The organism is Pseudarthrobacter sp. NBSH8, assembly GCF_014217545.1.
Lineage (GTDB): Bacteria > Actinomycetota > Actinomycetes > Actinomycetales > Micrococcaceae > Arthrobacter.
Window position 1 is genome coordinate 3,650,802 of record NZ_CP043178.1, and the last position, 55,346, is coordinate 3,706,147.

Here is a 55,346-nt window from a genome sequence, read left to right on the forward strand (position 1 = left end):
TCAATCTGACACAGGCCATGGAACGCCTGACTATCTGGCTGGAACTTGCCAGTCTTAAGTTTGATGATGACGTAACGCGAGTTATTCGCATGTGAACGAAGAGCAGGCCGACGCGGAAGCGGTCGGTGTGATCATCGGCGCGCTGCTATACCTCCGCCACTGGGGCCGCGAACTCCTCCTACAGCCGCGCATACGCCCCACCCGCAGCCAGCAATGAAGCAAGCGTTCCCTGCTCCACGATCTGCCCGGCCTCCATCACCAGGATGAGGTCGGCGTCGCGGATGGTTGACAAGCGGTGCGCGATCACAAACGAAGTACGGTCGGACCGCAGCGCACGCATCGCCTTCTGCACCAGCACCTCGGTCCGGGTATCCACCGAAGATGTCGCCTCATCGAGAATCAGCACCGAATGCCGTGCCGGAAACGCCCGGGCAATGGTCAGGAGCTGTTTCTCGCCCGCGGAGACATTGAAACCCTCATCCTCCAGCACGTGTCGTACCTCTCCGGCAGTGCCCGCACGAACCGGTCCGCGTCCGTCGCCTTTGCCGCCTCCATAATCTCCGCTCGGAAGCAGTGGGCCGGCCGTACGCGATGTTGTCCCGGATGGTCCCGCCGAACAGCCACGTATCCTGCAGCACCATGCCCAGCCGCGAGCGCAGCTCGTGCCGGGGAACTGAGGTGATGTCCACGCCGCCGAGTGTTATCCGCCCGGCGTCCAGCTCGTAGAACCGCATCATCAGGTTCACCAGCGTCGTCTTGCCCGCCCCTGTCGGCCCCACAATCGCCACCGTCTGCCCCGGCTCCGCCACCAAAGAAAGCGAAGAGATCAGCGGCTTGTCCGGCGAGTAGGAGAAGGGCACGTCCTCGAACACCAGCCGGCCGCCCCCCGCATCATTAGGCGAAGCCCCACCAACAGGCTCCGCAGACTCCTCGTCCTCATACAACAACGAGAACACCCGCTCCGCCGACGCCACCCCGGACTGCAACAGGTTGGCCATGGACCCCAGCTGCGCCAGCGGCATGGTGAACTGCCGCGAGTACTGGATGAACGGCTGCACGTCGCCCAGCTGCATGGCCCCGAACGCAACCTGCAGAACGCCCACCACCGCAATCCCCACATACACGAGATTCCCAATGAACGTCATGGCCGGCATGATCAGCCCGGAGATGAACTGCGCCCCGAAGCTGGGTGCCTTCCCGGCACGGCTCCTCCTGCGCATCTCGTTCGGCCCGGTGGCGCAGTTCAGCACGATGGCGTCAACGTAGAGCGGCTCGACGGCGGTGCCTGCGGGGCCGATCTCGGAGCTACTGACCTGAGGGAGGAGCGAAGCCGGGTGCTGTTCTCACCCGGCTTCCCTCTTTCTGGCATAGTTACTGGGTGGCGCCCCTAGGTTCGTCCTCGACGTCCTTAGGTGCCGTGAGATCCATCTCGAGCAGCGGCACTACTTTGGACTTGGTGATGTGGCGGTGACCCAGCCATAGAACGATGAAGACTGGCAACCCGATGTAGGAGGAAAGCACCTCCACGGACCGTCCGGCAAGCACAGCCTCGTAATTCTGTCCCGCGATGACCAGTATGAGTAGGGCGAAGGCCAGCAGTGGCCCAATGGGGAACAGGGATGCTTTGTACGGCAGGTCGCTGACTTTGTTTCCCTGGGCCAGGAAGCCGCGCCTGAAACGGTAGTGGGAGACCGCGATTCCCGCCCAGACGATGAAGCCGCATAGGCCCGACATGTTCAGCAGCCAGGAGTAGGCTGCACCCTGCCCGACGATCGCGGAGAGGAACCCGAAGAGTCCCACGGCCGCCGTCGCGAGCAACGCCGCGATCGGCACACCACGCGCATTGGTTCGGCCGAAGATCTTCGGGGCCATGCCGTCATGGGCCATGGCGTAAAGCATCCGGGTCGAGGCATATAGTCCGGAGTTGCCCGCGGACAGGATTGCGGTCAGGATCACGGCGTTCATCAAGGCCGCCGCCAAGGCGATTCCGGAGCGAGAGAAGACCAGGGTAAAGGGCGATGATGCAATATCGGACTCACCGGAGGCCAGCAGGCTCGGATCGGTGAACGGGATGAGGCAGCCGATGATAAAGATGGCGCCAATGTAGAAAAGCATGATGCGCCAGAAGACGGTGCGGATAGCCTTCGGCACCTCGCGGCGCGGGTTCTTCGCTTCGCCGGCGGCGACTCCTACGAGCTCGGTGCCCTGGAAGGAGAACCCGGCAACCATGAAGACCGAGATGATCGAGACCCAACCCCCGTGGAACACGTCCTCGCGGTTTTCCCAGTTGCTCAGTCCCGGAGAGTTATCCCCGAGGATGCCGAAAATCATCAGCACGCCGGCGATCAGGAAGAGCACCACTGCGCTGACCTTGATCAAGGAAAGCCAGAACTCCGACTCACCGAAGGCCCTCGCCGAGAGGGCGTTGAGCCCGGTCAGCACCAGCAGGAAGATCCCGGCCCACACCCATCCCGGGACCCCCGGGAACCAGAAGTCCATGATGATTCCGGCCGCGACCAGTTCTGCGGCCACCGTGATGGCCCAGTTGAACCAATAGTTCCAGCCGATCGCGAACCCAAAGGACGGGGAGACGAAACGGGTGGCAAAGGACTGGAACGAACCGGCAACCGGAATTTTGGCCGACATCTCGCCCAGTGACTGCATCAACAGGAATACCATCAGCCCGACCAGCGCGTAGCCGGCCAACGCACCGCCGGGACCCGCCTGGGAAATGGTGCTGCCCGAGGCCACAAACAGCCCGGTACCGATCGCACCGCCGATGGCGATCATCTGCAGGTGGCGGTGGTTTAGCCCGCGCTTGAGTTCGTTGGTGGGTTCGCCGGAACCGAGCTTTGTTCTTATAGCAAGGGAAGACGCCTCTGCTCCATCGGGCTTGATTTCTGCGAGAGTTCCGATCGGTGGTGTCATGCAGCACCACCCTGTGCTGCCTGCCTGGTGGTGGACCCCGAACTAAGAAACAGTCCTGAACCGGAGCAAAGACCGGTTTCAGGGGTGTCGGTAGCAATAGCCCGAGCACTTATTTGCGTGTGGGAGCGAAGTCCCATGGTGCCTCCGAAAAGGTAGCTGCGGTGAATTTGGGCCTTCCGAAGCCGTCGGGCCGGGAAGGATGGTGATCAAGCTAACACAGGCAAAGGAAGCGACATTTGGCGTCGCGAATGTTGCACGGCCGACGGGTCAAGTCCTTACGCATAGGAGGTGGCAATCCAATCTGAGCGCAAGAGTTGCTGAACTGACGCCGCCCAGTGACTAAGTAGCTCTGATGATCTGATATGGCGCGTCGACGCGGCGAGTAGACAATGCCACTGGGGGCACAAGGGCAGGAGCTGAACCTCGGCTCCTCCCGATACCGCTGCTTGTTCATCGTGATGCGCCGTTTCTGGGATGTCTCAAAAACACCGACCCCAAGGTCAAACGCAGGCATTGCGCTGAAGAGCAGTCCCCAATCAAAAGTATTTCTAATGCATGTGGGAAGAATGCTTCACTGATGCTTATGCACTGCTAGCTTCTTCAGGAATCCCCTCAACGGAAGGAACGAGCATGTCTGTAATCGCAAACCCTGAAGTGACAACCATCCGGGCAGAAGACCTCAAGGCGCTCCCCGCATGGCAGGCGCTGAAGGCGGCCGTCGTCGGGCTGCAGCAGGTTCAAGTGCAGGACGGTTCCGTTCCGGAACCCGCTGACCATGACCAGGCCCGCCAAAATGTCGGCATCATTACGGACTCAATCAACGATCTGCGCCACCACCTCCCCCACGACACGGACTACCTCGAACTGCTCGTGCAGGACTTTCAGCGGTGGGCGTCCGGGGGCTTCGTCGTACCGGATTTCCTCGACTCTTTGGTAGCCTTCCACCCCGAGCAGTGGCGCATCGACGGGCTGCCGCATCTGGTTCTGTTTCCCATGTACACGCAGAACGGCAGCACGAACCGCTACTTCGAGGCCGTCCTCATCGAGGTCATTTGGCCTTCATTCGTGGCTGATTTGGAGGCAACAAACTACTCCAACAAGCTGTTCGTCCCCATCAGCTTCATCGATTTCACTCCCGGCTATGACACGAACTCCGCAGTTCTCTTCCCCGAGAGCGTAGCGGTCCGGAGCACCCCTTCCTTCACGTGGGGAGGTATCTTCGCGGACCGCGAAGCTGCCCGGTTCCGTCGCGTCCTAAAAGCTGCTGCCGACATCACTTCCCTGGACCTGCCGGCTGACGCCGCGGAACTCATCGACGACCAGCACCTCACGGAGAAGACCTTCGTGATGTGGGATCTGATCCATGACCGGACCCACATGCGCGGTGACCTGCCCTTTGACCCGTTCATGATCAAGCAGCGGATGCCGTATTTCCTGTACTCCCTGGAGGAGCTCCGCTGCGATCTGACCGCCTTCCGCGAGTCCGTCCTCATCGAGCGGGACGAAGCGGCTTCCGAGGACGCCCGCAAGCACGCCAAGCTGGTCCAGTACGCCGTGATCTTCGACCGCATTTTCCGCTTCGCGATTACAGGGAACCGGGTCCGTAACTACGACGCCGTGGGCGGCCAATTGCTGTTCGCCTGGATGCACCAGCACCGGGTCCTGCACTGGACCGATGGAAAGTTGAGCATCGACTGGACGGACGTTGCCGGCGTGGTCGTCGAGCTGGGTCTCCGCATCGAGGAACTCTACTGGCGTTCAATCGACCGGCCGAAGACCGCACACTGGCTGGCTGCCTACGAGCTCGTCTCGGAAACCCTCACCCCCCACCCGGCCTCCGTATGGGCCAAGGGACCGGAGGCCCTTCCGCTGAACGGCCCTCCCCGGGGTCTGACGGACCAGATCCTTGATGACGAATTCCCCCTGTCGATGTTCTACGAGGCACTGGAGAAGAAGATGTCCTCGGTCATTGAATCAACTGCCGGGATCACCGGGCAGAGCCCTGTGAAGACTGAGGGCGAGGCGGGCGCATGAGCCAGGACCTCTTGGGGCGTACGGTCGTCGTCGCCGGTTCGACAAGCGCCGCAGGCGTCGCAGTAGTCCGTACCCTCTCGCAAGCAGGGGCACGCGTGGCCGCCGTGGACATCCTTGAGGACCGGGTGCAGGAGCTCGCGGTCGCGTACAACAACGTCACGGGCTATGTCTGCAACCTCGCGGACCTGCAAGCCGTTGAGGACTTGGCGACGTCTGTCCGGAACGATCTGGGTCCCGTGGACGGCCTTATCCATCTTGTAGGAGGGTGGCGAGGCGGCACCGGAATTACAGGCCAGACGGATGAAGACTGGGACTTCCTGCACACCAGCGTCCTCACCACACTGAGGAACACCAGCCGCGCTTTTTACGACGATTTGGCTGCCTCCCCTGCGGGTCGCCTGGCCATCGTTTCCGCACAGTCCGCCTCCACGCCCACAGCGGGCGGCGCCGCCTATGCCGCCGTCAAGTCCGCCGCCGAGGCATGGACCCTGGCCGTGGCCGACGGATTCCGGCACCTGCAGGGAGGAAATGAAAGCCCCCACTCCGCTCAGCACGCAGCCGCCTTGGTCTTCGTCGTCAAGGCTCTGGTCGATGACCGGATGCGCGCAGCCCAGCCGGAACGGAAATTTCCGGGCTACACCGATGTCAGTGTCCTTGCCGACGCGGTACAGCGGATCTTCGATCTGGAGGCAGAACAGATCAACGGGCAGCGCTTGCCCCTCACGGTCGGCCACCTCGCGGGTGCACCGGCATGAGCGTCAGCGTTGATATAAAAGCAGGCGTCCCACAGGTACCGGCGAGGCGCCTGCACGACCCGGCCTACCGGGGCTTCGCCTCGGATAACTACGCCGGGGCTCACGTCGAAATCATCGAAGCAGTTCAGGCAGCCAACGAAGGCCACGTCACCGCATACGGCGAAGATGTCTACACAGCAGCGCTTCAAGTTGTTATCAAGTCCCACTTCGGGGCAGCTGCTACCGCATATCCGGTCTTCAATGGAACAGGGGCCAATGTCCTTGCCCTGCAAGCCCTGCTCCCGCGTTGGGGCGCTGTCATCTGCGCAGCAACAGCGCATATCAATACCGACGAAAACGGCGCCCCGGAACGGATTGGCGGAATAAAGCTCCTCCCTGTCTCCACACCGGATGGCAAACTCACCCCGGAATTGATCGACGCCGAAGCCTGGGGGTGGGGAGACGAGCATCGGGCGCAACCGCTGGTCGTATCGATCACCCAGACCACCGAACTGGGCACCTGCTACACGCCGGAAGAAATCCAACGGATCGCTGAACACGTCCATGCGAAGGGAATGAAACTGCACCTGGACGGAGCAAGGCTGGCCAACGCTGCAGCACATCTCGGGCTTCCTTTGCGGGCATTCACCACCGACGTCGGTGTCGACGTCCTGTCTTTTGGCGGCACCAAAAACGGGCTGCTGTTCGGCGAAGCCGTTATCTGGCTCAGCTCACAGTCCGACCCAGGCATGAGCTACCTGCGCAAGATGAACATGCAGCTGGCCTCAAAGATGCGTTTCGTCTCTGCGCAACTCGTAGCCCTGCTAACGGATGGGTTGTGGCTGCGGTCCGCCTGTCAGGCCAACGAAATGGCTCAAAGTCTCAGCAAAGGAATCTCGGCCATCAACGGCGTCTCGCTGACGCAACCAACTCAGTCCAATGGCGTCTTTGCCGTCCTTCCAACCGGGGCAGCGGCGAAAGTCCGGGAATCCTTCCGCTTCTATGACTGGGACCAGGCACGCGGGGAAGTCCGGTGGATGTGCTCGTGGGACACCACCGAGACCGACGTCCACTCTCTCGTTGCTGCAGTGAAGGCTGCCGTAGGCTCTCCAGCTTCACAACGAAACGCCTAAGTGAGGAGACTTAACGGCCATCCAGTGGCGTGTGCCTCGGCCACGGAGGCATCGGAGGTTGCTGCACGATGGGTGGAAGGGCCATGCGGTGCTTCAGCTTCTAGCAGGCTGAGCTGCCAGGTTGGTCAGGCGCCCAATCTAGTGGTGGGTGCCCCGCCTGCTTTGAGGCAAACACGTGAAAAAGGAGGGCTGCTCAACTGGCGCAAGCGGGACGACGAGCCACTGGCCTCCATAGAACTCGACGTACGAGTCTGAAGGGCAACCTGCATAGGCTTCTTCACGTGTCATGCCGATCATTCCTTTCAAGAACCCGGTTGTGGAGAACATCTCTCCTGTCCTTCAACAAGTCTTAGACCTTTAACCTTATATGTCAATAGACATTTGAAGTTAAAGGTTAGATAATAAAGATGGCGGTACCAAGCACGCCCGACGAAGGAGCAAGGGTCCATGACCACGTGGAGAGAGCAGCTCGCCTTCGCCCCCTTAGCAACCTTTGACCGGGGGGAAGAGGTGGGAAGGCGGCTCAGGTATGCCATCGAACTCGGGGTGCTTGAAGACGGGACCCAGTTGCCCAGCGAAAACGAGCTGGCAGCCAAGATGGGCGTGTCGACGCTAACCCTTCGCGCGGCGCTGGCCGAGCTGCGGGGGCGCGGCTTGCTCGAGACGCGGCGGGGCAAGGGCGGCGGAAGCTTCGTCAAGGCCAGCACAGGCGACATCATCAAGGCGGAGCGTGAATCGCTCATGGCCTATTCTCTCGATGACCTGCGCGACATCCGTGACTACTGGGCCGTCTTGGCGGGCTCTGCAGCGGCTGCCGCAGCGGAGCGGAGTGGGCGGCTTTCCCTCGGGCGCCTTGCGTCCATGGCGGTGAAGATCGCGTCGTCTGAGGATTCTGCGCAGGCGATTCGCGACGACAGCAGGTTTCACATCGAGCTTGCCGCTAGCTCGGGTTCTGTCAGACTCACACGCGAGGAAATGGCGATGCAAGCCGAGGTTGGGCCGCTGATCTGGGCAGCCCCTGCCGGATACGGCAACGCAGCAGCAGAACATGCGTCTATCGTGGAGGCCATTCGGTCCGGAGACGGGATGCTTGCCCGGGCTCTGGCCGAGGAGCATGTCCGGTCGGATATGAACCGGGTACTCGATTTGCGAATGAGCGTCGATGCATCCCGCGAAGAATCCTTTCCTGACCCCGGCAAGGAAGAACGCGAACTGGCATTGATCGGATCCTTCACCGAGCTTCTGGCAGATACGGCCTCAGCTTCGATCCGTTCGATCGAACACGCGGTGCACGTTCAGCTCGGCTCTAAGCGGCAGGGAGACAGCTCTGATCTGGACGCAATCTACGACGCTTCGCGACAGACTCTTGAGGGAGCCGTTCCACTGTTGTACGGAGCGGGCTTCCTGCCTGACGTTTCATTCGGCCCTGCGGGCGCGGCCTGGTGCCACGCCCCGTCGGGACCTCAGTCACTTCAGCGGCTGGTGATCGACTGGGACTTATATGAAGGCGGCACCGCAACGTGGCGCCCCGAGGACTACGGCGACGGAGCCATCCACATCAGCCATGCGTACCTGGATGCCAACGGGAGTAACGAAAACATCGTCACTTTCAGCAAAGCCGTTTTCGTGGGGGAAGAAATGGTCGGGATCGTCGCTGCGGATGTACTGGTCCGGGGAATCCAGAGCCACCTCGAACCGCACCTTCGGGCCTTATACCCGAATACGTGCCTCGTCGACCAGAATGATGTGATCATCGCAACCAACACCGGCCGCTTCATGGGGGGAATCTACTCACCCGCGCAATACGCCGGGAAGCAGATCGACCTCCACGCAATGCCCTGGAGACTCTTCGTGGGCACCCCTACTGCAGGCTCCCCTGGAGAATGAGGCACCTTCCAGGACGTGCCACTAAACGAGAGCGTCGACGGCAAGACTGAGGCGGTCAACCCCGTGCATGGCATCTGCCGCCCGGACCAGGGTCAGGTGCGAGAAGGCTTGCGGAAAGTTCCCCGCCATCCGATCCTCGTCTGTTGCGTACTCCTCGCTCAGCAGACCAAGCTCGTTGGCAAGCCCCACGAGCTTGTCCATCAAGACCTTCGCTTCCGCTTGGCGACCTGTCCGCGCGTACTGCTCCACAAGCCAGAAAGAGCATGCGAGGAAAGGATGTTCACCCGGTTCCAGGCCGTCAACGCCGCTCTCTGTCCGGTAGCGCAGCAAAAGGCCGTCGTCGGTCAGGAGTTCCTGTTCCAGCCGCTTGACTGTGCTGAGCATGTGCTCGTCGTTATAGGGGAGAAACCCGACCTGGGGCATGACGAGCAGGGCCGCATCTGTTTGCGTTCCGCCATAGGTCTGCGTGAAGGAATTGATGCTCCGGTTGAAGCCCTCGCGCATGATCTCTTCCCGTAACCGGTCCCGGAGTTTCTCCCACTTTGTGGCATCGCCTGGTAGTCCGTGGATCCGTATCGCCCGGATCCCGCTGTTGAAGGCGGCCCACATCATCACGCGGGAGTGCGTGAAGTACTGTGCTTCGCCGCGCATCTCCCAGAGGCCGAAGTCCTTGTCATCGATGTGTTTTTCGACGAATCCCAGGAGCGCCTTCTGAAGGGCCCAGGAGAAATGGTCTTCCTTGCCTCCGGCCATCCGCAGCCGTTCCAATGCCACCATCACTTCGCCGACAACATCAGCTTGGAACTGCGAGACTGCGGCATTTCCAATGCGCACAGGCTTGGAGTCTTCGTAGCCGGGGAGGTGGGCCAGTTCGCGTTCAGGGAGTTCCCGTTCTCCCCCCACCCCGTACATAATCTGCATCTGCTCAGGATCGCCAGCGAGGGCCCGAAGAAGCCAGTTGCGCCACTGCAGCGCCTCCGTTTCGTAGCCATGGGTCAGCATTGATTCCAGTGTCAGAGCCGCATCGCGCAGCCAGCAGTACCGGTAGTCCCAGTTCCGCGGGCCGCCGAAATCCTCGGGGAGGGACGTTGTGGGCGCTGCGACGATGCCGCCCGTTTCAAAATGTGTGAGGGCCCGCAGCACCAACAAGGAACGCTTGACCGCACCGCCATAAACGCCGTCCTGCCGGCAGTGGCTTCCCCAGCGGCTCCAATAGTCCGTGGCCTCCTCGAGGGCCACATTAACGTCAGTGGCTGGGGGCAAGGGGCGGTGCGAGGGGAACCACGTCAGTTCGAAATCAAGCTGCTCGCCCTTCGACACGACGAATTCTCCCTCGTGCCCGTGCGCGTGGGCATGCGGAAGATGAGGCCCCCTCAGTGCGAGGGCATCCGGACCGGCCATCGCCAACAGGACCGGTGCCGCCGTCGGCTCGTGGTCGCGAACCCGGCTCATCCAGGGAAGAACCGTTGAATATCCTGGCCGGATCCGAAGTTCCTGGCGCATTTCTACGCTGCCTTCCACACCGGTGACGCGGCGGACCAGGGAAGATCCGCTGTCCCCCAGCGGCATGAAATCGGTGACAATTACGGATCCGCTGCCGGTCTTCCAGATGGTTTGGAGCACAAATGTCGAGTCAATATAGTGCCGGTCGACAACGGCAGCGCCGGCGTCGCTGGGCGCCAGCAGCCAGTGGCCGTGCTCATCGGTGCCCAGGATTCGGCTAAACACGGACGGCGAGTCGAAACGGGGGAAACAGAGCCAGTCCACGCTGCCATCCCGGGAGATGAGAGGCCCAGTCTGGAGGTCCGATAACAGCGCATAGTCCTCGATGGGGGAAGCCATGCTCCACTCAACCACAATTCTTTCGTCCGGGTCAGGCCCGACTTCGCTCGTTCAGCTGTCGTACCGGCCCGTCCACAGGGCCACCTACCAAAAGGGGTGGTTCAAACCGTCCGGAATCAGCGTTTCGCCTACCTGCCGATGACGGGACGATGGATGTCAAGCCCACCTCCGGCGAAAGAAGAAGAGCAGTTCCCATCCCACTAACGCATTACCTAACGGGAAAGACTGAGCGACATGACACGAGAAGAAGCCTACGCACGGTGCCCCTCGGATTCGTATGTGGAATTTTATGGCGGCCAATGGCTGGTTGTCCCACTTGCCCCCGTCCAGCAGCCTGCCTTTTTCACGTGCAGGCCCGGCGAACGCCGCAGCACCCGCCATTGATCGCAAGGGCAGAAGCCCTAAACCTCCGCCACCGGGGCCGCGAACTGCGCTTCATACAGCCGCGCATACGCCCCACCGGCGGCCAGGAGCGAAGCGTGCGTCCCCTGCTCCACGATCTGGCCGGCCTCCATCACCAGGATGAGGTCGGCGTCGCGGATCGTCGACAAGCGGTGGGCGATCACGAAAGAAGTCCGGTCCGACCGGAGCGCACTCATCGCCTTCTGCACCAGCACCTCAGTCCGCGTATCCACGGAAGACGTTGCCTCATCCAGAATCAAAACAGACGGCCGGGCCAGAAACGCCCGCGCAATCGTCAGCAGCTGCTTCTCGCCCGCGGACACATTCGAGCCCTCGTCCTCCAGCACAGTGTCGTAGCCCTCGGGCAGCGAGTGCACGAACCGGTCCACGTACGTCGCCCGCGCGGCCTCCAAAATTTCAGACTCGGAAGCCGACGGCCGGCCGTAAGCGATGTTGTCCCGGATGGTCCCGCCGAACAGCCACGTATCCTGCAGCACCATCCCCAGCCGCGAACGCAGCTCACGCCGCGGCACCGAGGTGACGTCCACGCCGTCGAGCGTTATCCGCCCCGCATCCAGCTCATAGAACCGCATCATCAGGTTCACCAGCGTCGTCTTACCCGCCCCAGTGGGGCCCACAATCGCCACCGTCTGCCCCGGCTCCGCCACCAGAGACAAGGAAGAAATCAGCGGCTTGTCCGGCGAGTAGGAGAACGACACGTCCTCAAACACCAGCCGCCCCCGCCCAAATACAGGCTCAGCAGAAGGCGAAGGCTCCACAGACTCCTCCTCCTCATCCAACAACGAGAACACCCGCTCCGCCGACGCCACCCCGGACTGCAGCAGGTTGGCCATGGACCCCAACTGCGCCAGCGGCATAGTGAACTGCCGCGAGTACTGGATGAACGCCTGCACGTCCCCCAGCTGCATTGCCCCGGACGCCACCTGCAGGCCCCCCACCACGGCGATGCCCACATAGACCAGGTTCCCAATGAACGTCATGGCCGGCATGATCAGCCCCGAAATGAACTGCGCCCCGAAACTCGCGTCGTACAGCTCCACATTCTTCTGCCGGAAACGCTCCTCCACCTCGCGCTGCCGGCCGAAGACCTTCACCAGCGCATGCCCGGTGTACGTCTCCTCGATCTGCCCGTTCAGCTCCCCCGTGTGCTTCCACTGCGCCACAAACAGCTTCTGCGAGCGCTTGGCGATCAGCGCCGTGATCCCCAGCGTCAGCGGAATGGTGACCAGCGCGATCAGTGCCAGCGTGGGCGAGAGGATCACCATCATCACCAGCACACCCACCACGGTCAGCACCGATGTGACCGCCTGGCTGATGGACTGCTGCAGGCTCTGGGAGACGTTGTCCACGTCGTTGGTCACCCGGCTCAGCAGCTCACCGCGCTGGATCGAATCGAAGTACCGCAGCGGCAGCCGGTGGATCTTCGCCTCGATCTCCCCGCGCAGCCCGAACACCGTCCGCTGCACCACCCCGTTCAGCACATACGCCTGCACCCACATAAACGCCGACGCCAGCACGTACAGCACCAGCGCCCACAGCAGCACACTGGACAGCGCCGCGAAGTCGATCCCGGTGCCCGGGGTCAGCGCCATGGGCGTGAGCATGTCCGCCCGCTGGTTCTCCCCCGCGGCCCGCAGCTGCGCGATCAGTTGCTCCTTGCTCACCCCGGCGGGCAGCTGCCGGGACACCACCCCGGCGAAAATCAGGTTGGTGCCCTCCCCCAGCAGCCGCGGCCCGATCACCGAGAGCGTCACGCTGGCCACGCCCATCACCAGGACCAGCAGCAACCACGCCCGCTCCGGCCGCAGCGTGCCCAGCAGCCGCTTGGCCGACGGCCCGAAGTTCATCGCCTTCTCTGCCGGGACGTTCATCCCCGCGAACGGTCCGCCGCGTCCCGGTCCGCCTGCCGGACGCGGAATGCGTACGACGTCGGCAGTGGCGGTTTTGGAGGCCGCCGCGGTTCCGCCGGGGGCTGCTGGGTGGGAAGCGCCCGACGTCGGCCGCTGCGGCGCGCTCACACCGTCTCCTCCGCTGCCAGCTGGGAGGAGACAATCTCCCGGTACGTCTCGGAGTCCTCCAGCAGCTCCCAGTGCGTTCCGCGCGCAACGATCCTGCCGTCGTCGAGCACTAAAATCTGGTCCGCATCCACGATGCTGGACACCCGCTGGGCGATGATCACCAGGGTGGCGCCGGCCGTGTTGCGCTTGAGCGCCTGCCGCAGCCGGGCGTCGGTGCCGGTGTCCAGGGAGGAGAACGAGTCGTCAAAGATATACAGTTCGGGCCGTTTCACCAGGGCCCGGGCGATGGCCAGCCGCTGCCGCTGCCCACCGGAGACGTTGGTGCCGCCCTGGGAAATGGGTGCGTCCAGGCCGCCCTCCATCTCCTCCACGAAGTCCCGCGCCTGCGCAATCTCAAGGGCGGACCAGCACTCGTCCTCGGTGGCATCTGGTTTGCCGTACTGCAGGTTGCTGCGGACGGTGCCGGTGAACAGGTAGGGCCGCTGCGGCACCAGCCCGATGTGCCCCCACAGCAGGTCCGGGTGCAGCTCGCGCACATCCACCCCGTCCACCCGGACCGAGCCGGTGGTGGCGTCAAACAGCCGCGGCATGAGGTTCACCAGGGTGGTCTTGCCGGCACCGGTGCTGCCGATGATCGCCGTCGTCTGCCCTGCCTTCGCGGTGAAGCTGAGCCCGGAGAGGACGGGCTGGTCGGCACCCGGGTAGGCGAATCCGACGTCGCGCATTTCCAGCTGCCCGCGGCGGTGCCCGTCGGACGACACCGCACTGGTGAGCGGATTCTTAGGCGGCCGGACACTCGACTCGGTGCCCAGGACATCGCCGATCCGGTCCGCGGAGACCGCGGCGCGCGGGATCATCACCGCCATGAACGTGGCCATCATGACGGACATCAGGATTTGCATCAGGTAGCTCAGGAACGCGATGAGCGTGCCCACCTGCATGGAGCCGTCCTCGATCCGGAACGAGCCGAACCAGATCACGGCCACGGACGAGACGTTCAGCACCAGCATCACCACGGGGAACGCGAGCGCCATCAGCCGGCCGGCACGCAGCGCGGTGTCCGTGACGTCCTCATTGGCCTGGGCAAAGCGGGCGCTCTCGATGTCCTCCCGGACGAACGCGCGCACCACCCGGATGCCGGTGAGCTGCTCCCGGAGCACGCGGTTTACGGTGTCGATCCGGACCTGCATCTTCCGGAACAGCGGCACCATCCGGCTGATGATCAGGCCCACCCCGATCATCAGCACGGGCACGGCGACGGCGATCAGCCAGGACAGCTGCACGTCCTGCCGGACGGCCATGATTACGCCGCCGATGGCGAGCATGGGCGCGGCCACCATCATGGTGGCCGCCATCAGCACCAGCTGCTGGATCTGTTGGACGTCGTTCGTGGAGCGGGTGATCAGGCTGGGCGCGCCGAACTTGGTCACTTCCTGTTCGGAGAACTCCCCCACCCGGGTGAAGATGGCCCCACGCAGATCCCGGCCCACCCCCATGGCCGCCTTCGCCCCGAAGTACACGGCAATCACGGCACAGATGATCTGCAGCAGCGTTATTCCCAGCATCAGGCCGCCCAGGCTGAGGATGACGCCTGTATCCCCCTTGGCCACGCCCTCATCAATGATGTCCGCGTTCAGCGTGGGCAGGTACAGCGACGCGATGGATTGCGCCAGCTGGAAAATCACGACGGCGATCAGCAGTTGCCGGTGCGGCCGCAGGTATTCAACAAGAAGTTTCCAGAGCAATGCGGCTCCAAAGGTTCTGTCCCGCTGGAAGGTAGAGCTAGGGGTGGTGCGAAGGTCAGTTTACGTCCGGTGGCTGGGATAAAGACCGGCAGCTTTGGGAGCAATTCGGCCGGTTCTCCCAGAGCGTATTCGCCTGGCCGGTGGGAGCGCCGCCGTCGGCTTGTCCGTGCACTACTCGGCGATGTCCTCAGCCCGGACTCCGCTGCGACGCCAGATCGCCCGCCACCTCTACAACCTTTTCAGCTGGCACTCCGGCGGCCAAGGCGGCAGCAATCTGCACGTCGCACGCGGCTTTTGCCTGGTCAAGGGCCCATTCAGCGGCCTCGACCTCGCCGACGCGGGTGGTCACTGCGGCCAGCAACCCGTTGTGCAGGGCTAAGAGGTCTGCGGCCGCCTTTTTGGACCCGGGTGACGCCAGCCCGTGTTCGCCGTAAAGTGTCCAATCAACCTGGGCGATGGACAGAGGCGGGGTGTTTGAATCAATGAACGGTTCCACGGGGCGGCCTTCTACGACTGGCGAAGCAAGGCTCCCGGTCGCTGAGCGGAATCAGGTCTCTGAGGACCACCAGACTGAACAAGTCTGTCTACTAAGTCAGAGACTACACAGGAGCCTGTGAAATACGAAGCGTCGTCGGTGACACGTCTGGCGGATCGCTGCCCTCGCATTGGGTGACGCGGGGAACGCACCGGCGCGGTCCCACATTACGGCGTGACCCTTACGTCCTCCGGGCCTTTGATGCGGGAACAACGGCGCAGTGGTGTACGTTGCAGTCTCGTCAGAAAGATCGTAGAACCGTCAGAAATGAGAAGCACCCAAAGTGGCAACCGATTACGACGAAGTCCGTTCCGACGTCAAGGAAACCCAGGACCGTTCCCTGGAGGCATTACAGTCCGCGAACGCCCCGGATGCCCGCAGCGTCGTCAATGAACTGGACGAAGCGGATGCATTCGATGAGGGCCTGACTCCCGGTGGAGAGATCGTCGCCGAGGAGCTCATCGTTCAGGTCATTCCCCAGGCCGCGGACGAGTTCACCTGCTATTCCTGTTTCCTCGTCCGGCACCGGTCTCAACTCGCCCGCGAAAGCAACGGCCACTCATACTGCATCGAGTGCGAGGGTTAAGGCATCCATTCGCCAAGGCGCAGTATCCGCGGTTCATCGTGGATTTTTTGCCCTGCTGCGGGGAGTTGGTTGTGGCCGCTCACGCTGCCTGTGCAGCCATTGGTGCCAGGGGCGCCGCGTTGTCAGGGGCAAGGATACTCAGCCTGTAATCGGACTGGAGCGGATCGACGCGGGCAGGCAGATGGTGGGACCTCGAGCAGGCGCGCAGTTCTTCCAACGCGTCGGGCTCGATGCGGGCCCGGGTCATATCGAGTTCCAGGGCCATGCCCGTGGTGAGGGAGTTGGCGCGCTTCATGACGGCATACAGGCCGTGCACGCTTTGGGATGTCACGTGGCCCTGCGCCGCTACCTGGGCCGTTGCGCAGTCGAGGTCCACCCGGACCAGCACCCGAAGCTTATCTGTCGTCACGAAAATTCCCCGCTCTAAGTTGGGTGCCACAACGCTGTGGCGCCCCGGATAACCATAGACCAAATGTGATCCAGGCAACACACTTGCCGGTATTGGCCTTTGCCAGCTCCGGCCCGGGACGCGGGAGCGGACTGCGCAGAGAGCGTCTGTACGGCAGGTGAACGTGACGGCGGTCCCCGGGAAACAGCATTGGGTCGTTATGTGTTTCCCGGGGCATGTCCGTTCGGGTCAGGCGTGGCTCCTGCGGGTCACCGCCCCGTAGATTCCGAGGACGACCAAAGCCCCAAGAATGGCCAGCAGCCAGGTCCTCAGGTCAAAAAATTCCGCGAGGCCACCGCCGAAGATCAGCGAGCCAATCCATCCCCCGAGGATCGCTCCGACGACGCCAAGGACCATCGTGACCAGCCAGCCTCCGCCTTGCCGGCCGGGGAGTATGGCCTTGGCGATGGCTCCTGCAATCAGGCCGAGCAAAAGAAATCCGAGAATTCCCATGACGCACTTCCTTCCAAAGGACCACCAGCGTCGCCGTGACGCCATGGCAAGATTTTAATCAGCATGCTTAGCATCTGGCAAGGATTCGATTTACGATTAAATAGTGAGCCGCAGGCAGCCCGCCGGCGGCAACCAACCTGAGGAAGTGACACTGTGGGTTTGGACGACAAGATCGAGAACACCGCCGAGAAGCTTGGCGGCAAGGGCAAGGAAGTAGCCGGCGAAGCCAAAGGCGATCCGGGCCTGAAAGCCGAAGGCAAGGGCGACCAGGCCAAGGCAGACCTGAAACAGGCCGGCGAGAAGGTCAAAGACGCCTTCAAGAAGTAATCCACCTCAAACCGGGAAAGGTGCAGCGCGAACACGCGCGGTACCCTTCCCGCGTTGACCGTCCTGATCCCGCGCGTGGACATCCTCAGCCTGCTCCATCCTGTGGGTGCTATTGGCCGAGCAGGGAAACGGCATGGGCGATGACGAGCGCCAGCAGCACGAAGCCGCCGAAGGCTTCGAGGCCCATGAGTGATTTTGCCCGGGCAGAGAGGGGCATCGTGTCCGTTGGGCTGAAGGCCATGGAATTAGAGAGCGAGAAGTAGACGTAGTCAATGAACGACGCCGTCCAGCCGCTCTTTGCCGAAGACCTGGCGGCAACTTCCTTGACGGCGTCGTGGTCTTCATCCTGGGGGAACCGGAAGTCTGCCTGGGGCAGCTCTTGGCGCGTGGTGTGCCGGCGGGACACAGGGCCGCCCCTGTCCAGTTCCCAATAGACCAGCGCAAAGGCGATGACGTTCGTTACCCATACCTGAAGTGTGGCGAGCAGAAGGTTTGGGCCGTCAGTGTTGTTAGGTCCTGCGAGGGCGATGACCAGCTGCACCAGGGCGGCCTCATTCGCTACGACCAGCAGCAGTGCCTGGCCTACGGAAAGATACCTCGACCAGCGTGTTTGGCGCGTGAGACGGCGGGGATTCAGGACAACAAGCGGGATCAGGAGGCCCAGCCCAACGATGACCACCGCGTAGCGAACGCCCTCCAGGAATGCTGTGGGCAATGTCGCGTACAGGCTCAGGGCAACGAGCAGGCCAACGACGGCAGGCCAGCGGTGCTCAGCGTGGGCCTGTTGTCCGTTGTGGGTCGTCATAATCAGGAGTGTAGGCACGGCTCCGCACAACATTTGTTCCGACTCACCGTACGTACGTCGTGCCGCGTTGCACAGCACCGGCCAGGTCAGAAAACGGACCAGCCGGTGCGGTCGGAAAGGTCGGCGAGAGCCGCGGTGCCGGCCTGGGAGTTTCCTTTGGCGTCCAGCCGCGGGCTCCAGACACAAATGGCGCAAACACCTGGAACGATCACCAGGATCCCGCCGCCCACACCGCTTTTTCCGGGAAGGCCCACGCGGTACGCGAATTCGCCGGCGGCGTCGTACATCCCGCACGTCAGCATGATGGAGCCGATGCGTTTCGCGTCGCTGGGGGACAGCACACTTCCGAGCGCTCCCCGGCCGTCGCGGGCGAGGAAGAGTCCGGCTTTGGCGACTTCAACGCAGGTCATCATGATGGAGCATTGGCGGACGTAGTTTTCCACCACTGACTCCGCGGACTGCCTCAGGTTGCCGAAGCCCTTCAGGAAGTGCGCCAACGCCAGGTTGCGGCTGCTGCTGGATAACTCGCTGGCTGCGGCGGCCTCATCGATGAGGGGCCCTGGGCTGCCGGCCTGGTCGGTGAGAAACCGCAACACCTGCGTGGCGGCGTCGGACGTTTCTTCCATCAGATGATCGGTTACCACCAGGGCACCGGCGTTGATGAAAGGGTTCCGCGGGATGCCGTGCTCCAGTTCCAGCTGGACCAGAGAGTTAAACGAGGTGCCGGACGGTTCGCGCAGCACGCGGGACCACAGCGATCCGGAACTGTCGCCTCGAAGCGCCATTGCCAGTGTGAACACCTTGGAGATGCTCTGGATGGAAAAGGGGACGTCGGCATCGCCGGAACGGAACACCCTTCCGGAAGTGGTGGCGACGGCGATCCCGAACCTGTCGAAGGGTACCGCTGCCAGGAGTGGGATGTTGGCCGGGACAGCACCGGTTTCCTGCTGTGGCCTGTGGCTGCGGACGATGTCGTCCAGTATCCGGTCCAACGGTGGTGCTTTGAGTGCTGTGGTCATTTCCTGCCCAGTTGTTCTTTAGGTGTGCCGGCCCATTCCTGGACATGGAGCAGGGCCACCAGCGAGTCCCGCGGGTTGCCGAAGTTCAGGCCGGTCGCCCGGGATGCCTTGCTGATCCGGTAATAGACGGTGTTCTTGTGCAGCCCCATCCGGCTGGCGCATTCGGCAACATCGAGCGAGGCTTCAAAGTACGCGTGCAGGGTTTCCGCGAGTTCGGCATCCTGCCGCAGCAGTGCGGAAAGACTGCGGTGGCGGAACGTCGAGGACGTGAAATTCTGGACCGCCTCGCGGAAGAGAATCTCTCCTTCGAAGTCGTCCACCGTGGCAACGTCCCTGTCCGGAGACGTGCCCACACAACTCAACAGGGCCTCGGTGATTTGGGTGGTTGAGTGCAGGGACAGCAGGTCCGGGACTACCGGACCGACGGCTGCGAACGGGTTGATGCCGAGGTGCTTAACGGCATCCCGGACGATGGACTCGGCCAGGCTCCGCAGCCCGGGCTCCGCGGCGGTTGACTGCAGGCCAGGAACAATGACGGCCGTGTCACCCTTGAACTGGCCCACGACGGCGGACGCTTTGTAGGCGGCTGCGTGGATGGATGCCAGATTGGCGAGTTCGCCGTGCTTGAGTGCTGCGTCGTCGGCTTGGGCTTCGGAGTCGGGCATACCTATCAGGATCAATGCGGCCGGGCGCTCAGCGGAGATCTTCTCGCTGTAAGCACTGGCAGCGGCTTCCGCCGAACCTGACAGGATCCGCACAACGCGATCCTCGCGCATGTGCACAGACTGCTGGTTGCGGTGTCGGATCAGCTCCGCGGAGGCCCGGGCAACAGATCCTTTCAGCACATGGTCAATGTCGGGGCCGAAGCCGTCCCCGGTTTCCTGCAGCCAGATGTAGCCCATGATCCGGTCCCCGGCGAACAGTGTGACGGCCACCCGTTCCCGCAGCCCGTCCTGGGGCCGGGCCGGTACCCGCACCGGCAGCCGGGTCCTATGCAGTTCACGGTAGGCGCCCAGGTCCTTCAGCAGCAGCTCGTATTTACGCGGACCCCGCCGGGCCAGGATGGAGGCCTTGCGCAGTTCGTCGATGTCGTTCGAAACGGTGGAGTATGCCAGAACCTTGTTGGCGGCGTCTTCGATGACCACGTGGCTGGAGGTGAGCCGGGCGGTGGTCTGGGCGATGGCAAACAGGTCCTCTTCCAGCAGCGTCAGCACTTCGCTCTGGTAGCTGCGCGGCTGGATGCGGTCCTTGGCAATGGACAGCAGCCTGTCCCAGTCAGCCTCCGGATCCACCAGGAGCAGGCCAATGCCGGCATCACGGAGCAGTTCCTGGGCTTCGGTGAGCTCTTCGAGCCTTCCCTTGACCGCGACCACCGGCGGAGGGTTCTTCAGGAGCCGCCGCAACGCGGGCAAAGCCGAGCGGCCGCGGACGCCGATCAGCAGGACAAAGGCCGCGCCGCCGTCGGACGTTTCATCATCCGCATCCACTATCAGGAGCCGTTCGATCGCAGAGCTGGCGGCGGCAGGCCGGAGGATGAGGCTGGCGAAACCCAGAGGGAGGTCCGAGAGAATATCGTCCACCGTAACCGCTGCCATGTGTTTCCTTCTGCCTCGCTCTGGCCGGACGGCTCTGTCCGGTCACTTCATGCTATCGAGGCACGCTCCCCCAAAATATGGAAGGGAACCCAAATGGAGTGGCAGCTTTTCGGTTGGCGGACCAAGTTTCTACGGCGCCTTGCCCTGGATGATCTGTTGCCAGCTGCTGACCCCTGACCGCCCGCCGTTGTGTGTGCTGGGACACAGAAGCACGGCCGGGGCCTTGCTACGCTGGGGCAGAAGTCGGCGGAACCTTCCGCCGTCGCTGAAAGGTGCACCTGTGAAAAAGCCGCTTCTGTCCATTGCGTTGGCGGGAGTCCTGGTTGCCCTGGGCGCCTCGTCGTGCGCCGCACCAGGCAGCACCAGCTCCGGCTCGTCCGCCGCCGACGAAACCACCGCAGCGCAGGCCACTTCCCCGGCGAGCGCACCGTCCGCAGCGGCGCCCGACACGGCGCCGGCAGCGGCAAGTGCCGGACAAGCGGGCAGCTTCACCACCTACACCCCCGAGGCTGTATCTTCGGCGTCGGAGACGGAGAAGGTCGTCCTGTTCTTCCACGCCACCTGGTGCTCCACCTGCAAGCTGCTCGCCTCCGACATCGAGGCAAATGCCGCCAGCATCCCCGCCGGCGTCAAAATCCTTAAAGTGGACTACGACTCCGAGACCGCGCTCAAACAAAAATACGGCGTGACCCTCCAACACACCCTCGTGCAGGTGAAGCCGGACGGCTCGCAGATCGCCAAGTGGAGCCTGAGCCGGGATCTGAATGCTCTTGTCAAGGAGATCCGCTAGCGCCGGCGGTACGTCATGGAACTCCTGCCGCTCGCGTTCCTCGCCGGCATCCTCACCGTCCTCTCCCCCTGTGTCCTGCCGCTGCTGCCGGTGGTCCTCGCCGGTTCCGCTGCCGAGTCGAACCGCCGGGCGCCATACATCATCATCGCCAGCCTGGCCGTCTCAGTGGTGCTTTTCACCCTGCTGATCAAGGCCACCACCGTGCTGCTGGGGGTGCCCAGTGACGCGTGGCTGATTATCTCCGGGGCCCTGGTGGCGTTCATCGGAGCATCGCTCGCCTTCCCCCGGGCCTGGGACTGGATCTCGGAACGGCTCAAACTGCAGGAAGCGTCCGGCCGGCTGTCCGCGGGCACAGCTTCGCGCAGCGGGACTTCCCGCAGCGTTCTTCTCGGGTTCTCCCTTGGCCCTGCTTTTACCAGCTGCAGCCCCACCTACGGGCTGATCCTCGCCGTCGTCCTCCCATCCAACTTCACCGTCGGCCTCAGCAACCTCGCCGCCTATACGCTGGGCCTGGCGGCTGTCCTGCTGTTCGTGGCCCTTGGCGGACGCAAAGTGACCAAACGCCTGGGATGGGCCACAAACCCCCAGGGCACGTTTCGCCGAGGCCTCGGCGTCTTCCTGATCCTGGTGGGGCTGCTGATCGCCTCCGGGCAGGTCCGCGCCGTCGAAACCTGGCTGATCGAGAACGGGTTCCTGGGCACCGTGTCACTGGAACAGAGCTTCCTCGACTCGTCACCGGACCACCAGGACCAGTTGGGCGGCCGGGGCCAGCAAGGCGTGGCCGGTGGCCCGGACGCCGCGGTGGTCTACGGCCCGCGGACGGGGTAGGGCGGCGGGTCAAAACCCCTGCTACGGCACCAACTGCCCGGCTGCCAGGTGATCCCCGATGTTCGCGGGAGCTGACGGCACCGAAGGCAAACGTTGGAACGCCATCCGGTAACCCACTCCACGCACGGTCTCGATCCAACGCGGAGACCGGGAACTGTCACCGAGCCGCTTGCGAAGGTTGCCGAGGTGGACTTCGACGGCGCGCTCCTCTCCGGCAGTAACGAAAGAGCCGGTGTTGTACGGCTCATTCCGGAGCCGGCGGACCAGGTCCGCCTTGGTCTGCACCACTCGTCCGTTCTCCATCAGGACAAGAAGAAGATCAAACTGCGTACGCGTCAAATCCAACGGCACCCCGTGGATGGCAGTGGACCGTGTGCCTTCGTGCAGGGTCAGGCCATTGTGCTCAAAATCGCACAGGAGGGCCGCACCGGTGTGGGCAAGTGAAGCGTCGGGGACGGAGGCGGGCACAGCTTGAGGCGCGCGTTGCTGCACCGCCTGCGGAGGGTGAGCCGGGGCCGTGACGCCCGCCGTGGAATTCCGCGAGCGCGGGCGCCGGAGCATGGCCGCGATCCGGGCACGCAGCTCCCGCGGACGGAACGGTTTGGTGAGATAGTCGTCTGCGCCGGCCTCGAAGCCCATCAGCGCATCGGCCTCCTCCACCCTGCCCGAGACGATGATGAGGTACGCGTCGCTGAACGTGCGGATCCGGCGCGCGGCTTCGATCCCGTCAAAATCCGGGAGGCCAACGTCCATGGTCACAATGACGGGGTCGTGCTCCCGCACAGTCTCCACGCCTTCCATCCCCGAGGACGTTGCAAAGACGGCAAAGCCAGACTGCTGGAGCACCTCTTTGAGGGATTCCCTGACGTCGTCGTCGTCTTCGACCACAACTGCGATGCCCCGCTCTACCATCCATGCTCCCCATGAAATTTTCGCTGCTGCGTCCACGCCGGATTCGCCCCTTAGCGGAGACCCGCGACGTGCCGGACAGAGCCAGCATGTCGCTGCGCCCTTGGAATTGTTCCCCGGCAAACCCTCCAAGCTATTCCATGTGCAATTCGTTGTCACTAGCCATGCGGATTGGCTTTTCAATAACGATTAACGATATCGCGCAGAATATTGAGCCTACACACAGCCGTTGCCTTCTTTTCGGAATTGAGGACACCTTGCCCAATTCTTGAGCTTGAGCAAATACTGTGCATTTCTTGATTAGTTGATTTACACCAGGCCCTCCGCCGGGGGCTATTGCTTTCTGTGACTGATGTGACTGATGATCATCGTGTGCTCAAAGGGGGCGCAGGATTCTCACTAAGAACGAGACATCAGGGGCACGCATGGCTTCTTTTCGGTTACCCGTTTCAGGTTCCGCCCGTCCGCTCAGGCCGCTGGCTATGCTGGCGGCCGCGGGCTTGGCATTGCTGGCGAGCATGCCAGCCGCGCAAGCAGCGGACGCCACTTCCCCCGATCCCGGCCCCGCCGGAAGCTTCTCCTGGAAGGGCTTCAACTGGGAAAAGCGCTTCTGGGGCGGGGCTCCGCACTACAACGGGCTTTTTGCCGCAGCGAACGTCGTCAATCCGGACTCCAACGGGCATGTCACGCTGAAGCTAACCAACCCTTCCGGAGACGCGCCGGTGGGGGCTGAATTCCAGTCCACCCGCAAAGGGTTCGGCTATGGCACCTACAGCACCACGGTGGAGAAAAACCTCAGTCTGCTGCAGAAGGAAGTGGTGTGGGGGTGCCTGTTCACCTACGATCCAATCGCCGAGCCCGGCCATAACGAAATCGACCTTTGCGAGGCGTCAGCCTGGGGCGGAGGTGCCGCCTACGGCCAGTCATGGCCGGTCGGACAGGGCCACGGATATTGGTTCGACGCCACCAAAGCGCCCGGCGAAGGCAACAACACCGTGGTCTTTGACGTGACGGCCAGCCCCATAACCACCCACCGGATGGTGTGGGAGCCGGGCAATCTGACCTTTGAAACCTACGCTGGCGAGGGCTTCGCCGGCACCCTCCTGAAGCGGACGGTCCTGCAGGGTTCCACCGTGCCGGTGCCGGCCCAGGAGCAGGTCCACTTTAACCTCTGGGTCACCGGCGGCGGAGGCGGGGATCCCGCCCACGTAAAACCGGAATCGGTCACGGTCCGGGACTTCTCGTTCGTCCCGGCGGCCTCAGCCCCGGCTCCAGCGCCTTCCTCGGCCATCAAGCTCTCAGCCACAACTTCCAAGACGAAGGGCGTTAACACCACAACACTGAAGTGGGCCGATGCCACGGGCAATTACGTAACGCTCTGGATCAACGGCGTCCAGAAATCCGTATCTAACACCGGCAGCTTTGCCAATCAGTTCAAAGGCGGCAACACCACCACCTATAAGGTGTGCGACTCCGCCGGATGCTCCAGCATCCTGAGCGTCGTCACCTGACCACGTCCCGACCAAACATATGGCCCAGGTCGTCCGGATTTCCGGATGTCCTGGGCCTATGTTCGTTTGTTGGCTCCTGCGACAGAACGTTAGGACTTATCGCCTCGGACCGGAACAATCCGTTTGATGGCCAGACCCAATGCCAAGAGGGCAAAAGCTGCCAGTGCAAACCAGAAAATATCACCCGCACCGGTCATGGCAAGGGTTCCGGAACCCATTCCGGCTGCGGCCGGAGCTGCTGGGTTGTCATACATAGTTGTTACCAGGCTTTCTTTTTGTTGAGGGCTGCGTCCAGGTACGCCTTCGCATGGACCACCTGCAGGAACAGGTCGATCACCAGCTCGTACATGGTGGCGGCCGCGAGCATGTATTTCCATCCCCGCAGCCGGACCGTGACCACACGTTCGATCACGAAGACACCGGTCACGGCCAGCCAGAACGGCTGAATGTTCAGCCCGGCCCCCGTGCCCAGTGCAAACGCCACCGTGCCGAAGTAGGCCAGCGTTATCAGGACGCCCACCAAGGCCAGGAGTTGCCGGCCCCAGTATGGGCGCGTGACCCGGGTCCAGCCGTACTGCACGCAGTTCTCCACTGCTCCGCGCTTCCACCGGAGCCGCTGTGCCCACAGTTCGCGCCAGGTCGGCATCACCTCGGTCACCAGCTTGCAGTCAGCGGGCGATTTGATCCGGTACCGCAGGGTCAGCAGGGCAAACGACAGTTCGTTATCCTCGGTCAGGACGGAGGTGTCGTACACCCCGCCGCGGCCATTGCCCGGCGGCAGTGACCCGTCCAGCCTGGCCGCGATGACATCGCGGAGCGTACGCGCCCGGAACAGGGCCGCGGTGCCCGTCACCACCAGGCACTTGCCCTTGAGCCGCTTCACGTCGCGGGCATACCGCGCATATTCGTTACGCTGCAGGTGCCCTACGAACCCGCCGCCGTGACCGCCGCGGAAGACGCCGCCCACGGCGCCCAGCCGGGAATCGCGCCGCAAATGGGCCACGGCCCGTTCCACAAAGTCATGGGCCAGCTGGGAATCGGCGTCCTGGATGAGGATCAGGTCTTCGGGCCCGGCGCCAGGCAGGAGCCCGCCCAGGGCGAAGTTCAGGGCACCAGCCTTCTTGTCTGTATTGCCTTCGGTGCGCAGAACTTCGGCGCCCTCGGCGAGGGCTATCGCCTCCGTGGCATCAGTGCAGTTATCTGCCACCACGATCACCCTGTCCGGGCGGCGGCTCTGCGACTTTAGGGAATTCAGCGTTGCGCCGATACCCGCCGCCTCATTGTGCGCCGGAATCAGGACCGTAATCACAGAAACGCGGGCAATGATTTGGCCGCAATAATGGCCGGTATTTTCGGGTGAGGCGGGTGAACAATTTCATGAAATTGTGACGCGGCACGCATTAGCTTAATTATCTCCACATAAAAGAGTCATCGAATCCTGCTGTGCTTTGACTCTTCCAAGGGCAACGCAATCCACCGGCAGAGAACCGGCAACGAAAGTACAAGCTTTGGTAAAGAAGATCTCAACGCGGCCGGGCTTACCGCAGGCGGTGCTGAGAAGGCGCAGGTGGCACTGAGCTGCCGCCCGCCGTCGGACGCGCCGCTCCTCTTTTCACAGGTTCTGCCCAGGACCATCCGCCGCCCTGAAACAAAACGACGCCGATCTGTCCCGAAAATTTTGATCCAATCTTGAGCCAACCCTTCGCAACCCATGCATTTGGCGGTCCACGCTGGAGCTAGCAACACAAAAGAACAGCGGGGAAGCAGGAAGATTCATGGGGAACGAATCAGCTCTGGACGAAGTCGTTGTGGTGGATGGCGTGATCACTGATCATCACCCGCTCGACTTCCACACCTTGGGGCTGGCCGGTTGCATTGACCGGTTGACCGTGCCTCTCCGTCAGCAGGGAACGGCAGTCCGCTGGGATACTCCGCACTGGGGCATCGAGATCCCGGCGGACTGCGCGTCCCTCCTCTACCAATCGGCGCGCGAAGCGCTGAGCAACGTCTTCAAGTACGCCGGCGCCGGCGAGATCACCGTCCAGTTATCCGCAGTTGGCCACGGCATCCGCCTGGTCGTGTCCGACGACGGCACGGGCTTTGATTGCGAACTCGCGTTGAGTGGCAAGAACCACGGCTACGGGCTGCGGCTGATGTCCGTGGCGGTGCAAAAGGCCGGCGGGACCGCCAGCGTCCGTTCGAAGCCAGGGCAGGGCACCACCGTGACGGTTACCCTACCTCTGGACTGACGCCCTCACCGCGGCAGATCTGCCGCGGCGGGCCTGGCCCGTTGAGTGGTTATTGACACCCGGCTGTGGGAGGCGCTGAATGATGAATGAGGCACATTCCACACACCACGGGAGAGGTTGACATGAAGGAAAAGCCAGTAGCGGCGCAGCGGATCCACAGCGAGGCTCCGGCCGAAGGGGACGAGACAGCGGATCCCACCGACATCCGCATGCATTCCCAGGAACCTGCCGAGGGCGCCGACACCGACGAAGACTAGCCACCCTCCCCTCTGGCTCCAGGGCCCGACGGCGATATGGTAAGGCTACTGACTATATTCGGTTTGTCATCAGATCGTTCCAGACAAAGGAGACGTTGTGAGCAGCAAAGTGGAGAAGCGGATTGTGGTTGATGTGCCGGTCGGCACGGCCTACAACCAGTGGACTCAGTTTGAGGATTTTCCACGGTTTATGGGTGGCGTCGAGAGCGTGACCCAGCTCAGTGACAACCGCCTGAAGTGGGTGGCCCACATTGCCGGAGTCCGTCGGCACTGGGAAGCCACCATCGTGGAGCAGATCCCGGACCGCAGGATTGAGTGGGCGTCCACAGAGGGGGCCAGGAACTCCGGCGCCGTGGAATTCTCCGACGCCGGCGGCAACAAAACCCAGCTTTCGCTCACTCTCGACTACCAGCCGGAGGGCATGGTGGAGAAGGTCGGCGACCTGCTCCACGTCGTGGCCCGCCAGGCGGAACACGACCTGAAGCAGTTCAAGGAATTCATCGAACACGAGGGCCACGCCACCGGGGCCTGGCGGGAATCCGCCCCGACCAGCGAGCCGTCGGCGTCCAACCGGTACGCGCACCTGTTCGACCAGACCGGCGGCCTGGTGGACCTGGAGGGCGAGTCGGACGGAACAGCCGACGGCGAGATTCACAGCGCGGCTGAACGCAAGGGACACAAACCCGACGACGGCGGCGCCATCCCGCCGCTCAGCGGAAACCTGGGCGACCGCTGACTGGCCGCTGCCCGGCCCCGCGCAAGCGGTGGAAGCCGCCTCCTAGCGCGGTCACACTACGCCCTCCTGAGCCCACGTTCGGCAAGCTGCTGAGGTCTCTGCTTACAATCGAGACCTCAATCAACTACTGAGGGACCCATGAAGAAACTCGCCACCGCCCTGATCGCTGCCGGCCTCGTGCTTTCCGCTTCGGCATGCACAACGCCCACCAAACTTTCCACCCCCGAGACCTGCGATCGCGTCAAGGCTGTCCTGTCGAACCCCGCGACCAATGTGGGCAAGACCGGCCTGGTGCGTCTCGCCAACCAGATCCGGCCCATCGAAGTTGTGGCATCGGATGACCTCAAGCCTGCGCTTGGATCCATCATCGAGTTCACCGATGAGTCGGCCAAGGAAACCCCGGACGAGGCCAAGCTCGCCGATCTGGGGCCCAGGTACCAGGAAGCCGGCGCCGCCTTCACCAAGTTCTGCAGCTAGGACGCCTCAAGGGTAGTGTTCGACGGCGGCCGGCCGGCCGCCGTCGAACACTAACCCTTGGCACGTGGGGCACTTTCACTCGCGGCTCCGGCGCTCCGCGGGCTCAGATCAGCGCGTGCAGTCCCCTGCTCCGCGGCCGGCCGAAGGACGCCGCGCCAAGGAACTCAATGGCGACGAAGGGCTCGGAGCCAACCACCCACTCATCGTGCCCGGGAGGCAGCGCATAGGTGTCATGGGCATGGATGGTGGACCTCACGCCGTCGGACGTCCGAATCTCCAGACTGCCGGAGACACAGTAGCCGAGGTGGTTGTGCTCGCAGAAGTCCGTCAGTTCCATGGGCTTGGCAGACTCGGACCAGCGCCAGCCTGGTGAGAGGATGAGGCGGGCCACGGAGTAGTCATCGACGGTGACGAAATCGAACTCGGCCTTGTCCGGACACCGTTTCCTGTCCGGGATATCCAAGGATTTAACGGCCAAAGCTCTGATGAAATTTGCGGTCATTGGGGACACAGCCTAGCCCGGATTTTTCATCGGACGGCGGTCGGGGCGCCGGGTCCGGGTTTTTGTCGTCCCGGCGGGCTGGATCGGATTTAGGGCGTGGCTGAAGGGCCCCGGGGTCGCGGGGCGGGGCGCGGGCTTCCACTGATCCCGTTGGCGTGCTCTTTCCGGCTCGTTGGTTGACGGGGGCTGCGGTGTCAGGTCCGCAGCAGGTGTGCGGGGCGGTTAGCGGCTGCAGCGATCCGGCTGATCGCTTCGAGCAGTGCGGCGATGAGGGGTTTCTCCGGTGCGGCGTCGGGCAGCAGCAGGTGGGTCCGGCGGGCGCGGGTGATGATCTTGCCGGCGGTGGCGAAGAGCCGGTAGCGCCAGCGTTTGATGTCCCAGCCCTGTGCCTTGTGGCCGTCGGGCAGGGCGGTGAGCTGGAGCCAGGAGACCAGGTTCGCGGCCAGGACCGCGAGGTTCGCCCAGGCCTGGTTCGCGGCGAAATCGAAGAAGGGGAGCTTGCTCAGGCCGGTGTTCTTCAGCGTCTTGATGCGGTTCTCGCAGCGGCCGCGGGCCCGGTGCCGGGCGTCCAGGAACGGTCCGTGCCAGCGTGGGGCATTCGTCAGGAACGCTGTTACACGGTGACCGTCGATGTCGAGCAGGGTCGGTGTCGCACCGGGGTGCAGCGGTTCGGCGCGCAGGAAGATCTTCGTCCCGGGCGGGTAGTCCTCGAGCGGGATCACCTGGGTGGCGTTGATGACCCAGGCGTCGTCGCGTTCGTTGCCGTCCTGGTCCAGGGCCGGCTGCCAGTATTTCTTGTCGTTGATCCAGTCGATCATGTGGGCCTTGCCGACCGGAACCGGGTACGAGACGGAGAACTGCACGCCGCGCGAATGCAGGTACCAGAGGAACTTCCGGGACGCGCCGGCGCTGTCGGTGCGGACCAGGATTTTCTCCCCGTCCAGTTCGTCGTCTTCACCGTAGAGTGCGTCGGGCAGGACCGCGATGGCGGCCTCGAAGATGCGGATGTGGTCCTCGGCGTTGTTCGCTGTTGCCCCGCCGTGGCGCAACAGCACCGCGAGTTCCTCCCCGGTGCCTCGGCCGGAACCGTAATCGATGCTGGCGGTGAACGGGGCGAATCCAAACCCGCCCTTGTAGTTGCCGGTGGCTCGTTCCTTCTCGGAGTGCGAGGCCACCAGTGTGGCGTCGAGGTCGATGACCAGCGGGTCCGCGGCCGTCGCCGTCACCGCCGGGCTGCGGTCACCCGCGGCTTCCCATGCCCGGGTCCGCAGTTCCTTGGACAGGGTCGAAAAACCGTAATCGAAAACGTCCGGGTTCTTCACGGTGCGTTCGAAGAACCGCGAGACTGTCGCGTTCGAGGGCACTTTCCCGAACACTCCGGGCTGGGAGCGCAGGATGTCCAGGTCGGAGGCGTACTCGCCGCCGGCGGCGAGCATCACCGCCAGCGACCCGAGCAGCCTCCCTGGCCGGTGCGAGGCCATCGCGGGGACGAACTGGCCCAGCCGGTCCTCGCACAGATCCCGGAACCCGAGGGCGTCAATGAATGAAGTCAGGACCCTGGCACCGGCATGGGAGACCAGCGACTGGCCGGTGAAAGTGACCGGGACGGATGGGAAGACCTTGGTAGACTGGGGCATCGAAAAGGTGCTCCTTCAAGACACGGAAATAACGGCGTAGACACCCCTATTTTCCCTTGTCAGAGCACCTTTTCGTCTCTTAAACACACCCGTCAGCCCAAGACTGATGAAAACCCCGGGCTAGGGATCATTTTCGGCGGGCGCTTAGGGCTGGGACCAAGCGGTTGTGAGTGGATACCGGCAGGCGGCAAAGAAGTGCGGATCACGTACTGCGGAGACCAATAAGGTGTATCTCTAACCGTATCCATCCGACGCCTCAAGTCAATGGGTCCGCCGGACGGTCGCGGGGCCGAAGAAGGTCCCCTGCATAGTTCGCGGCGCTGGACCAGCCGGAATACTTCAAATGACACCGGAGTTGTAGTTCAAAGTGGAAAGCAGATTCACTGGTTTCCTGTACTTCTGCCATCAGAGTCTCCCGAAGGAACGCCATGAGCCCCCAACTGACCATCAAACTTCAGCCAGGTACCCAGGCCCCCGATTTCACCCTGCAGGACGCCGAGGGCAAGGAAACCTCGTTGGCCAACTACCGCGGCAAAAACGTCATCGTGTACTTCTACCCGGAGGCGGCAACCCCCGGCTGCACTACTGAGGCCTGCGATTTCCGCGACAGCCTCTCATCCCTCCAGAGCTCCGGCTATGAAGTCCTGGGCATCTCCCCCGACGCCCCCGGGAAGCTGGCCGATTTCACCGGCGACTTCAACCTGACCTTCCCGCTGCTCTCCGACGAGGACCACGCAGTAGCCCTGGCCTACGGTGCGTGGGGCGAAAAGCTGGTCAACGGCGAGATCGTCGAAGGCCTGGTCCGCTCCACCGTGGTGGTGGACTCCGACGGCAACGTGGCGCTGGCGCAGTACCAGGTTAAGGCGCAGGCCCACGTCGCTGCCCTGCGCGAGTCCCTGGGGGTCTAGTCCGGCGGGGCACAGGTAGCCCACCAACCGGGAGTCAGGCATAGCGATAGAAATAAGTCCGGGCGCCGAATCAGGGCTTTTTCCGCCAGTTATTCGGCCAGTCGATGTCGATCAGCCACAAGGCCAGTAGCAGCGCGTCCATGGTTATGAGTCCCGCCAAGAAGTACGCCCACCCGGTAAACCAATGCACAGCAATCTCCTGACCTGGTTTCCCCCAGCCACTTGATTGTCCTCCAGTGTGGCACGGAAAGGGTCAGCGGGGAACGGCTGCTTCGTGAGGCTGCCAGACGGACGTGAAGTTGGGTTTCGCGGTTCAGGAGGCGGGTCAGCTGTTCGACCTTGTCCGAGAGTTCGATGCCAACCTCCAGCCGGTCCCCGGGCCAGCTCGAGGCCCCCCATGACTCACCCAGGGCCTGGGCCAGCGAGCGGGACAGTGAGCGGAGCCGCCAGAAATGGCTCAGGTAGTGAACGGTGCTGCGCGGGCGGCGGCCCTGTTTCAAGAGCCGCCACGAGCGTGCCAGCCTGCCCGGCAGCCTGACGGATTCCGTTGTTTCCATAACTCCTGCACCGTCCTCCGGCAGTCCGCGTTTTCCTTCGTAGTTGGTTCTTCGAGTGTGGCCACGGAGCCTCAAGGACCCATCAAGGGCAGGCAAGTTTTCCGGCAAGACCGGGCCACGCCATGGCCGCCAGCCCCGGATTGCCCGGAGCCTGAGCGACTTCCTGCCCGCTTGTCATAGCTATGACATGCTTCACCGGCCCCAATACTGTAGAAGTAGAGTCATGCCTTCCATGCCCGAACCTCGCCGTGCCGTTGTGATTGAGGACGATCCGGACATCCGGGGCCTACTTGTGCGGATCCTCGTCAAGCAGGGTTTCGAGGTCACCCAGGCCGAGGCCGGGCTGCCCGGTATGGAGGAAGTCCGCCGCGCCAAGCCTGATCTGATCACGCTGGACCTGAACCTGCCGGACATGGACGGGCTGGAAGTCTGCAAGCTCCTGCGTGATTTCTCCGATGCGTTCATCGTGATGCTCACCGCCCGCGCCGACGAACTGGACAAGCTCACGGGCCTGGACAACGGCGCGGATGACTACATCAGCAAACCGTTCAGCCCGCGCGAACTCCAGTCCAGGATCAATGCCCTGTTCCGCCGCCGGCAGCCGTCCGTGGTGGACACAGCCGCGGACACAGCCGCGGCCAGCGAGCTGGAACGCGCCACCGAGGTCCAGCAAAGCCTGCTGCCCCAGGAGGACGTCCGGGTGGACGGGTACGACGTCGCCGGAGTCTTCCGCCCCTCCCGCAGCGTGGGTGGTGACTTCTACGACTGGTACAGCACGCCCGAGGGCCTGCACCTGACGTTCGCCGATGCCATGGGCAAAGGCATGGGCGCCGCCCTCATCGCGGCCACCGTCCGGGCGGTTATGCGGTCCACGGGACAGGGCCAGGACCTGGACGCAGCCTTCGCCTCCGCCAGCAGCACCATCGCGGCGGACCTGGATTCCTCCAACTCGTTTGTCACCCTCTTCCACGCCCGCCTGGACGCCGCCTCCGGCGTCGTCAGCTATGTCGACGCCGGCCACGGACTGGCGCTGCACATCACGGCAGAAGGCTCGGTGCACCGCCTTCCCAGCGGCGGCCCGCCGGTGGGCGCCTGGGCCGGGTCCGTGTGGCCGCAATCCGCCGTCGGCCTGGCCCCGGGCGACTCCTTGGTGGTGGTCAGCGACGGCGTACTGGACGTCTTCGACTCCGTGGAGAAGTTCACCGAGTCAGTACTCGCCGCCGCTAACGGCCAGGTTTCCGCGCAGTCCGCCTGTGACGCCATCCTGGCGCTGGCGCCTGCCGAAACTGCCGAGGATGATGTCACCGTGGTGGTGGTCCGCCGTCTGTCCGCGCCCGCAACCGCATGACCCGCTTCTGGACCCGCCTGGTAGTGGTTCTGACCGTCGTCCTCGGGCTGAACTACGTGTGCTGGCGTTGGGCGGCGTCGCTGAACTGGGATGCCTGGTGGATTGCGGTGCCCCTGGTGGTGGCCGAGACCTACAGCCTCATCGACGTAATGCTGTTCGGTATGACCGTGTGGCACCTCAAGATCCGCAAGGGAGCACCCGCCCCGCCGCACGATGCCACCGTTGATGTCTTCATCACCACGTACAACGAAGACCTGGACATGGTCATGACCACGGCACTGGCGGCCCAAAAGATCCGACACCCGCACAGCACCTGGATTCTTGACGACGGCGCCCGCCCCGAGCTGAAGGCCCTGGCCAAAGAGCACGGGCTGGGTTATGTGACCCGCAGCGACGCCTGGACCGCCAACGTGCCGCGGCATGCCAAGGCCGGCAACCTGAATAACGCCCTGATGGTCACGCACGGTGAATTCCTGCTGATCCTGGACGCAGACCAGATCCCCGAGCCGGACATCCTGGAAAAGACACTGGGCTATTTCAACAACCGCCGGGTGGCCCTGGTCCAGACGCCGCAGTACTTCAGCAACGTGCCCGCCCACGATCCACTCGGCAGCCAGGCGCCGCTGTTCTACGGCCCTATCCAGCAGGGCAAGGACGGCTGGAACGCGGCGTTCTTCTGCGGCTCCAACGCCATCCTGCGGCGCGAAGCTTTGATGCAGCTGGGCCTGGTGGGCTACGTCAAGGAGACCGAAAAGAGCATCCGCCGCGCCCTCACGGCCTCCCGGTCCGCCATCCGCCAGGTGCGCAAATCCGCGGACACCAACACCCCGCTCGTGGCCGAAGTGCTGGACGCGGTGGAGACCGCCATGCTGGAAGCCCAGGAACAGATGGCGGCCGGCGAGGCCATGAGTGAGATCACGTACCGGGTCCGCCGCCGCGTGGACGCGGCCGTGCAGACGCTGGTCCAGGCCGACATGTCCGCTCTGCAGGCCGACCTCGAAGAGATCGCCGCCATGGAACTCGCGCATGTGGGTGCCACCGGCGTCCCGGTGGTGGCCGACGACGCCGTCCAGCGTATGTCTGCCCGCGACTGGTCGCCGCTGGGCGCACTGGAATCCGTGCAGGCCGTCCTGGACGCCCTGAACGTGGAGCGGAACGATGAAGCGCAGCCGGTCATGCCACTGGCCACTATCTCCGTCACCGAGGACATGGCCACGGCCATGCGCATGCATGCCATGGGCTGGGAAAGTGTCTACCACCACGAGATCCTGGCCTACGGCCTGGCGCCGGAGGACCTGAAGACCATGCTGACCCAGCGCCTCCGGTGGGCGCAGGGAACCATGCAGGTGCTGCTCCGCGAGAACCCGCTCGTGCAGAAAGGCCTGAAGATCGGCCAGCGCCTGATGTACTTCGCCACCATGTGGACCTACCTCAGCGGGTACGCGGCGGTCATCTACTTCGCTGCCCCCATCATCTACCTCCTGCTGGGTGTCCTGCCGGTGTCCAGCCTCAGCTGGGACTTCTTCCTGCGGTTCATCCCGTTTATGGTCGCCAACCAGCTGCTGTTCGCGGTGGCCGGCCGCGGAATTCCCACCTGGCGCGGGCAACAGTACAGCCTCGCGCTGTTCCCCACCTGGATCAAGGCGTGTTCGACGGCGGCCCGGAACGTGTGGTTCGGCCGCCCGCTCGGGTTCGCTGTCACCCCCAAAGGCCGCCAGACCGGCGGCCCCAGCTGGAGCCTCATCCGGCCCCAGATTGTGGTGAGTGTGCTGCTGGCGGTGGCCTCCGTAGTCGGGATTATCCGATTGGCCACGGGACTGGCCGAGCCGCTTGGCACGCTGGTGAACGTAGCCTGGGTTATTTTTGACCTGGTGGTCATGAGCATCCTGGTCCGGGCCGTTTTGTACAAGGGCTACGAACCCGCTGTGGACGTTGATGCAGGAGAGAGGAAATCCGATGGAGTTTAGTTACGAGGTCAAGGATTCGTACGCGGAGGTCAAGGCGGACGGACGGCTGAATATGGTGTCGGCGCCCAAACTGCGCGAATTCGTCACCGACGTGATCGCCGGGGGTTCGTCGCGGATCGTGGTGAACCTGGAGAACACGGCATTTATGGATTCCTCGGGACTGGGCGCGCTGATCGGCTGCCTGAAGGCCGCCCGCCAGGCCGGCGGAGACCTACGCATCGCGGCCGTTCAGCCGCAGGTGAAGATGGTCCTGGAGCTGACCAGCATGGACCGGGTGCTGACGTCCTACGCCTCGGCTGACGAAGCGTTCGGCAATGACTGAGGTCCTGGCCCGGCGGACGTTCCGGGGATTGTCCACGGCCGAGGCCATCGACTCCGTCCACAACGAGCTGGACAAGCTCTGGGAGGACGCCCCGTTCGTCCAGGCCATGGACCAGATGACGTTCACAACGGCGGTGGTCGAATCTGCGTCCAATATCGTCCAGCACGCGCATCCGGCGGCGGCCCGGCCGGTGGAGCTCGGGGTGGACATCAGCGTGCGGACCACGCAGCTGCAAGCCAGGGTCAGTGCCTACCACGCCAAGCCTCCGTTCGGCCCTCTGGAACCGGGAACGGCCGACGACGACGCGGAGTCCGGCCGCGGCCTTGCGCTCATCGAGGCGCTGGTCACCACCGTGACGTTCGAACGGCAGGACGGCACCAACACATGGGTCCTCACGAGGACATCACAGAGTTAGCTACGCGGCGATCCAGACGGAAACGGTGGTGCCGCCGCCCGGCGTTTCGCTGATCCGCAGCTCACCCCCGTGGGCCTTGGCGATGCGCCGGCATGTGGCCAGGCCAAGCCCTGACCCGGGACCGTCCCCGGCCCGCTGCAGCCGGACCAGCGGTTCCATTGCGCGCTGCCTGTCTGCCGCTTCGATCCCTTTGCCGTTGTCCGCCACCGACACGGCCGTTCCCGTCTCGCCAGTCACCGCGCTGATGCTGATGTGCAGGGCATGTTCGGTACTCCGGTAGTTCAGGGAATTGGCAATGAGGTTCTGAAGCAGAGTCCGTATTTGCGCCCGGTCGGCCACGAGCTCGGCGTCGTCGCAGTGGATGCCGCTGGCGCCGCCCAGGGCCTGGCCCAGGTCGCCGGCCGCCTCGGCGGTGAGCGCCAGCAGCGAGAACCGCTCCCGGGAGAGCTGCCCGCCCACCTTGGAGTAGTCCAGGACGTCCTCGAGGGTGGCCTGCATGCGGCGGCCGCTGCCTGCGATCCGCGATAAGTATTCAGCGGCGGCGCTGCCCTGCGAAATATCGGGGTCGTCCTCGGCAAGCTCGACGTACCCCAGGATGGTGGTCAGCGGAATGCGGAGGTCGTGGCTGACCCTGCCCGCAAAGTCGCCCAGTGCGGTGTTGCTGCGTCGCAGTTCCGCCAGCGCGTCGTTCAGCTGCAGGGTGCGGTGCTGGAGTTCCAGCAGCTCCACAACCTGTTGGGCGAGAACCTCGAGCATCGCAATCTGTTCGGCCTGCGGGCTGACCGCATTATCGGAGAAAACGCAGAGCGAGCCCAGGACCAAGCCGGAGGCAGTCTGCAGCGGAACCGAAGCATAGAAGCGGACCTTGGCGATCTCGCCCGTGACAAAGGGGTTCCCGGCGAACCTCGGGTCCTGGGAAGCATCCTGCACAACAGTGGTTGTCCCCGGGAGGAAGACCTGGGCGCACATTGAGTCCTCGCGGCTGCAAACTCTGGCGTCCACGCCGAAGGCCGCAATTTGGATTTGCTGGCCCTCGGTAATGACATTGACCACACTGTAGGGAACAGCGCAAAGCCGGGCTGCCAGCTGGACCAGGTTATCCAGCGCCTTGGCTGCTTCTGCGTCGGGGAGCGAGGGGGCTTCGCCAGCCTCTGCGGGCACCAGCCCGTATTCCCTCAAACCGGTTGTCCTGTCCGACTCCGCGGCTTCGTGGCTGTAAGTGACTGCGCCGTTCATGCTCTCCTGTCCCCACTGTGATCAGCACTTTCATCGGCGCTGCTATCGGTCCCTCGGCTGATGATATCCGTCCGCCCCGATGCTCCGTCATTCCCAGCTCCCGTTCCGCCGCCGTTTTGGCAGCGACAAGTGAGAGGGCAACCGCAATGGTGGGTAGGCTTGAGGGCATGGCTTTTGAAGAAACCCCCGCTGAGCGCCGCACGGTCACCGTCCGCCGGGCACCGAAATATGTGCCGTTCCTCATCGTCGGCGCCCTGGTGGGCGCAGCGGCGGCTGCCGCCGTCGCGTACGGGCTCCCCGGCGACGAATCCTTTGAGCGCGGCTCAGTGTTCGGCTTCTTCCTGATCATGTTCGGCGCCGTCGGCGCAGTGTTGGGCGCCGTGGCGGCCCTGCTGCTGGACCGGCGGAGCGTCAAGCGGCAGAAACGCGCCATCGTCGAAGCGGTCCCTGATTCAGAGCCCGACGACGGCACGTAGCCCTGGGCATCACACAGGCACCAGCGCTGTCGCCCGGCCTGCGGTCCGGTCACAATGGCCGCGGCGGACAAGTCTTACCTCATCTCATGAGATAATCGACCAGTGGCACGCGGCGATGGAAAACTTTCTCATGATCTTCTCCCTGGCGAAAAGGGACCTCAGGACGCTTGTGGCGTTTTCGGGGTCTGGGCGCCAGGTGAAGAAGTAGCAAAACTCACCTATTACGGGCTGTATGCATTGCAGCACCGCGGTCAGGAGTCGGCTGGTATAGCTACCAGTGACGGCAAGCGGATCAACGTCTACAAGGACATGGGGCTCGTTTCCCAGGTCTTTGACGAGACCACGCTGAACACCCTGACCGGGCACCTGGCGGTGGGACACTGCCGCTACTCCACCACCGGAGCCAGCCATTGGGCCAACGCCCAGCCCACCCTCGGTGCCACCAGCACCGGCACCGTTGCCCTGGCGCACAACGGCAACCTGACCAACACAGCCGAGCTCAACGCCATGATCCTGGAACGCAACGGCGGCCAGCTCAGCGGCGAAATGAAGCAGGGCAACACCTCGGACACCGCCCTGGTCACGGCACTGCTCGAAGGCGAAGCGGGCAAGACCCTCGAACAGACGGCCCTGGAGCTGCTGCCGAAGATCAAGGGCGGCTTCTGCTTCGTGTTTATGGACGAAGGCACCCTCTACGCGGCACGCGACACCTACGGCATCCGCCCGCTGGTGTTGGGCCGGCTGGAGCGCGGCTGGGTGGTCGCCTCCGAGCAGTCAGCTCTGGCCACCGTGGGAGCCAGCTTCATCCGCGAAATCGAGCCGGGCGAATTCATCGCCATCGACGAGGACGGCGTGCGGTCCAAGCGCTTCGCGGAGGCGACGCCGGCCGGCTGCGTTTTCGAATATGTCTACCTCGCCCGTCCGGACGCCGCCATCGCGGGACGCTCCGTGTACGAGTCCCGTGTTGAGATGGGCCGTCAGCTGGCCCGCGAAAACACCCAGGACGCGGACATCGTCATCCCGGTCCCGGAGTCCGGTACCCCGGCCGCCGTAGGCTACGCCGAGGAATCAGGCATTCCCTTCGCGCACGGCTTCGTCAAGAACTCCTACGTGGGCCGCACATTCATCCAGCCCTCGCAGACCCTTCGCCAGCTGGGCATCCGGCTCAAGCTGAACGCCCTCGAGTCCGTCATCCGCGGCAAGCGCGTGGTGGTGGTGGATGACTCGATCGTCCGCGGCAACACCCAGCGCGCCATCGTCCGGATGCTCCGCGAGGCCGGCGCCGCGTCCGTCCACATCAAGATTTCCTCCCCGCCGGTCAAATGGCCGTGCTTCTACGGCATCGACTTCGCCTCCCGGGCCGAGCTGATCGCCAACGGCGCCACCATCGAGGAAATCTCCCAGGCCATCGGCGCCGATTCCCTCGCGTACATCTCCGAAGACGGCATGATCAACGCAACCATGCAGCCGCGGGAGCGGCTCTGCACCGCCTGCTTCACCGGCCAGTACCCCATCACGCTCCCGGGCGCGGACAAACTGGGCAAGAACCTGCTGGAGCGCACCGACCTCGGCGGCCTCACGCCGTCGCCCTCTGCCCTCCCCGGCGCAACGGCCGCGCTGACGGTCTCCTCGATCGACGACGAGGAGGACCCGGCGGAGAAGGCCGGCGCCACCGGCTGCGATCCGGGACCGGACGCCGAGTTCGAGAACCTGCTCACCGAAGAAGACCACGTGCCCGCTATCCACCACGTAGCCACCACCCCCGGCGCTGAAAAGAAAGAGTCCGTATGACTTCCGCAACCCCCGCCGCCGGCAACAGCCCGCTGATCCCTGCAGGCATCACCTACGCCTCCGCCGGTGTTGACGTTGAAGCCGGCGACCGCGCCGTGGAACTGATGAAGGGTGCCGTGAAGGCCACCCACAATTCCTCCGTGATAGGCGGCGTGGGCGGATTCGCCGGCCTGTACGACGTCTCGCGCCTGCTGACTTACAAGCGACCGCTGCTGGCCACGTCCACCGACGGCGTGGGCACCAAGGTTGCCATCGCCCAGGCCATGGACATCCACGACACCATCGGCTTTGACCTGGTGGGCATGGTGGTTGACGACATCGTTGTGGTGGGCGCCGAGCCGCTCTTTATGACCGACTACATCGCCTGCGGCAAGGTTGTCCCGGAGCGCATCGCGGACATTGTCCGTGGCATCGCCGCGGCCTGCTCCGTCGCCGGTACCGCCCTGGTGGGCGGCGAAACGGCCGAGCACCCCGGCCTGCTGGGCGAGCACGAATACGATGTTGCCGGTGCCGCCACCGGTGTTGTTGAGGCTTCCGACCTGTTGGGCCCGGACCGCGTCCGCGCCGGCGATGTTGTGATCGGCATGGCCTCCTCCGGCCTGCACTCCAACGGCTACTCCCTGGTCCGCCGCGTCATCAACCACGCCGGCTGGGCACTGGACCGCCAGGTCTCCGAACTCGGCCGCACGCTGGGCGAGGAACTGCTGGAACCCACCCGCGTCTACGCTGCAGACTGCTTGGACCTGGCCCGCGCCTTCCCGGTCAGCGGCTCCGCCGGAGGTGCAGCCGTGCACGGCTTCAGCCACGTCACCGGCGGCGGCCTGGCCGCGAACCTTGCCCGCGTCCTGCCGCAGGGCCTTGTGGCCACCGTGGACCGCGCCACCTGGGAGCTGCCAGCCATCTTCAAGCTGGTCTCCGAGCTGGGCAACGTGCCGCTGGCAGACCTGGAGCGCACCCTGAACCTCGGCGTGGGCATGGTGGCCATCGTGTCCGCCGAAGCTGCCGACGCCGCCGTGGCCCGCCTCAACGACCGCGGCGTGCCGTCTTGGATCATGGGCACCGTCACCGCGGACTCGGATGCCGTCCTCAAGACCGGACCGGACTACGTCCAGGGCGCCAAGGGAGTAGACGGCGGCGCCGTCCGGTTGGTCAACGCGTACGCCTAAACCTCCAGCAGACTGAACACCCCGCCCTGCGGGTCCTTGAGGGTGGCCGTAGCGCCGGGCGTATCGTCGTCATCCGGCTCCGGTGCGATCAGGACTTCCGCCCCCGCCGCCACGGCCTTCCGCACGGCATCGGCCACGTCGGTGACGCCGAAGTAGATCTGCCACCTGGCAGGCGCCTCGGCCGCGACGATCCCGGCCACCTCCGCACCGTTCACCATCAGCGTGCTGTACGTGCCGCCGTCGTCCTGGGGATACTCGGTCACCTCGTGGCCGAACAGCTGCTGGAAGAACCCGACGGCGGCCCGCGGTTCCGGCGTCAGCAGTTCCGTCCAGGACAGCGCACCGGCCTCGTTGTACCGGCCGGAGCCTGTGTGCGTCCCGGGCTGCCACACGCCGGTGGTCCCGCCGCCGGGAGGATCCACAAACACCATCACGCCGGTGTCCGCCACTTCTTCAGGGCCGAACTGCACTGCACCCCCCGCGTGCGGGACTTCTTCAGCCAGCGCACCTGCATCCTCGGCCGCGAAGTAGATGTTCCATTGGGCGTGCGTACCGAGTGATTCCTGGTGCGGGTCCTGCGGCGCCACCACGGCCACGAGGTCCTCCCCCACAAACGCCTGGGCATAGTTGCGGCCATCGGGCGTGGGCAGGTCCTTGAAGGTCCACCCGAACACCGCTGCGTAGAAGGCCTTGGCTGCTTCCACGTCCCGGGTCTGGACATCAGCCCAGCACGGTTCACCGTGGCGGTAGCCGGGGGATGAGGGGTTTCCTGACATGGGAGGTCCTTTCGCGGGCGGCACAGCGCATCAATGCCTCCAGTCAACACCAAAAAGCCCGCCGCCGGCACCGGGTTCCGGCGCAGGCAACGGGCCTGATAACTGAGGCCAGCACCGCGGGTCCGTTGGGATCCGGGTGCTGAAAAGAAGTGCTGTACTCACGAACAAATGCGGCGTCCGAACGTACTGCAGTGTCGCGGGCCGGGCGCCTTGCGGCGGGACCGGCGTGCGGCAGCTAGCCGATCCGACGGGTGTCTACCTCGTCGTCGTCTTCTTCCAAATCGTCCGCGTACTTATCCACATAAGCCGAATAGTCCGGTTCAACCGGGTCATTCGCGAAATGGCTCGTGGCACGACCATCAGGACCTTTGAGCTCGCGCTGAAGGGCCGAATAGTCAGTGTTCGGGGAATAGTACTTAATATCCCGAGCCTGCTTGGTAGCTTTTGCCTTTTGACGGCCGCGCCCCATGGCGTGACCCCCTTTTGTACTCGGACCGGAGGTGGTCACCTTGGCTATCGGTGAGGCCCCGGAATGTTTGGTCAATTTGTCGTAACACCTAGATTACATGCTTTCCGCGCCCGGTGCTGCCCTGCCCATGCGCGTGGACGACATGTCGGGTACCCTTACCGCCGCGGTGCGCAACGTTCCCGGCTTTTTTGTTGGATAGAGTCTGTTCATCAGATGCCGATCCGGTCCACGGTGCGGGCGGCAGGCAGCGGCGAAACCCAGGAGGGTATCCGGATGGACAACCAGGAATTGCGTCCCATCCCGCCCAAACCTGGCGCTCCGCCCACCGCGGAGTTGCCGCAGGAGGCGGTCGCGGCACCTGCAACGGAGCCCTCGCCCCGGAAGCGCCGGGGGGGCGCGTCAGCATTCCTGAAGGCACTCTTTGTGGCGGTTCTGCTCGGCGTGGCTGGAGGCCTGGTGTGGCTCGCAGTCTGGCTGGATTCCGGGGCGCCCGAGGCATCTGGCGACGGCGGCTCCGGGGTCGTGGAAATCCTGCCCACTCCGCTTGCCACCCCGCTCCCCCTTCCCCGTGAGGGTGTGGGGCCGCCGGACTACCGGCTGGGCGACTGCTTCAAGGATTTTGACCCCGCGGCGTTGCGGTCAACGGTAGTGGCCTGCGATACCGGCCACTCGGCCCAACTCGTCGCCGTCTTCCGCTACCCCGCAGTCGGCTCCTATCCTGGCCGGGAGGCCCTCGCAGCCAAGGCCCTGGAAGCCTGCCAGGCGGCCAGGCTGGCGCCGGCAGCCAACGAGTACACCTTGAACTTCCAGCGGGCCTACCCCAGCAGCACCAGCTGGGAATCGGGAGACCGGCGCGTGGACTGCTACGTCACCGCCGACGGCGGAAACGTCATCAACGCCAGCGTTCTGCCCTAAAATTGCGCGACTCGTCGTTGTTTTCGGCGTCAAAGACCGGGCTTGGATTCGGGCCGGCCTGCTGCCGCAGGTCCCGGCGAAGCTGGCGGCCGGCCGGGCGCGTGGCGGCGTTGGCTTCTCAGCTGGAGGATCCGGGTTGCTCCGGCGATTGCGACGAGAATTCCGCCCGCCACTGCCGCGATGAACAGCGCCATACCCAGGGAAAGCTCGCCGGCAACCCCAAGATAACTCACGGTCACGCGATCCTGGTTCTGCAGAATGAAGATGATCAGCAACACCAAAAGGACCAGCCCTGCGCTGACCGCAACCCAGATCATCCCGGCCCGAGTCACATCCGCGTCCCCGGCCCTGTCCTGGGATGGTTTCCGGGGAACGCGTTTTGGCTTGGAAGGCGCAGGTTTCTTTACCGGACCCGAGGCGGGGCGCGGCCCGGTTGACGGACTCGACGCTGGATCAGCAGCCACGTTTTTTCATCCCCTATACCCGAAGCAATCCGTCGGTGCCGGACGGATATATCACAGGGTACTCCTCCACCGGGCCCGCGTCCCCTGCCGGTATTGGCCCGGCAGGGCTCAGGGGCTGTCCTGGCAAACGTCAGGGGTGCCGTCCTGGTCGGTTTACCCAGGACGAGCGACCGGCCCGCACAATACGCGAACAGGACGGGCCCGCCGTCACCCGGGTCGCCAGGCTGAAACGGTGAGCCCGGAGCCCTATTCCTTCCGCCGCACCACCAGGCCCGAGCCGGCGGGAGCACCGCCGTCGGGTCCTGAGAGCGCCTCCAGCCCTTCAATGGTGAGTTCGTCGACGTCGGCCGCGGTGTCCACGAGCACCGTGTCACCGTCCGCAATGTCGCCGGACAGGATGGCCTTGGCCAGGCGGTCGCCGATCTCGCGCTGGACGAGCCGGCGCAGCGGCCGGGCCCCGTACGCGGAATCGAAGCCGGACATGGCCAGCCAGGCCCGGGCGCCGTCGGACACTTCCAGTGCAAGCCGGCGCTCGCGCAGCCGCCCGCCAAGCTCGGCTACCTGCAGTTCCACGATCTGCGCGAGCTCCTCTACGGTCAGGGCTTCAAACAGCACAATCTCGTCCAGCCGGTTCAGAAACTCGGGCTTGAAGGACGCGTTGACCGTGGTCATGACCGCGGCGCGCTTGGCCTGTGCATCCAGCGACTGGTCCACCAGGAACTGGCTGCCAAGGTTGGACGTCAGCACCAGGATGGCGTTGCGGAAGTCCACGGTACGGCCCTGGCCATCGGTGAGGCGGCCGTCGTCGAGCACCTGCAGGAGGATGTCAAAGACCTCCGGGTGGGCCTTTTCCACCTCATCCAGCAGGACAACGGAGTACGGCCGACGGCGGACGGCCTCCGTCAGCTGGCCGCCCTCCTCGTAGCCGACGTACCCGGGAGGGGCGCCCACCAGCCGCGCCACCGAGTGCTTCTCGCCGTACTCGGACATGTCGATCCGCACCATGGCGCGTTCGTCGTCGAACAGGAAATCCGCGAGCGCCTTGGCCAGCTCCGTCTTGCCCACGCCCGTGGGCCCCAGGAACAGGAACGAACCCGTGGGCCGATTGGGATCGCTGATACCGGCCCGCGCACGGCGGACGGCATCCGACACCGCGGCCACAGCCTTGGACTGGCCGATCAGGCGCTTACCCAGCTCCTGCTCCATATGGAGCAGCTTCTGGCTCTCGCCCTGCAGCATGCGCCCGGCCGGAATGCCGGTCCACGCTGAAATGACCTCAGCAATGTCGTCCGCCGTGACCTCGTCAGCCACCATCTGGGCAGGCCTTTCCGTCACAGCCTCTTCGGCAGCGGCCGCGTTCAGCTCCTGCTCAACTGCCGGAATCTCGCCGTAAAGGATCCGCGACGCCGTCTCGAGATCTCCTTCGCGCGCGGCCTTGTCGTATGCCGAGCGCAGCTCGTCCAGCTTCGCCTTCAGGTCGCCCACCCGGTTCAGCCCGGCGCGCTCTGCTGCCCAGCGGGCATTCAGCGCGTCCAGTTCTTCGCTCTTGTCCGCTTTGTCCGCGCGGAGGGCCGCCAGGCGCTCCACCGAGGCAGCGTCCTTCTCGTTCGCCAGGGCCAGTTCCTCCATGGTGAGCCGGTCCACGGCACGGCGCAGCTGGTCGATCTCCTCCGGCGCGGAGTCGATCTCCATCCGCAGCCGCGAGGCCGCCTCGTCCACCAGGTCGATGGCCTTGTCCGGCAGCTGGCGGCCGGAAATGTAGCGGTTGGACAGGGTTGCGGCGGCCACCAGCGCGGAGTCGGCGATGGTGACTTTGTGGTGCGCCTCGTAGCGTTCCTTGAGGCCGCGGAGGATCCCGATGGTGTCCTCCACACTGGGCTCACCTACGTACACCTGCTGGAACCTGCGCTCCAGGGCCGGGTCCTTCTCGATATTCTCGCGGTACTCATCCAATGTGGTGGCGCCGATCAGCCGCAGCTCACCGCGGGCCAGCATGGGCTTGAGCATGTTGCCCGCATCCATCGAGGACTCCCCCGTGGCACCGGCACCCACCACCGTGTGGATCTCGTCAATGAAGGTGACAATCTGGCCGTCCGAGTTCTTGATCTCCTCCAGCACGGCCTTGAGGCGCTCCTCGAACTCGCCGCGGTATTTCGCCCCGGCCACCATGGAGGCGAGGTCCAGCGCAATCAGCGTCTTGCCACGCAGGCTTTCCGGAACATCGCCGGCCACGATCCGCTGGGCGAGCCCTTCAACGACGGCGGTCTTGCCCACCCCCGGCTCGCCGATGATCACGGGGTTGTTTTTGGTGCGGCGGCTCAGCACCTGGATGATGCGCCGGATCTCGGTGTCGCGCCCGATCACCGGGTCCAGCTTGCCCGCACGCGCCATCGCGGTGAGGTCCGTGCCGAACCGTTCCAGCGACTGGAACGTGTTTTCCGGGTCCGGGGTGGTGACCTTACGGTCGCCGCGGACACCCGGCAGGGCGGCGAGCAGCGCTTCATGGGAGGCACCGGCGTCGCGCATTAACCGCCCGACGGCGTCACTCCCGGCAGAGAGCCCCAGCAGCAGCACCTCGGTGGAGACATACGTATCGCCCAGCCGGTCCGCTTCATTCTTGGCATTCTGGATGGCCTGCAGCGCGGGGCGGGACAGCTGGGCCTGCTGAGTGGAGCCACCCGATGTTGCCGGCAGCGCCTTGATGGCGCCGCTCGCCTGCACACTGACTGCATCCGGGTCTGCGCCCGTGGCACGGAGAAGCGCGACGGCGACGCCCTCCCGCTGATCCATCAGGGCCTTGAGCAGGTGGGCGGGTTCCACCTGGGGATTTCCTGCCGTGGAGGCGTTCATGGCTGCTGCCGAAAGAGCCTCCTGGCTCTTGGTGGTGAATTTGACGTCCAAAGAGAGCTCCTTCCGGGTTTACGCATGTGCGCTAAGTTGAGTCTACTACGCTCAACTTTGAGGATGTGCCCCCTACGCCCCATGTTTGCCGACGGCGAACTGCCTGTCTAGGGGCGGCCGCCACCGACAGGAGATCGATTCCCGGCACCCTCCCGCAGTTGCCCAGGCCCGCCAGCAGCACAAGTACCCGCATGGATTTCCGCCCGTTCAGCCCGGGTAGATGGCCACGGCGCCGGCCTTGATCACGAAATACACCTGCATGCCCGGCGCCAATTCAAGATCAACAGAGGCCGCCGGGGTGATGTCCGCGCTCAGCTGCCCGGCCTCCCCGGCGCGGACCCGGATCCCGTCCCCGTGCGGTTCCAGGTCGGTGATGGTCACGGCGAAGGAGTTCCGCGGACTGCCATGCGCCTCGCTGGGGAAAACGGAAACGGCCGACGGCGGGAAAACAGCCACGCCCGGCTTCCCGGTGGGGAGCGGGGCGGCTGCGTCGTGGTGTCCATAGAGGTTGAGGCCGCCAGCCTGGAGACCGTGTTCGGTGATGTGGCCGGCCACAAAGTTGAGCCCGGCAAGCCCGGCCGCGAACCGGCTGCGCGGGCGCTGGAGGACTTCGCGGGTTGGGCCTTCCTCGCTGATGCGCCCGTCTTCGAGGATAACCACACGGTCGGCCAGCATCAGGGCATCGAGGGCGTCGTGCGTGATGATGATGGCGCGGCGGCCAGCCAGCACGCGTTTAAGCAGGCGCCGGAGAAGCGGCGCGGCATGGATATCAAGCGCGGCCATCGGTTCATCCAGCAGCAGGAGCCCGGGGTCGGCGGCAAGCGCCCGGGCCACGGCAACGCGCTGCGCCTGGCCGCCGGAGAGCTCGGCCGGGCGCCGTGCCTGCAGGTCCGTCGCCGCGACCTCTCCGAGCCACCTCAGTGCGGTCTCCCGCGCGGCCTGCTTTGAAGCCCCCGCACTCCGGGGCCCAAAGGCCACGTTCTCCAGCACGCTCAGGTGCGGGAACAGCAGCGGTTCCTGGGCCAGGAGGGCCGTACCGCGCCGGTGGGGAGCCGTCCACTGGCCGCGCCCGGCGTTGAGGTTAAACAGGGTCCTGCCGTCCAGTTCGGCAGAGCCCGAGTCCGGGTAGAGCAGGCCCGCGATGACGTTCAGCAGCGTGGATTTGCCCGCGCCGTTTGCCCCCATAACGGCCACCGTTTCGGCCGCGCCCAGCGCGAGGGAGACGTCGAACCCGCGGCCAGCCACGGCGGCCTGAATCGAGAACGTCACCGGACCGCACCGCCCGCGGCGGCCGCCGTCGTCGTACGTTCGCCGCTGGGTGCGGGCGCCCGTTGAGCGGCGCAGGGGCTGCGGTACGCGAGTGACACCACGGCCACCGCCACCGCCACGAGGACCAGGGACAGCGCGACGGCGGCATCGGCGTCCGTTTCCCGCTGCAGGTAGATTTCCAGCGGCAGCGTCCGGGTCACCCCCTGCAGGCTGCCGGCGAAGGTGAGGGTGGCACCGAATTCGCCCAGGCTGCGCGCGAAGGACAGCACCGCGCCGGACGCGAGTCCCGGCAGCACGAGCGGGAGGGTGACCCTGCGGAGCACCGTGGTGGGACCGGCGCCGAGCGTCGCGGCCACCGCCTCGTACCGGTTCCCGGCCGTCCGCAAGGCGCCTTCGAGGCTGACCACCAGGAACGGCAGGGCCACGAACGTCTGGGCCAGGATGACCGCCGTCGTCGAAAAGGCGATCTGCAGGCCTGCCACTTCCAGTGTCCGGCCCAGCAGCCCCTGCCGCCCGAAGGTGTATAGCAGCGCGATGCCGCCCACCACCGGCGGAAGGACCAGCGGGAGCAGGACCAGTGAGCGGAGGAAGCGCTGGCCGGGGAAGCTGCCGCGGGCCAGGACCAGGGCTAGCGGAATACCCAGGACGATGCATAGGACGGTGCTGGCCGCGGATGTGCGCAGGCTCAGCCCAAGGGCCTGCAGCGACGCTTCCGACGTGATCAGCGGGATGAACTGGGCCCAATTGACCTTGGCCACCATGGCCGCCAGCGGCAGCACCACGAACAGGCCGCCCGCGGCCGCGAGGACGTAAATCCAGCGCGGCACACCGCCGTACCCGCTGTTCCTGGCCTGTTTCATGGTCTCCTTGGGGCGGCTTCGTTACGCTGTGAGGTTGCCTATGGGCGGGGTGCTACGGGGCGGGGCGTTACGGTGCCCCGAAGCCGGCCGCACTAAGGGTTTTCTGCCCGTCGGCGCCGGTAACCATGGCGATGAAGGCTGCCGCCAGGTCCTTGTTCCGGCTCGAGCCTACTGCGGCGATGGGATAGGTGTTGACTGCCTTGCCGGATTCGTCGAACGGGATTCCCTTAACCTTGTCCCCGGCGCCTTTGATGTCGGTAACGTAGACCAGGCCGGCGTCGGCCTCGCCCGAGGTGACCTTGCCCAGGACGTCGGTCACGGATGATTCCTCGCTGACCGGAGCGAGGGTCACGCCCGCGGCCTTTTCCACGGTATCCGCTGCGGCGCCGCACGGAACCTGGCTGGCACAGACAACCACCTTGACACCGGGTTTGGCCAGATCTGCGAAGGACGCGATCGACGCCGGATTGGACGGCGGGACGGCGATCTCCAGGACGTTGGTGGCGAAGTTCTTCGCGGTCCCGTCCAGGAGCTTGGCATCGGCCAGCTTGGTCATGTTCCTGGTATCGGCGGAGGCAAAGACGTCCGCCGGTGCGCCCTGGGTGATCTGGGTGATCAGGTCCGAGGATCCGGCGAAGCTCAGTACGATCCTGGTTCCCGGGTTCTTCGCCTCGAAGTCACTGGCCAGCTGGGTGAAAGTGGTCTTGAGCGACGCGGCTGCGACGACCGTGATGGTCCCGGACACGTGACCGGTGGGGCCCGGGGACGAGCCGGCGGACTGCGGGCCCGCGGACGTCGTGGAAGCCGGCGCACACGCGGCCAGGCCCAAGAAGAGGGCGGCTGTGATAACAACGGTTCTGGCGTGCGTGCGGGCGCTCAAATGATGCTCTTTCCGTGCGGGGTTTCGATGATGACTGTTGTTGCTTTGACCACCGCGGTGGCCACGGAGCCGAGTTCCAGGCCCAGGTCGCGGACGGCTTCACTGCTCATCAGCGACACCACCCGGAACGGCCCGCACTGGAGTTCCACTTGGGCCATGACCTTGTCCGCCGTGATCCCAGTGACCAAGCCAACGAACCTGTTGCGTGCCGAACTTCCTGAACGGTGCGGGTCCTCGGGAAGCTGCGCAAGCTTCTGGGCATGCCTTGCCAGTTCCAGTCCGTCCACGGCCAGCCGGCCGGCGTCGTCCTTTACCGGGGTGAGGCTGCCGTTCTCTGTCCAGCGCCGGACGGTGTCGTCACTGACGCCGAGGAACCTGGCGGCTTCGGATACGCGAATAGTGGGCATTTCATGAGCTTAGTCCGCATCTGCGAATGTTCTTATCAATTTTCTCCGCTTATCAGAATATGACGCTTACGCCGGTTTAGCTCCCGTTCCAGGGTTCACTTGGGCTGTCTATGGAAGGTGCCGGGCCGAAGTCCTACGCTATGGATAAGGGGAGGGGCCGCAGTCGCTGAGGAGCGTTTGTGATGAAGTGGATCAGGCCTGACAGCCCCGACTATGACCCTGCCCGGAAGGTCTTCAACGCCATGATTGACCGGCGTCCGGCGGTAATTGCCCAGTGTTCGAATGACGCGGACGTGGCCGAAGCCCTCCGCTATGGACGGGAAAGTTCCCTCGCCATTGCCGTCCGTGCCGGCGGCCACTCAGTGGCCGGAATGTCCATGAACAACGACGGCCTGGTGATCGATGTCCGGCCCATGAAGTCGATCGATGTGGACCCGGAATCCGGCATCGTCACCGCCGGGGCGGGCGTCACCTGGGGCGAGTTCGACCGCGCCACCCAGGAGCACGCCCTGGCCGTCACCGGCGGGCGCGCCTCCACCACCGGCGTCGCCGGCTTCACCCTGGGCGGCGGATCCGGGTGGCTGGAGCGCTCCTTCGGGTTCGCGTGCGACAGTCTCGTCTCGGTGGACCTGGTGACGGCCGACGGCGAGCGCGTCACCGCCAGCGCCCGGGAAAACCCCGAACTCTTCTGGGCCCTCCATGGCGGCGGCGGCAATTTCGGAGTTGCCACCTCTTTCACGTTCCAGGCGCACCGGCTCGGCCCGGTGGTCCACGCCGGGATATGGCTGTGGCCCGGCGGAGAGGCCATGGACGTCTCCCGCGCGTACCGGGACCTGGCCCTCGCAGCACCCGATGGCGTCGGGTTGGGGCTGTTGTACATGACCGCTCCGCCGGAGCCGTTTGTGCCTGAGCATCTGGTGGGAAAAATGGCCGTCGCCATAGGCTACGTCTACGCGGGTGAGCCCGAGGAAGGCTCCGAACATGCCCGGCCCTTCCGTGAACTCGGACCGGCCGTCGACCTGGTGGGTGACACACCCTATGCAGAGTTCAACTGCTCCCTGGATGATCCGCCGGACCATTACAACTACTGGAGCGCCGACTACCACGACGAACTTCCCGATGCAGCTCTGGACCTCTTTGTTGAGTCGGCCCGCAACCTCCCCGATGCCACGTCCCAGCAACTGATCGCCCGCTGGGGCGGCGCGGTCGGCGGGAACGCGGGGGCAGCCACGCCGCTGATCAACCGGAACGCAGCCTTTGTGAGCCACCCTTTCGGCATCTCGCCAACGCCCGAGGAGTGCGAGTTGGCCAAGGCCTGGGTGAAGGACTTCCGCGGCAAGATTGCACCCTATGCCTCGGGCGGGGTGTGGCTCAATTTCATCGGCAACGAGGGCCAGGAGCGCATCCGTGCCGCGTTCGGCAAGGGGAACTACGCGCGGCTGGCCAGGGTCAAGCGGGACTTCGATCCGCGAAACGTCTTCCAGGGCAACCAGAACATCCTGCCGGCCGGCTCCTGACCGGCCCCGCGGAGAGCCGCCGCACTAGACTTCCCCCATGGCGATTTACCTGGATCCGCCGCTGTGGCCAGCCCACGGCACGCACTTTTCGCACCTCATCTCGGACACCTCCCTGGCGGAGCTGCACGCCTTCGCCGCCGCGGCCGGCATCCCGGACCGGGCGTTCGACGGCGACCACTACGACGTTGCCGAGCGCCGGTTCGACGACCTCGTCGCCGCGGGCGCCGTGCCGGTGGAGGCCCGGATCCTGGTCCGCAAGCTGATCGCCAGCGGGCTGCGCATTCCGGCCCGGCGGCGCAATAAGTCACTCAAGGTCCCGCTGCTGAACCGCTGGGAAACCATCATGCCCGGCCACGATGCCCTCTTCCTGGACCTGCTGGACCGCTGGAGCGAGGACCACCGCCGGTATCACGGCTGCACGCACCTGCTGGCAGTTCTGGAGGCCTTGGACCTGCTCACCGACCCCGCCGATCCGCCGCGGACAGTGCTGCTCGCAGCCTGGTTCCACGATGCCGTGTACCGCGGGGTCGCCGGTCAGGACGAGGAGGAGTCGGCCCGTCTCGCCGAGGAGCGCCTCGCGGATGCGGGGCTCCCGGCCGACGATGTTGAAGAGGTGGCCCGGCTGGTCAGGCTGACATCGGACCACCGCCCGGAGCCAGGGGACGACGGCGGCGCCCTCCTCTGCGACGCGGACCTGTCAGTCCTCGGCGGTGACCCTGAGCCGTACGCCCGGTATGTGGCCGCCGTCCGGGAAGACTATGCGCACATCGGCGACGCCGACTTCGCCGCCGGGCGCGCCGCCGTCGTCCGTCATCTGCTGGAACTGGACCCTCTGTTCCACGGCGACCGCGCACGGGAGTTGTGGCTCGTGGCCGCCCGCCGGAACCTGCAGGGCGAGCTGGGCTGACGCTTCCGCACAACCGCCGGAAGCCTTTACGGCCGCCGAGGCCGGTGCAAGACTGCTCGGATGAACCTGCGCATCCAATCCGTTAGCATCGACTCCCCCGACCCGAAAGTGCCCGCCGTTTTTTGGGAGAAGGCACTGGGCTGGCGCCGCACCTACGAAGTGGACGACGAAATCGTACTGGAGCCACCCGAGGGCAGCCCGGCCGACGGCGTCAGCCCGGACCTGCTCTTCCTGAAGGTGCCCGAGCGGAAGGTGCTTAAGAACGGGCTGCACCTGGACCTCCGTCCGGATGACCAGGCCGAGGAGGTGCAGCGCCTGGAAGCCCTGGGCGCATCGCGCATTTCTGTCGGGCAGGGCCCGGAGGTCACCTGGGTGGTCATGGCTGACCCGGACGGCAACGAGTTCTGCGTGCTGCGCGCGCTGCGGTCAGAAGAGCTCGAAGCCCAGGGACTGGTCCCCGGATTCAGCGAAACCCTTGGGAACGCCGCCGGCTAACGGTACCCGGTGACGAACGGGCTGTTGGTGGGCACAATCTGCTTGCCCAGCGGCATCAGGCTGACCGGAATGAGCTTTAGGTTGGCGATGGCCAGCGGGATGCCGATGATGGTGACCGCCATGGCAAAGGCCGTAACCACGTGGCCGATCGCGATCCAGATGCCGGCCACCACCAGCCAGATGACATTCCCCAGGAGCGAGAACACACCCGTTCCGCCCGGTTTGTCCACCACCATGCGGCCAAACGGCCAGAGCGTGTATGCCGCAATGCGGAACGACGCGATGCCCCACGGAATGGTGACGATCAGCAGGCAGCAGATGATGCCGGCCAGGAAATAGCCCAGGGCAAGCCAGAGTCCGCCGAATACCAGCCAGATGATGTTGAGCAGAGTCTTCATCTGTCCATTGTGCCCTGTGCCTTAGCCCTTGGCGGCCTTCACAAAGGCTCGGATTTTCTCCAGGTCCTTCACGCCACGGGAAACCTCGACGCCAGAGGAAACGTCCACGCCCCACGCGCCTGAGGCGGCGGTGGCGTGCGCCACGGTGTCCGGGTTCAGTCCGCCGGCCAGAAGCCACTTGCGGTCCTGAAGCGCCGTCACGTCCACCATGGAGGCGTAGTCCCAGGCCTCTCCAGAGCCGGGCACGGCGGCATCAATCAACAGGATTTCCTCGCCCCAGTCGGCGAACGTGTCCGCGGTGGCGGCCATGGTGACGGCCCTGATCAGCTTCATGCCGGCGTCGTGCACTGTTGTGACGTCCTCCGGGGTGAGGTCCCCGTGGAGTTGGACCCACTCGAGTCCGGCGGCCCGGGCGATGGCAAGGGCATCGGCGACAGGTTCATGCCGGAAAACGCCGACGGCAAGTACCCCTTCCGGCACGTCGGCCAGCAGCGTGGAAACCTGCGACGGCGAGACCACCCGCGGGCTCGCGGTGAGGACAAACCCGACAGCGTCCGCACCGGCCTCCACGGCTTCACGGACGGATTCGGGTGTACTGAGTCCACACACTTTGACGAACATTCCGGGCTCCTTCAGGCTGTCTTCGCGTAGTCCCCCGGAGGACACTAGCAGGGATTGGCACCTGCGCCGATGGGGACCGCCAACAAACTAGGCTGGTCCGATGGAGATCATCCGCTTCGCAGAACTCAGGTCCGAACCGTGGCGCAACGGCGGCGGGGTGACCCGGGAGCTTGCCAGCCACCCGAAGGCCGCCTCGGCGCAGGACGGCGCCTGGGACTGGCGCGTCAGCATCGCCGACGTCAGCAAGGCCGGGGATTTCTCGGCGTTCCCGGGCATGGAACGCGTGCTGACCGTAATCGACGGCGAACTGCTCCTGCTCACTGTGGACGGCGACGAGCACCCGCTGGAAAAGTACCGGCCGTTCAGGTTCTCCGGCGAAGCTGCCGCGCACGGGGCCCTGCCCACCGGGGACATCCGCGACCTGAATGTCATCACCCGGACGGCTTCGTTCAAGGGCTTCACCTCCATCATCGAGCTCTCCAAGAAGCGAGCACACCCGGTTTTTGAGGGCCAGCTCGCTGTGCTGCTGCAGGGCCAAGCCACCGTCAGCGCCGGCAACCTCAGCGTCAATGCAGAAGCTGCGGTCGCCGCGGAGGCCGACGGAGACGAAGCCGCCGCGGCACCCATGGAGCCCGAGGCACTGAACCGGTATGACGCCGTCGTCGGCTCCGATAACCGGACCCCCGAAATCCTGGGGCGCGGTTTCCTGGCCGTGGTTTCGATCGACCGCGTGACGGCCTGATCCAGCGCTGCAGGCCAGCCTCGCCTTCGTTATCTGAGCCTTTCCACACTGGTCAGTGGCGCGCGGCGCTCCTAGACTCGGGGCTATGACCACCACACCCTTTAATGCGCTCCTGTCCACCCAGATCGGCAACGAATTCGCTGCCTCGCAGCAGTACATTGCCGTGGCCACCTGGTTCGCCAACCAGGACCTCCCGCAGCTGGCCCGCTACTTCTACCGGCAGTCGGTGGAAGAGCGGAACCACGCCATGATGATGGTGCAGTACATGCTGGACCGCGACATTGAGTTCACCATCCCGGGCGTCCCCACCGTGCGCAACGACTTCTCCTCCGTGACCGAGCCCTTGGCCCTGGCGCTGGAGCAGGAGAAGGAAGTGACGGCCTCGATCGAGGCGCTCTTCCGCGCTGCCCGCACCGAGGACGACGCCCTGGGCGAGCAGTTCATGCTCTGGTTCCTCAAGGAGCAGGTGGAAGAGGTCGCCTCCATGACCACCCTCCTGAACATCGCCGAGCGCGCGGACAACCTGTTCGACATCGAAAACTTCATCGCCCGCGAAACCGTTGGCAACGGAGGCCGGGACTCCTCCGCGCCGGAAGCTGCCGGCGGCGCTCTCTAAAGTCCTGCCCCGCGGCGGTGAGGCTGGCCACCAACCCGGCCACCCGCCGTCGGGCCTTGCTAAGCTGGAATCAAGGCTCCGCACAGGGCCTCCGGACGACGGTTCAGTACCCGGCACGCGACAAGACTGGCCAAAGGACCTGTCATGTCGTGGTTGATCCTCATTCTTTCCGGGGCGCTGGAGGCCGTCTGGGCCGCCGCGCTGCACCGGACCTTCCAGGCCTCCGGCCGGCGCTGGCTCGCGCCCGCGCTCCTCTTCCTGGTCTCCGTCCTCGCCAGCATGGCCGGACTCGCCCTCGCCATGCAGTCCATCCCCACCGGGACCGCCTACGCCGTCTGGGTGGGCATAGGCGTGGTGCTGACCTCCGCCTACGCGATCATCACCAAAACGGAACGTCCGACCAACGCCCGCCTCCTGCTGCTCACCGGCATCGCCGCGTGCGTGGTTGGCCTCAAGGTGGTGGCGTAATGACCAAGCGTTCCGTCGCCTGGCTGCTGCTCCTCGCCTCCGCCGTA

At 64.6% G+C, this 55,346-nt stretch carries 56 protein-coding genes, 1 pseudogene and 1 riboswitch (1 of these 58 only partly in view); of the genes and pseudogenes, 30 read left to right on the forward strand and 27 right to left on the reverse strand.

Annotation, left to right across the window (positions count from 1 at the left end; translation table 11 throughout):
- Positions 1-178 precede the first annotated feature (178 nt).
- Positions 179-1,190 (reverse strand): annotated as a pseudogene (locus FYJ92_RS16930) (ABC transporter ATP-binding protein); the annotation flags it as partial.
- On the opposite strand from FYJ92_RS16930, the gene FYJ92_RS19200 reads away from it, so the two are divergent.
- Positions 1,144-1,266, forward strand: coding sequence for a hypothetical protein (locus FYJ92_RS19200; RefSeq protein ID WP_255482447.1), 123 nt, complete (start codon positions 1,144-1,146; stop codon positions 1,264-1,266). The pseudogene FYJ92_RS16930 and the gene FYJ92_RS19200 overlap by 47 nt on opposite strands.
- A gap of 105 nt (positions 1,267-1,371) precedes the next feature.
- Here FYJ92_RS19200 and FYJ92_RS16940 read toward each other — a convergent pair whose 3' ends face one another.
- Entirely contained in the window at positions 1,372-2,928 is a 1,557-nt protein-coding gene (locus FYJ92_RS16940; RefSeq protein WP_304632673.1) for an amino acid permease, read from the reverse strand.
- A 630-nt stretch (positions 2,929-3,558) separates the two neighbouring features.
- On the opposite strand from FYJ92_RS16940, the gene FYJ92_RS16945 reads away from it, so the two are divergent.
- The 4 genes from FYJ92_RS16945 to FYJ92_RS16960 all read left to right on the forward strand — a co-directional run bounded on the left by FYJ92_RS16945 (position 3,559) and on the right by FYJ92_RS16960 (position 8,716).
- Complete coding sequence (locus FYJ92_RS16945; protein WP_185261739.1) at positions 3,559-4,962, forward strand: DUF6421 family protein; 1,404 nt, start codon at positions 3,559-3,561, stop codon at positions 4,960-4,962.
- Positions 4,959-5,717 carry an SDR family oxidoreductase gene (locus FYJ92_RS16950; protein ID WP_185261740.1) on the forward strand — a complete coding sequence of 253 codons (759 nt, stop codon included), beginning with the start codon at positions 4,959-4,961 and terminating at the stop codon, positions 5,715-5,717. The genes FYJ92_RS16945 and FYJ92_RS16950 overlap by 4 nt, the downstream gene beginning before the upstream one ends.
- Positions 5,714-6,829, forward strand: a complete 1,116-nt coding sequence (locus FYJ92_RS16955) for a low specificity L-threonine aldolase (RefSeq protein WP_185261741.1) — start codon at positions 5,714-5,716, stop codon at positions 6,827-6,829. The genes FYJ92_RS16950 and FYJ92_RS16955 overlap by 4 nt, the downstream gene beginning before the upstream one ends.
- Positions 6,830-7,276: 447 nt before the next feature.
- The gene (locus FYJ92_RS16960) at positions 7,277-8,716 is read left to right on the forward strand and encodes a GntR family transcriptional regulator (protein WP_185261742.1); all 1,440 of its coding nucleotides are present in this window, start codon (positions 7,277-7,279) and stop codon (positions 8,714-8,716) included.
- A 21-nt stretch (positions 8,717-8,737) separates the two neighbouring features.
- On the opposite strand, the gene FYJ92_RS16965 is transcribed toward FYJ92_RS16960, so the two are convergent.
- From FYJ92_RS16965 to FYJ92_RS16980, 4 genes are all read right to left on the reverse strand, one after another.
- The gene (locus FYJ92_RS16965) at positions 8,738-10,558 is read right to left on the reverse strand and encodes a glycoside hydrolase family 15 protein (RefSeq protein WP_185261743.1); all 1,821 of its coding nucleotides are present in this window, start codon (positions 10,556-10,558) and stop codon (positions 8,738-8,740) included.
- Between the two features lie 401 nt (positions 10,559-10,959).
- The gene (locus FYJ92_RS16970; RefSeq protein WP_370526040.1) at positions 10,960-12,999 is read right to left on the reverse strand and encodes an ABC transporter ATP-binding protein; all 2,040 of its coding nucleotides are present in this window, start codon (positions 12,997-12,999) and stop codon (positions 10,960-10,962) included.
- Complete coding sequence (locus FYJ92_RS16975; protein ID WP_185261744.1) at positions 12,996-14,744, reverse strand: ABC transporter ATP-binding protein; 1,749 nt, start codon at positions 14,742-14,744, stop codon at positions 12,996-12,998. The genes FYJ92_RS16970 and FYJ92_RS16975 overlap by 4 nt, the downstream gene beginning before the upstream one ends.
- 187 nt (positions 14,745-14,931) lie before the next feature.
- Positions 14,932-15,240: a hypothetical protein gene (locus tag FYJ92_RS16980; protein ID WP_185261745.1), complete on the reverse strand. Its 309-nt coding sequence runs from the start codon at positions 15,238-15,240 to the stop codon at positions 14,932-14,934.
- 322 nt (positions 15,241-15,562) lie between these two features.
- Here FYJ92_RS16980 and FYJ92_RS16985 point away from each other — a divergent pair, with 322 nt between their 5' ends.
- Complete coding sequence (locus FYJ92_RS16985) at positions 15,563-15,865, forward strand: DUF4193 domain-containing protein (RefSeq protein WP_185261746.1); 303 nt, start codon at positions 15,563-15,565, stop codon at positions 15,863-15,865.
- 79 nt (positions 15,866-15,944) lie between these two features.
- Here FYJ92_RS16985 and FYJ92_RS16990 read toward each other — a convergent pair whose 3' ends face one another.
- Positions 15,945-16,274, reverse strand: coding sequence for a hypothetical protein (locus tag FYJ92_RS16990; protein ID WP_185261747.1), 330 nt, complete (start codon positions 16,272-16,274; stop codon positions 15,945-15,947).
- Positions 16,275-16,502: 228 nt separating this feature from the next.
- On the reverse strand, positions 16,503-16,766 hold the full coding sequence (locus FYJ92_RS16995; RefSeq protein ID WP_185261748.1) for a GlsB/YeaQ/YmgE family stress response membrane protein: 264 nt from the start codon (positions 16,764-16,766) through the stop codon (positions 16,503-16,505).
- Between the two features lie 153 nt (positions 16,767-16,919).
- On the opposite strand from FYJ92_RS16995, the gene FYJ92_RS17000 reads away from it, so the two are divergent.
- On the forward strand, positions 16,920-17,093 hold the full coding sequence (locus FYJ92_RS17000; RefSeq protein ID WP_185261749.1) for a CsbD family protein: 174 nt from the start codon (positions 16,920-16,922) through the stop codon (positions 17,091-17,093).
- 109 nt (positions 17,094-17,202) lie between these two features.
- Here FYJ92_RS17000 and FYJ92_RS17005 read toward each other — a convergent pair whose 3' ends face one another.
- From FYJ92_RS17005 to FYJ92_RS17015, 3 genes are all read right to left on the reverse strand, one after another.
- Positions 17,203-17,898 carry a DUF1345 domain-containing protein gene (locus FYJ92_RS17005; RefSeq protein ID WP_185261750.1) on the reverse strand — a complete coding sequence of 232 codons (696 nt, stop codon included), beginning with the start codon at positions 17,896-17,898 and terminating at the stop codon, positions 17,203-17,205.
- An 86-nt stretch (positions 17,899-17,984) separates the two neighbouring features.
- Positions 17,985-18,917: a glutaminase gene (locus FYJ92_RS17010; RefSeq protein ID WP_185261751.1), complete on the reverse strand. Its 933-nt coding sequence runs from the start codon at positions 18,915-18,917 to the stop codon at positions 17,985-17,987.
- The gene (locus FYJ92_RS17015; RefSeq protein WP_185261752.1) at positions 18,914-20,512 is read right to left on the reverse strand and encodes a CdaR family transcriptional regulator; all 1,599 of its coding nucleotides are present in this window, start codon (positions 20,510-20,512) and stop codon (positions 18,914-18,916) included. Before FYJ92_RS17015 ends, FYJ92_RS17010 begins: the two co-directional genes overlap by 4 nt.
- A 280-nt stretch (positions 20,513-20,792) precedes the next feature.
- On the opposite strand from FYJ92_RS17015, the gene FYJ92_RS17020 reads away from it, so the two are divergent.
- Positions 20,793-21,302, forward strand: a complete 510-nt coding sequence (locus tag FYJ92_RS17020; RefSeq protein WP_185261753.1) for a thioredoxin family protein — start codon at positions 20,793-20,795, stop codon at positions 21,300-21,302.
- A gap of 15 nt (positions 21,303-21,317) precedes the next feature.
- Entirely contained in the window at positions 21,318-22,130 is an 813-nt protein-coding gene (locus tag FYJ92_RS17025) for a cytochrome c biogenesis CcdA family protein (RefSeq protein WP_185261754.1), read from the forward strand.
- Between the two features lie 21 nt (positions 22,131-22,151).
- On the opposite strand, the gene FYJ92_RS17030 is transcribed toward FYJ92_RS17025, so the two are convergent.
- Complete coding sequence (locus FYJ92_RS17030) at positions 22,152-23,042, reverse strand: response regulator transcription factor (RefSeq protein WP_185261755.1); 891 nt, start codon at positions 23,040-23,042, stop codon at positions 22,152-22,154.
- A 515-nt stretch (positions 23,043-23,557) separates the two neighbouring features.
- On the opposite strand from FYJ92_RS17030, the gene FYJ92_RS17035 reads away from it, so the two are divergent.
- Positions 23,558-24,550: a hypothetical protein gene (locus FYJ92_RS17035; protein WP_255482180.1), complete on the forward strand. Its 993-nt coding sequence runs from the start codon at positions 23,558-23,560 to the stop codon at positions 24,548-24,550.
- Between the two features lie 89 nt (positions 24,551-24,639).
- On the opposite strand, the gene FYJ92_RS17040 is transcribed toward FYJ92_RS17035, so the two are convergent.
- Together FYJ92_RS17040 and FYJ92_RS17045 are read right to left on the reverse strand one after the other, a co-directional pair.
- Positions 24,640-24,804 carry a hypothetical protein gene (locus FYJ92_RS17040; RefSeq protein WP_185261756.1) on the reverse strand — a complete coding sequence of 55 codons (165 nt, stop codon included), beginning with the start codon at positions 24,802-24,804 and terminating at the stop codon, positions 24,640-24,642.
- A gap of 5 nt (positions 24,805-24,809) precedes the next feature.
- Entirely contained in the window at positions 24,810-25,859 is a 1,050-nt protein-coding gene (locus FYJ92_RS17045) for a glycosyltransferase family 2 protein (protein WP_185261757.1), read from the reverse strand.
- A 466-nt stretch (positions 25,860-26,325) separates the two neighbouring features.
- Between FYJ92_RS17045 and FYJ92_RS17050 the strand changes: the two genes are divergently transcribed.
- The 4 genes from FYJ92_RS17050 (at position 26,326) to FYJ92_RS17060 (ending at position 28,269) form a co-directional block, all read left to right on the forward strand.
- Positions 26,326-26,799 (forward strand): sensor histidine kinase, encoded by a 474-nt coding sequence (locus tag FYJ92_RS17050; protein ID WP_185261758.1) that lies wholly within the window; start codon positions 26,326-26,328, stop codon positions 26,797-26,799.
- Between the two features lie 122 nt (positions 26,800-26,921).
- A complete protein-coding gene (locus FYJ92_RS19205) occupies positions 26,922-27,056 on the forward strand; it encodes a hypothetical protein (protein WP_255482181.1) in 135 nt (44 codons plus the stop codon).
- A 97-nt stretch (positions 27,057-27,153) separates the two neighbouring features.
- Positions 27,154-27,792: an SRPBCC family protein gene (locus FYJ92_RS17055; RefSeq protein WP_185261759.1), complete on the forward strand. Its 639-nt coding sequence runs from the start codon at positions 27,154-27,156 to the stop codon at positions 27,790-27,792.
- 138 nt (positions 27,793-27,930) lie between these two features.
- Positions 27,931-28,269, forward strand: a complete 339-nt coding sequence (locus FYJ92_RS17060) for a hypothetical protein (RefSeq protein WP_185261760.1) — start codon at positions 27,931-27,933, stop codon at positions 28,267-28,269.
- Between the two features lie 103 nt (positions 28,270-28,372).
- Here the strand turns inward: FYJ92_RS17060 and FYJ92_RS17065 are convergent, their stop codons facing one another.
- A complete protein-coding gene (locus FYJ92_RS17065) occupies positions 28,373-28,771 on the reverse strand; it encodes a cupin domain-containing protein (protein ID WP_185261761.1) in 399 nt (132 codons plus the stop codon).
- Positions 28,772-28,965: 194 nt separating this feature from the next.
- Positions 28,966-30,408 (reverse strand): IS1380 family transposase, encoded by a 1,443-nt coding sequence (locus FYJ92_RS17070; protein ID WP_185261092.1) that lies wholly within the window; start codon positions 30,406-30,408, stop codon positions 28,966-28,968.
- A gap of 428 nt (positions 30,409-30,836) precedes the next feature.
- Between FYJ92_RS17070 and bcp the strand changes: the two genes are divergently transcribed.
- From bcp to FYJ92_RS17095, 5 genes are all read left to right on the forward strand, one after another.
- Positions 30,837-31,316 carry a thioredoxin-dependent thiol peroxidase gene (bcp, locus tag FYJ92_RS17075; RefSeq protein ID WP_185261762.1) on the forward strand — a complete coding sequence of 160 codons (480 nt, stop codon included), beginning with the start codon at positions 30,837-30,839 and terminating at the stop codon, positions 31,314-31,316.
- A gap of 780 nt (positions 31,317-32,096) precedes the next feature.
- Entirely contained in the window at positions 32,097-33,221 is a 1,125-nt protein-coding gene (locus FYJ92_RS17080; protein WP_185261763.1) for a PP2C family protein-serine/threonine phosphatase, read from the forward strand.
- Positions 33,218-35,188 (forward strand): glycosyltransferase family 2 protein, encoded by a 1,971-nt coding sequence (locus FYJ92_RS17085; protein ID WP_185261764.1) that lies wholly within the window; start codon positions 33,218-33,220, stop codon positions 35,186-35,188. The genes FYJ92_RS17080 and FYJ92_RS17085 overlap by 4 nt, the downstream gene beginning before the upstream one ends.
- Positions 35,178-35,510: an STAS domain-containing protein gene (locus FYJ92_RS17090; protein ID WP_185261765.1), complete on the forward strand. Its 333-nt coding sequence runs from the start codon at positions 35,178-35,180 to the stop codon at positions 35,508-35,510. The genes FYJ92_RS17085 and FYJ92_RS17090 overlap by 11 nt, the downstream gene beginning before the upstream one ends.
- Entirely contained in the window at positions 35,503-35,925 is a 423-nt protein-coding gene (locus FYJ92_RS17095) for an ATP-binding protein (protein ID WP_185261766.1), read from the forward strand. The genes FYJ92_RS17090 and FYJ92_RS17095 overlap by 8 nt, the downstream gene beginning before the upstream one ends.
- On the opposite strand, the gene FYJ92_RS17100 is transcribed toward FYJ92_RS17095, so the two are convergent.
- A complete protein-coding gene (locus FYJ92_RS17100) occupies positions 35,926-37,161 on the reverse strand; it encodes a GAF domain-containing sensor histidine kinase (RefSeq protein WP_185261767.1) in 1,236 nt (411 codons plus the stop codon).
- Positions 37,162-37,328: 167 nt separating this feature from the next.
- Between FYJ92_RS17100 and FYJ92_RS17105 the strand changes: the two genes are divergently transcribed.
- From FYJ92_RS17105 to purM, 3 genes are all read left to right on the forward strand, one after another.
- Positions 37,329-37,637, forward strand: a complete 309-nt coding sequence (locus FYJ92_RS17105; RefSeq protein WP_185261768.1) for a hypothetical protein — start codon at positions 37,329-37,331, stop codon at positions 37,635-37,637.
- A gap of 102 nt (positions 37,638-37,739) precedes the next feature.
- Positions 37,740-39,428: an amidophosphoribosyltransferase gene (gene purF, locus FYJ92_RS17110; RefSeq protein ID WP_185261769.1), complete on the forward strand. Its 1,689-nt coding sequence runs from the start codon at positions 37,740-37,742 to the stop codon at positions 39,426-39,428.
- The gene (gene purM, locus FYJ92_RS17115) at positions 39,425-40,594 is read left to right on the forward strand and encodes a phosphoribosylformylglycinamidine cyclo-ligase (protein WP_185261770.1); all 1,170 of its coding nucleotides are present in this window, start codon (positions 39,425-39,427) and stop codon (positions 40,592-40,594) included. Before purF ends, purM begins: the two co-directional genes overlap by 4 nt.
- Here the strand turns inward: purM and FYJ92_RS17120 are convergent.
- Positions 40,591-41,370, reverse strand: a complete 780-nt coding sequence (locus FYJ92_RS17120; protein ID WP_185261771.1) for a VOC family protein — start codon at positions 41,368-41,370, stop codon at positions 40,591-40,593. The genes purM and FYJ92_RS17120 overlap by 4 nt on opposite strands.
- Positions 41,371-41,605: 235 nt before the next feature.
- Positions 41,606-41,839: a DUF3073 domain-containing protein gene (locus FYJ92_RS17125; protein ID WP_185263854.1), complete on the reverse strand. Its 234-nt coding sequence runs from the start codon at positions 41,837-41,839 to the stop codon at positions 41,606-41,608.
- Positions 41,840-42,052: 213 nt separating this feature from the next.
- On the opposite strand from FYJ92_RS17125, the gene FYJ92_RS17130 reads away from it, so the two are divergent.
- On the forward strand, positions 42,053-42,754 hold the full coding sequence (locus tag FYJ92_RS17130; RefSeq protein WP_255482183.1) for a septum formation family protein: 702 nt from the start codon (positions 42,053-42,055) through the stop codon (positions 42,752-42,754).
- Between the two features lie 29 nt (positions 42,755-42,783).
- Here the strand turns inward: FYJ92_RS17130 and FYJ92_RS17135 are convergent, their stop codons facing one another.
- From FYJ92_RS17135 to FYJ92_RS17160, 6 genes are all read right to left on the reverse strand, one after another.
- On the reverse strand, positions 42,784-43,086 hold the full coding sequence (locus FYJ92_RS17135; RefSeq protein ID WP_354155083.1) for a lipopolysaccharide assembly protein LapA domain-containing protein: 303 nt from the start codon (positions 43,084-43,086) through the stop codon (positions 42,784-42,786).
- 378 nt (positions 43,087-43,464) lie between these two features.
- A complete protein-coding gene (clpB, locus tag FYJ92_RS17140; RefSeq protein WP_185261772.1) occupies positions 43,465-46,119 on the reverse strand; it encodes an ATP-dependent chaperone ClpB in 2,655 nt (884 codons plus the stop codon).
- A gap of 207 nt (positions 46,120-46,326) precedes the next feature.
- Entirely contained in the window at positions 46,327-47,388 is a 1,062-nt protein-coding gene (locus FYJ92_RS17145; protein WP_185261773.1) for a sulfate/molybdate ABC transporter ATP-binding protein, read from the reverse strand.
- On the reverse strand, positions 47,385-48,248 hold the full coding sequence (locus FYJ92_RS17150) for an ABC transporter permease (RefSeq protein ID WP_185261774.1): 864 nt from the start codon (positions 48,246-48,248) through the stop codon (positions 47,385-47,387). The genes FYJ92_RS17145 and FYJ92_RS17150 overlap by 4 nt, the downstream gene beginning before the upstream one ends.
- 67 nt (positions 48,249-48,315) lie before the next feature.
- Entirely contained in the window at positions 48,316-49,128 is an 813-nt protein-coding gene (gene modA, locus FYJ92_RS17155; RefSeq protein ID WP_185261775.1) for a molybdate ABC transporter substrate-binding protein, read from the reverse strand.
- Positions 49,125-49,535: a molybdopterin-binding protein gene (locus tag FYJ92_RS17160; protein WP_056341185.1), complete on the reverse strand. Its 411-nt coding sequence runs from the start codon at positions 49,533-49,535 to the stop codon at positions 49,125-49,127. The genes modA and FYJ92_RS17160 overlap by 4 nt, the downstream gene beginning before the upstream one ends.
- Before the next feature lie 182 nt (positions 49,536-49,717).
- On the opposite strand from FYJ92_RS17160, the gene FYJ92_RS17165 reads away from it, so the two are divergent.
- Genes FYJ92_RS17165 through FYJ92_RS17175 form a run of 3 tightly spaced genes read left to right on the forward strand, consistent with a single transcriptional unit; the run spans position 49,718 to position 52,454 of the window.
- A complete protein-coding gene (locus FYJ92_RS17165; protein WP_185261776.1) occupies positions 49,718-51,052 on the forward strand; it encodes an FAD-binding oxidoreductase in 1,335 nt (444 codons plus the stop codon).
- Positions 51,053-51,089: 37 nt separating this feature from the next.
- A complete protein-coding gene (locus FYJ92_RS17170) occupies positions 51,090-51,959 on the forward strand; it encodes a DUF4031 domain-containing protein (protein ID WP_185261777.1) in 870 nt (289 codons plus the stop codon).
- Between the two features lie 60 nt (positions 51,960-52,019).
- Positions 52,020-52,454 (forward strand): VOC family protein, encoded by a 435-nt coding sequence (locus FYJ92_RS17175; RefSeq protein WP_185261778.1) that lies wholly within the window; start codon positions 52,020-52,022, stop codon positions 52,452-52,454.
- Here FYJ92_RS17175 and FYJ92_RS17180 read toward each other — a convergent pair.
- Entirely contained in the window at positions 52,451-52,852 is a 402-nt protein-coding gene (locus tag FYJ92_RS17180; RefSeq protein WP_185261779.1) for a YccF domain-containing protein, read from the reverse strand. The two genes, FYJ92_RS17175 and FYJ92_RS17180, sit on opposite strands and share 4 nt — an antisense overlap.
- A 21-nt stretch (positions 52,853-52,873) precedes the next feature.
- A complete protein-coding gene (locus tag FYJ92_RS17185) occupies positions 52,874-53,473 on the reverse strand; it encodes a phosphoribosylanthranilate isomerase (RefSeq protein WP_185261780.1) in 600 nt (199 codons plus the stop codon).
- 100 nt (positions 53,474-53,573) lie between these two features.
- On the opposite strand from FYJ92_RS17185, the gene FYJ92_RS17190 reads away from it, so the two are divergent.
- From FYJ92_RS17190 to FYJ92_RS17205, 4 genes are all read left to right on the forward strand, one after another.
- Entirely contained in the window at positions 53,574-54,215 is a 642-nt protein-coding gene (locus FYJ92_RS17190) for a HutD family protein (protein ID WP_185261781.1), read from the forward strand.
- 85 nt (positions 54,216-54,300) lie between these two features.
- Positions 54,301-54,831, forward strand: coding sequence for a ferritin (locus FYJ92_RS17195; protein WP_185261782.1), 531 nt, complete (start codon positions 54,301-54,303; stop codon positions 54,829-54,831).
- A 70-nt stretch (positions 54,832-54,901) separates the two neighbouring features.
- A riboswitch (guanidine-III (ykkC-III) riboswitch) is annotated at positions 54,902-54,966 on the forward strand.
- Between the two features lie 9 nt (positions 54,967-54,975).
- A complete protein-coding gene (locus FYJ92_RS17200) occupies positions 54,976-55,299 on the forward strand; it encodes a multidrug efflux SMR transporter (RefSeq protein WP_185261783.1) in 324 nt (107 codons plus the stop codon).
- Positions 55,299-55,346: the 5' end (the start) of a multidrug efflux SMR transporter gene (locus tag FYJ92_RS17205; protein WP_185261784.1), read on the forward strand. Its footprint extends 327 nt past the window's final position; 48 of the gene's 375 nt are visible here — the first part of the coding sequence; the start codon lies at positions 55,299-55,301; its stop codon lies beyond the right edge, outside the window. The genes FYJ92_RS17200 and FYJ92_RS17205 overlap by 1 nt, the downstream gene beginning before the upstream one ends.

Coding starts and splice junctions, on each gene's coding strand:
- FYJ92_RS19200 (WP_255482447.1), top strand. CDS start 1,144: ATGGCCGGCATGATCAGCCCGGAGATGAACTGCGCCCCGAAGCTGGGT.
- FYJ92_RS16940 (WP_304632673.1), bottom strand. CDS start 2,928: ATGACACCACCGATCGGAACTCTCGCAGAAATCAAGCCCGATGGAGCA.
- FYJ92_RS16945 (WP_185261739.1), top strand. CDS start 3,559: ATGTCTGTAATCGCAAACCCTGAAGTGACAACCATCCGGGCAGAAGAC.
- FYJ92_RS16950 (WP_185261740.1), top strand. CDS start 4,959: ATGAGCCAGGACCTCTTGGGGCGTACGGTCGTCGTCGCCGGTTCGACA.
- FYJ92_RS16955 (WP_185261741.1), top strand. CDS start 5,714: ATGAGCGTCAGCGTTGATATAAAAGCAGGCGTCCCACAGGTACCGGCG.
- FYJ92_RS16960 (WP_185261742.1), top strand. CDS start 7,277: ATGACCACGTGGAGAGAGCAGCTCGCCTTCGCCCCCTTAGCAACCTTT.
- FYJ92_RS16965 (WP_185261743.1), bottom strand. CDS start 10,558: ATGGCTTCCCCCATCGAGGACTATGCGCTGTTATCGGACCTCCAGACT.
- FYJ92_RS16995 (WP_185261748.1), bottom strand. CDS start 16,766: ATGGGAATTCTCGGATTTCTTTTGCTCGGCCTGATTGCAGGAGCCATC.
- FYJ92_RS17005 (WP_185261750.1), bottom strand. CDS start 17,898: ATGACGACCCACAACGGACAACAGGCCCACGCTGAGCACCGCTGGCCT.
- FYJ92_RS17010 (WP_185261751.1), bottom strand. CDS start 18,917: ATGACCACAGCACTCAAAGCACCACCGTTGGACCGGATACTGGACGAC.
- FYJ92_RS17015 (WP_185261752.1), bottom strand. CDS start 20,512: ATGGCAGCGGTTACGGTGGACGATATTCTCTCGGACCTCCCTCTGGGT.
- FYJ92_RS17025 (WP_185261754.1), top strand. CDS start 21,318: ATGGAACTCCTGCCGCTCGCGTTCCTCGCCGGCATCCTCACCGTCCTC.
- FYJ92_RS17030 (WP_185261755.1), bottom strand. CDS start 23,042: ATGGTAGAGCGGGGCATCGCAGTTGTGGTCGAAGACGACGACGACGTC.
- FYJ92_RS17035 (WP_255482180.1), top strand. CDS start 23,558: ATGCCAGCCGCGCAAGCAGCGGACGCCACTTCCCCCGATCCCGGCCCC.
- FYJ92_RS17040 (WP_185261756.1), bottom strand. CDS start 24,804: ATGTATGACAACCCAGCAGCTCCGGCCGCAGCCGGAATGGGTTCCGGA.
- FYJ92_RS17050 (WP_185261758.1), top strand. CDS start 26,326: ATGGGGAACGAATCAGCTCTGGACGAAGTCGTTGTGGTGGATGGCGTG.
- FYJ92_RS19205 (WP_255482181.1), top strand. CDS start 26,922: ATGAAGGAAAAGCCAGTAGCGGCGCAGCGGATCCACAGCGAGGCTCCG.
- FYJ92_RS17060 (WP_185261760.1), top strand. CDS start 27,931: ATGAAGAAACTCGCCACCGCCCTGATCGCTGCCGGCCTCGTGCTTTCC.
- FYJ92_RS17065 (WP_185261761.1), bottom strand. CDS start 28,771: ATGACCGCAAATTTCATCAGAGCTTTGGCCGTTAAATCCTTGGATATC.
- FYJ92_RS17070 (WP_185261092.1), bottom strand. CDS start 30,408: ATGCCCCAGTCTACCAAGGTCTTCCCATCCGTCCCGGTCACTTTCACC.
- bcp (WP_185261762.1), top strand. CDS start 30,837: ATGAGCCCCCAACTGACCATCAAACTTCAGCCAGGTACCCAGGCCCCC.
- FYJ92_RS17080 (WP_185261763.1), top strand. CDS start 32,097: ATGCCTTCCATGCCCGAACCTCGCCGTGCCGTTGTGATTGAGGACGAT.
- FYJ92_RS17085 (WP_185261764.1), top strand. CDS start 33,218: ATGACCCGCTTCTGGACCCGCCTGGTAGTGGTTCTGACCGTCGTCCTC.
- FYJ92_RS17090 (WP_185261765.1), top strand. CDS start 35,178: ATGGAGTTTAGTTACGAGGTCAAGGATTCGTACGCGGAGGTCAAGGCG.
- FYJ92_RS17095 (WP_185261766.1), top strand. CDS start 35,503: ATGACTGAGGTCCTGGCCCGGCGGACGTTCCGGGGATTGTCCACGGCC.
- FYJ92_RS17100 (WP_185261767.1), bottom strand. CDS start 37,161: ATGAACGGCGCAGTCACTTACAGCCACGAAGCCGCGGAGTCGGACAGG.
- FYJ92_RS17105 (WP_185261768.1), top strand. CDS start 37,329: ATGGCTTTTGAAGAAACCCCCGCTGAGCGCCGCACGGTCACCGTCCGC.
- purM (WP_185261770.1), top strand. CDS start 39,425: ATGACTTCCGCAACCCCCGCCGCCGGCAACAGCCCGCTGATCCCTGCA.
- FYJ92_RS17120 (WP_185261771.1), bottom strand. CDS start 41,370: ATGTCAGGAAACCCCTCATCCCCCGGCTACCGCCACGGTGAACCGTGC.
- FYJ92_RS17125 (WP_185263854.1), bottom strand. CDS start 41,839: ATGGGGCGCGGCCGTCAAAAGGCAAAAGCTACCAAGCAGGCTCGGGAT.
- FYJ92_RS17130 (WP_255482183.1), top strand. CDS start 42,053: ATGCCGATCCGGTCCACGGTGCGGGCGGCAGGCAGCGGCGAAACCCAG.
- FYJ92_RS17150 (WP_185261774.1), bottom strand. CDS start 48,248: ATGAAACAGGCCAGGAACAGCGGGTACGGCGGTGTGCCGCGCTGGATT.
- FYJ92_RS17160 (WP_056341185.1), bottom strand. CDS start 49,535: ATGCCCACTATTCGCGTATCCGAAGCCGCCAGGTTCCTCGGCGTCAGT.
- FYJ92_RS17165 (WP_185261776.1), top strand. CDS start 49,718: ATGAAGTGGATCAGGCCTGACAGCCCCGACTATGACCCTGCCCGGAAG.
- FYJ92_RS17170 (WP_185261777.1), top strand. CDS start 51,090: ATGGCGATTTACCTGGATCCGCCGCTGTGGCCAGCCCACGGCACGCAC.
- FYJ92_RS17175 (WP_185261778.1), top strand. CDS start 52,020: ATGAACCTGCGCATCCAATCCGTTAGCATCGACTCCCCCGACCCGAAA.
- FYJ92_RS17180 (WP_185261779.1), bottom strand. CDS start 52,852: ATGAAGACTCTGCTCAACATCATCTGGCTGGTATTCGGCGGACTCTGG.
- FYJ92_RS17185 (WP_185261780.1), bottom strand. CDS start 53,473: ATGTTCGTCAAAGTGTGTGGACTCAGTACACCCGAATCCGTCCGTGAA.
- FYJ92_RS17190 (WP_185261781.1), top strand. CDS start 53,574: ATGGAGATCATCCGCTTCGCAGAACTCAGGTCCGAACCGTGGCGCAAC.
- FYJ92_RS17195 (WP_185261782.1), top strand. CDS start 54,301: ATGACCACCACACCCTTTAATGCGCTCCTGTCCACCCAGATCGGCAAC.
- FYJ92_RS17200 (WP_185261783.1), top strand. CDS start 54,976: ATGTCGTGGTTGATCCTCATTCTTTCCGGGGCGCTGGAGGCCGTCTGG.